The sequence below is a fragment of the Chryseobacterium sp. GW821-FHT04C04 genome (genome assembly GCF_059420365.1).
In genome coordinates this window covers 472,597-530,267 of sequence record NZ_JBWKTO010000003.1, presented here as the reverse complement: position 1 = coordinate 530,267, position 57,671 = coordinate 472,597, and the positions used below count along the sequence as shown (strand labels likewise).

50 protein-coding genes and 1 pseudogene (2 of these 51 only partly in view) are annotated in these 57,671 nt (G+C 37.5%); 24 read left to right on the top strand and 27 right to left on the bottom strand.

Annotated elements, in window-relative coordinates; all coding sequences use genetic code 11:
- The 4 genes in view from AC07UM_RS12235 to AC07UM_RS12220 are tightly spaced (at most 34 nt apart) and all read right to left on the bottom strand, a layout consistent with a single transcriptional unit that may run on beyond the window.
- Nucleotides 1-293: the start of a DUF2306 domain-containing protein gene (locus AC07UM_RS12235; protein WP_494683248.1), read on the bottom strand. It extends 346 nt beyond the left edge of the window; 293 of the gene's 639 nt are visible here — the first part of the coding sequence; its start codon is at nt 291-293; the stop codon falls past the left edge of the window.
- A 5-nt stretch (nt 294-298) separates the two neighbouring features.
- On the bottom strand, nt 299-709 hold the full coding sequence (locus AC07UM_RS12230) for an energy transducer TonB (RefSeq protein WP_494683249.1): 411 nt from the start codon (nt 707-709) through the stop codon (nt 299-301).
- A gap of 34 nt (nt 710-743) precedes the next feature.
- A complete protein-coding gene (locus tag AC07UM_RS12225) occupies nt 744-1,166 on the bottom strand; it encodes an energy transducer TonB (protein WP_494683250.1) in 423 nt (140 codons plus the stop codon).
- 11 nt (nt 1,167-1,177) lie between these two features.
- Nucleotides 1,178-2,380 carry a BaiN/RdsA family NAD(P)/FAD-dependent oxidoreductase gene (locus tag AC07UM_RS12220; RefSeq protein WP_494683251.1) on the bottom strand — a complete coding sequence of 401 codons (1,203 nt, stop codon included), beginning with the start codon at nt 2,378-2,380 and terminating at the stop codon, nt 1,178-1,180.
- 113 nt (nt 2,381-2,493) lie between these two features.
- On the opposite strand from AC07UM_RS12220, the gene AC07UM_RS12215 reads away from it, so the two are divergent.
- The 5 genes from AC07UM_RS12215 (at nt 2,494) to AC07UM_RS12195 (ending at nt 7,641) form a co-directional block, all read left to right on the top strand.
- On the top strand, nt 2,494-2,988 hold the full coding sequence (locus AC07UM_RS12215) for an acyl-CoA thioesterase (protein ID WP_494683252.1): 495 nt from the start codon (nt 2,494-2,496) through the stop codon (nt 2,986-2,988).
- A gap of 95 nt (nt 2,989-3,083) precedes the next feature.
- The gene (thiL, locus tag AC07UM_RS12210; protein WP_494683253.1) at nt 3,084-4,136 is read left to right on the top strand and encodes a thiamine-phosphate kinase; all 1,053 of its coding nucleotides are present in this window, start codon (nt 3,084-3,086) and stop codon (nt 4,134-4,136) included.
- Nucleotides 4,137-4,409: 273 nt separating this feature from the next.
- Complete coding sequence (locus AC07UM_RS12205; RefSeq protein WP_494683254.1) at nt 4,410-5,228, top strand: helix-turn-helix domain-containing protein; 819 nt, start codon at nt 4,410-4,412, stop codon at nt 5,226-5,228.
- Between the two features lie 167 nt (nt 5,229-5,395).
- Nucleotides 5,396-6,592, top strand: a complete 1,197-nt coding sequence (locus AC07UM_RS12200; RefSeq protein WP_494683255.1) for a multidrug effflux MFS transporter — start codon at nt 5,396-5,398, stop codon at nt 6,590-6,592.
- Nucleotides 6,593-6,732: 140 nt separating this feature from the next.
- On the top strand, nt 6,733-7,641 hold the full coding sequence (locus tag AC07UM_RS12195; RefSeq protein ID WP_494683256.1) for a DUF6268 family outer membrane beta-barrel protein: 909 nt from the start codon (nt 6,733-6,735) through the stop codon (nt 7,639-7,641).
- 57 nt (nt 7,642-7,698) lie between these two features.
- Here the strand turns inward: AC07UM_RS12195 and AC07UM_RS12190 are convergent, their stop codons facing one another.
- The 7 genes from AC07UM_RS12190 to pepT form a co-directional block, all read right to left on the bottom strand.
- Nucleotides 7,699-8,433 carry a LytR/AlgR family response regulator transcription factor gene (locus AC07UM_RS12190; protein ID WP_494683257.1) on the bottom strand — a complete coding sequence of 245 codons (735 nt, stop codon included), beginning with the start codon at nt 8,431-8,433 and terminating at the stop codon, nt 7,699-7,701.
- A complete protein-coding gene (locus tag AC07UM_RS12185) occupies nt 8,426-9,484 on the bottom strand; it encodes a sensor histidine kinase (protein WP_494683258.1) in 1,059 nt (352 codons plus the stop codon). Before AC07UM_RS12185 ends, AC07UM_RS12190 begins: the two co-directional genes overlap by 8 nt.
- 79 nt (nt 9,485-9,563) lie before the next feature.
- Nucleotides 9,564-10,160, bottom strand: coding sequence for a porin family protein (locus AC07UM_RS12180; RefSeq protein WP_494683259.1), 597 nt, complete (start codon nt 10,158-10,160; stop codon nt 9,564-9,566).
- 152 nt (nt 10,161-10,312) lie between these two features.
- Nucleotides 10,313-10,549 (bottom strand): hypothetical protein, encoded by a 237-nt coding sequence (locus AC07UM_RS12175; protein WP_494683260.1) that lies wholly within the window; start codon nt 10,547-10,549, stop codon nt 10,313-10,315.
- Nucleotides 10,550-10,725: 176 nt separating this feature from the next.
- Nucleotides 10,726-12,033, bottom strand: coding sequence for a hypothetical protein (locus AC07UM_RS12170; protein ID WP_494683261.1), 1,308 nt, complete (start codon nt 12,031-12,033; stop codon nt 10,726-10,728).
- A 192-nt stretch (nt 12,034-12,225) separates the two neighbouring features.
- On the bottom strand, nt 12,226-12,792 hold the full coding sequence (locus AC07UM_RS12165) for a hypothetical protein (RefSeq protein WP_494683262.1): 567 nt from the start codon (nt 12,790-12,792) through the stop codon (nt 12,226-12,228).
- Nucleotides 12,793-12,798: 6 nt separating this feature from the next.
- On the bottom strand, nt 12,799-14,046 hold the full coding sequence (gene pepT, locus AC07UM_RS12160) for a peptidase T (RefSeq protein WP_494683263.1): 1,248 nt from the start codon (nt 14,044-14,046) through the stop codon (nt 12,799-12,801).
- Between the two features lie 189 nt (nt 14,047-14,235).
- On the opposite strand from pepT, the gene AC07UM_RS12155 reads away from it, so the two are divergent.
- A complete protein-coding gene (locus tag AC07UM_RS12155; RefSeq protein ID WP_494683264.1) occupies nt 14,236-15,084 on the top strand; it encodes a hydroxymethylglutaryl-CoA lyase in 849 nt (282 codons plus the stop codon).
- A gap of 113 nt (nt 15,085-15,197) precedes the next feature.
- On the top strand, nt 15,198-16,034 hold the full coding sequence (locus AC07UM_RS12150) for a sulfurtransferase (RefSeq protein WP_494683265.1): 837 nt from the start codon (nt 15,198-15,200) through the stop codon (nt 16,032-16,034).
- 52 nt (nt 16,035-16,086) lie between these two features.
- On the opposite strand, the gene AC07UM_RS12145 is transcribed toward AC07UM_RS12150, so the two are convergent.
- The 10 genes from AC07UM_RS12145 to AC07UM_RS12100 all read right to left on the bottom strand — a co-directional run bounded on the left by AC07UM_RS12145 (nt 16,087) and on the right by AC07UM_RS12100 (nt 24,203).
- Nucleotides 16,087-16,413, bottom strand: a complete 327-nt coding sequence (locus AC07UM_RS12145; RefSeq protein ID WP_034691980.1) for an SUF system Fe-S cluster assembly protein — start codon at nt 16,411-16,413, stop codon at nt 16,087-16,089.
- 3 nt (nt 16,414-16,416) lie between these two features.
- The gene (locus AC07UM_RS12140) at nt 16,417-17,118 is read right to left on the bottom strand and encodes a 3'-5' exonuclease (protein WP_494683266.1); all 702 of its coding nucleotides are present in this window, start codon (nt 17,116-17,118) and stop codon (nt 16,417-16,419) included.
- 14 nt (nt 17,119-17,132) lie between these two features.
- Nucleotides 17,133-17,480 (bottom strand): tRNA-binding protein, encoded by a 348-nt coding sequence (locus AC07UM_RS12135; RefSeq protein ID WP_494683267.1) that lies wholly within the window; start codon nt 17,478-17,480, stop codon nt 17,133-17,135.
- Entirely contained in the window at nt 17,477-17,986 is a 510-nt protein-coding gene (locus tag AC07UM_RS12130) for a hypothetical protein (protein WP_076595105.1), read from the bottom strand. Before AC07UM_RS12130 ends, AC07UM_RS12135 begins: the two co-directional genes overlap by 4 nt.
- A gap of 1,370 nt (nt 17,987-19,356) precedes the next feature.
- Nucleotides 19,357-20,367 carry a trypsin-like serine peptidase gene (locus tag AC07UM_RS12125; RefSeq protein WP_494683268.1) on the bottom strand — a complete coding sequence of 337 codons (1,011 nt, stop codon included), beginning with the start codon at nt 20,365-20,367 and terminating at the stop codon, nt 19,357-19,359.
- Nucleotides 20,368-20,441: 74 nt separating this feature from the next.
- Entirely contained in the window at nt 20,442-21,287 is an 846-nt protein-coding gene (locus tag AC07UM_RS12120; protein ID WP_494683269.1) for a caspase family protein, read from the bottom strand.
- A gap of 269 nt (nt 21,288-21,556) precedes the next feature.
- Nucleotides 21,557-22,201: a response regulator transcription factor gene (locus tag AC07UM_RS12115; RefSeq protein ID WP_494683270.1), complete on the bottom strand. Its 645-nt coding sequence runs from the start codon at nt 22,199-22,201 to the stop codon at nt 21,557-21,559.
- A complete protein-coding gene (locus AC07UM_RS12110) occupies nt 22,198-22,968 on the bottom strand; it encodes a sensor histidine kinase (protein WP_494683271.1) in 771 nt (256 codons plus the stop codon). Before AC07UM_RS12110 ends, AC07UM_RS12115 begins: the two co-directional genes overlap by 4 nt.
- Nucleotides 22,969-22,981: 13 nt before the next feature.
- Complete coding sequence (locus AC07UM_RS12105; protein ID WP_494683272.1) at nt 22,982-23,626, bottom strand: hypothetical protein; 645 nt, start codon at nt 23,624-23,626, stop codon at nt 22,982-22,984.
- A gap of 13 nt (nt 23,627-23,639) precedes the next feature.
- On the bottom strand, nt 23,640-24,203 hold the full coding sequence (locus tag AC07UM_RS12100) for a hypothetical protein (RefSeq protein ID WP_494683273.1): 564 nt from the start codon (nt 24,201-24,203) through the stop codon (nt 23,640-23,642).
- Nucleotides 24,204-24,451: 248 nt separating this feature from the next.
- Here AC07UM_RS12100 and AC07UM_RS12095 point away from each other — a divergent pair, with 248 nt between their 5' ends.
- A complete protein-coding gene (locus AC07UM_RS12095; protein WP_494683274.1) occupies nt 24,452-25,321 on the top strand; it encodes an ATP-grasp domain-containing protein in 870 nt (289 codons plus the stop codon).
- A gap of 135 nt (nt 25,322-25,456) precedes the next feature.
- Here the strand turns inward: AC07UM_RS12095 and AC07UM_RS12090 are convergent, their stop codons facing one another.
- On the bottom strand, nt 25,457-26,281 hold the full coding sequence (locus tag AC07UM_RS12090; RefSeq protein WP_494683275.1) for a universal stress protein: 825 nt from the start codon (nt 26,279-26,281) through the stop codon (nt 25,457-25,459).
- 230 nt (nt 26,282-26,511) lie between these two features.
- Here AC07UM_RS12090 and AC07UM_RS12085 point away from each other — a divergent pair, with 230 nt between their 5' ends.
- The 12 genes and pseudogenes from AC07UM_RS12085 to AC07UM_RS12030 all read left to right on the top strand — a co-directional run bounded on the left by AC07UM_RS12085 (nt 26,512) and on the right by AC07UM_RS12030 (nt 42,535).
- Complete coding sequence (locus AC07UM_RS12085; protein ID WP_494683276.1) at nt 26,512-27,630, top strand: sensor histidine kinase; 1,119 nt, start codon at nt 26,512-26,514, stop codon at nt 27,628-27,630.
- Nucleotides 27,627-28,391, top strand: coding sequence for a LytR/AlgR family response regulator transcription factor (locus AC07UM_RS12080; RefSeq protein ID WP_494683277.1), 765 nt, complete (start codon nt 27,627-27,629; stop codon nt 28,389-28,391). The genes AC07UM_RS12085 and AC07UM_RS12080 overlap by 4 nt, the downstream gene beginning before the upstream one ends.
- A gap of 271 nt (nt 28,392-28,662) precedes the next feature.
- Entirely contained in the window at nt 28,663-29,784 is a 1,122-nt protein-coding gene (locus AC07UM_RS12075) for an efflux RND transporter periplasmic adaptor subunit (RefSeq protein WP_494683278.1), read from the top strand.
- Nucleotides 29,785-29,813: 29 nt separating this feature from the next.
- Nucleotides 29,814-32,972, top strand: coding sequence for an efflux RND transporter permease subunit (locus AC07UM_RS12070; protein WP_494683279.1), 3,159 nt, complete (start codon nt 29,814-29,816; stop codon nt 32,970-32,972).
- Nucleotides 32,959-34,374 (top strand): efflux transporter outer membrane subunit, encoded by a 1,416-nt coding sequence (locus AC07UM_RS12065; protein WP_494683280.1) that lies wholly within the window; start codon nt 32,959-32,961, stop codon nt 34,372-34,374. Before AC07UM_RS12070 ends, AC07UM_RS12065 begins: the two co-directional genes overlap by 14 nt.
- Nucleotides 34,375-34,628: 254 nt before the next feature.
- Complete coding sequence (locus tag AC07UM_RS12060; protein WP_494683281.1) at nt 34,629-35,207, top strand: DUF4840 domain-containing protein; 579 nt, start codon at nt 34,629-34,631, stop codon at nt 35,205-35,207.
- 101 nt (nt 35,208-35,308) lie between these two features.
- A complete protein-coding gene (locus tag AC07UM_RS12055; protein WP_494683282.1) occupies nt 35,309-35,875 on the top strand; it encodes an RNA polymerase sigma factor in 567 nt (188 codons plus the stop codon).
- Nucleotides 35,868-37,274, top strand: a complete 1,407-nt coding sequence (locus AC07UM_RS12050) for a porin family protein (RefSeq protein ID WP_494683283.1) — start codon at nt 35,868-35,870, stop codon at nt 37,272-37,274. Before AC07UM_RS12055 ends, AC07UM_RS12050 begins: the two co-directional genes overlap by 8 nt.
- 42 nt (nt 37,275-37,316) lie before the next feature.
- On the top strand, nt 37,317-38,279 hold the full coding sequence (locus AC07UM_RS12045; protein ID WP_494683284.1) for a T9SS type A sorting domain-containing protein: 963 nt from the start codon (nt 37,317-37,319) through the stop codon (nt 38,277-38,279).
- A gap of 344 nt (nt 38,280-38,623) precedes the next feature.
- Nucleotides 38,624-38,692, top strand: a pseudogene (locus tag AC07UM_RS12040) (ATP-binding protein); the annotation flags it as partial.
- Nucleotides 38,693-38,964: 272 nt separating this feature from the next.
- The gene (locus AC07UM_RS12035; protein ID WP_494683285.1) at nt 38,965-41,325 is read left to right on the top strand and encodes a TonB-dependent receptor; all 2,361 of its coding nucleotides are present in this window, start codon (nt 38,965-38,967) and stop codon (nt 41,323-41,325) included.
- Nucleotides 41,326-41,332: 7 nt separating this feature from the next.
- Nucleotides 41,333-42,535, top strand: a complete 1,203-nt coding sequence (locus AC07UM_RS12030; protein ID WP_494683286.1) for a DUF4374 domain-containing protein — start codon at nt 41,333-41,335, stop codon at nt 42,533-42,535.
- A 183-nt stretch (nt 42,536-42,718) separates the two neighbouring features.
- Here the strand turns inward: AC07UM_RS12030 and AC07UM_RS12025 are convergent, their stop codons facing one another.
- The gene (locus AC07UM_RS12025; protein ID WP_494683287.1) at nt 42,719-44,842 is read right to left on the bottom strand and encodes a TonB-dependent receptor domain-containing protein; all 2,124 of its coding nucleotides are present in this window, start codon (nt 44,840-44,842) and stop codon (nt 42,719-42,721) included.
- 10 nt (nt 44,843-44,852) lie between these two features.
- The gene (locus AC07UM_RS12020; protein WP_494683288.1) at nt 44,853-46,061 is read right to left on the bottom strand and encodes a PepSY-associated TM helix domain-containing protein; all 1,209 of its coding nucleotides are present in this window, start codon (nt 46,059-46,061) and stop codon (nt 44,853-44,855) included.
- 412 nt (nt 46,062-46,473) lie between these two features.
- On the opposite strand from AC07UM_RS12020, the gene AC07UM_RS12015 reads away from it, so the two are divergent.
- From AC07UM_RS12015 to AC07UM_RS12005, 3 genes are all read left to right on the top strand, one after another.
- Nucleotides 46,474-48,009: a YifB family Mg chelatase-like AAA ATPase gene (locus AC07UM_RS12015; protein ID WP_494683289.1), complete on the top strand. Its 1,536-nt coding sequence runs from the start codon at nt 46,474-46,476 to the stop codon at nt 48,007-48,009.
- A 467-nt stretch (nt 48,010-48,476) separates the two neighbouring features.
- Nucleotides 48,477-51,584 carry a non-ribosomal peptide synthetase family protein gene (locus AC07UM_RS12010; protein WP_494683290.1) on the top strand — a complete coding sequence of 1,036 codons (3,108 nt, stop codon included), beginning with the start codon at nt 48,477-48,479 and terminating at the stop codon, nt 51,582-51,584.
- Nucleotides 51,585-51,791: 207 nt separating this feature from the next.
- The gene (locus tag AC07UM_RS12005) at nt 51,792-52,085 is read left to right on the top strand and encodes a hypothetical protein (RefSeq protein ID WP_494683291.1); all 294 of its coding nucleotides are present in this window, start codon (nt 51,792-51,794) and stop codon (nt 52,083-52,085) included.
- Nucleotides 52,086-52,179: 94 nt separating this feature from the next.
- Here AC07UM_RS12005 and AC07UM_RS12000 read toward each other — a convergent pair whose 3' ends face one another.
- Nucleotides 52,180-53,406, bottom strand: a complete 1,227-nt coding sequence (locus tag AC07UM_RS12000) for a spondin domain-containing protein (protein ID WP_494683292.1) — start codon at nt 53,404-53,406, stop codon at nt 52,180-52,182.
- 210 nt (nt 53,407-53,616) lie between these two features.
- Between AC07UM_RS12000 and AC07UM_RS11995 the strand changes: the two genes are divergently transcribed.
- Nucleotides 53,617-55,638, top strand: a complete 2,022-nt coding sequence (locus AC07UM_RS11995) for a hypothetical protein (RefSeq protein WP_494683293.1) — start codon at nt 53,617-53,619, stop codon at nt 55,636-55,638.
- A 55-nt stretch (nt 55,639-55,693) separates the two neighbouring features.
- On the opposite strand, the gene AC07UM_RS11990 is transcribed toward AC07UM_RS11995, so the two are convergent.
- Both AC07UM_RS11990 and AC07UM_RS11985 read right to left on the bottom strand, forming a co-directional pair.
- The gene (locus tag AC07UM_RS11990; RefSeq protein WP_494683294.1) at nt 55,694-56,170 is read right to left on the bottom strand and encodes a DUF1905 domain-containing protein; all 477 of its coding nucleotides are present in this window, start codon (nt 56,168-56,170) and stop codon (nt 55,694-55,696) included.
- Between the two features lie 78 nt (nt 56,171-56,248).
- A protein-coding gene (locus tag AC07UM_RS11985; RefSeq protein ID WP_494683295.1) for a S46 family peptidase crosses the window boundary here: on the bottom strand, nt 56,249-57,671 show its 3' portion. The gene runs 785 nt beyond the window's last position; 1,423 of the gene's 2,208 nt are visible here — the last part of the coding sequence; its start codon lies off the right edge, out of view; it ends in the stop codon at nt 56,249-56,251.

The following is a 57,671-nucleotide window of genomic DNA, read 5'->3' as shown; positions in this document are numbered from 1 at the left end:
ATATACACTTTTCCCATATTCTGGTGGAAGTTTTTTAATCCAAAATTCCTTCTGAGAATAGCCAAAAACCCTGAAAGAAGTACAAAAATACTCGTATAGACATGAGTATAGAAAAACGCAAGGTATTCCGGTCTATCTACTACTTCAGTCTGTTTGATCATCAGAAAACTGGCTTCAGAATTAAAAGGAATGTATTCTAACGTAATCTTCAGCATCAGCCAAAAGAAGTATCCGAATCCTATGGTGAGAAGGATTTTAAAAAGGGTAGATGTATTTCTTTTAGCAGAGAGCATCTCGATTATTCAAAGCTTATAGTTAGAGGAAAAGTCAAATAGCTGCGGACAATCCTGCCATTGGATTCTGCTGGTTTCCATTGGGCTTTCAAAGATTTTATAGCTCTTTCTGTTTCTTTATTGAAATCAGCATTATCTCCGGTTACTATAATGCCATCTATTTTACCTTCGATAGTAACTATAAACTTTGCTCTCGCATTGATTATTCCTTGTCCTCTTATTTTTCTCGTTCTTATTTTGTCAGCAATATCTTTTCGAAGTGTCATCATGCCCCCGGGATATTCAGCGTTTTTGGTGTTTACAGCATTATGCTGATCTTTGGTATGATCCTCCACAGGTTGTGTTTTATTTTCTTCTGTTTGAGCAAATGCAAGGCCAAAACCAAGACATAAAATAAATGCTAATGTTTTTTTCATAGATATGGTTTATTAGCTTTTCTAGATTAGCATTTTAAAGATTTAAAGTCATAGGAATGCGGTACGTTGCCTTAACTGCTTGCCCATTTTTAGTAGCAGGCTTCCATTTGGTCTTTAAAGCTTTTATGACGCGGTCCATCTCTTTATTCAGAGCGGGATTATTTCCCGTTGTTGAAACAGAACTTATGCTCCCATCGGGATTGATATCAAACTTTGTAATTGATTTAGATACTCCCGAGGAGTTTTCAAATTTTGAAGGATCAAAGATTTGACTAATATCTTGCCTCAAAGCAATCATTCCTCCAGGATATTCGACGGGAGAGATTTCATTTGGCTTAATTTCATCCTTATTTATCTCTGACGATGGAGTTGATGATTGCTGTTCCTCCTTTTGTATTGTTTGAGAAAAAGCAAATTGAGCTCCTAATAGTAAGATGAGTATTGAGATCTTTTTCATGGGTGTGTTTTTTATAAGTTATTGAGATCCTGTGCAATCAGCCATCCTTCACTCCAGCATGCCTGGAAATTGAAACCTCCTGTCACAGCATCTATATTGAGAACCTCTCCTGCAATATAAAAATTAGGAAGCAGTTTTGAAGACATGTTTTTAAAGTTAATTTCCTTTAAATCAACACCTCCGGCGGTTACAAATTCATCTTTAAAGGTAGATTTCCCCGTTACCTGAAACTTTTTTTGGCAAAGGTTTTCAATGATTTTCTGCATTTCCTTTCCAGAAATATTGGCAACCTGTTTGTTGAGGTCAACTTTTGAAATCTCTAGAATCTTTTGCCAGAACCTGTTCGTAATATCAAAAATCTTAGACTGTCCGATGGTCTTTTTAGGATTGCTTTGTTTGAAATGAGTAAAGATTTCTTCCGCTTCATCTGTTTCTATGGAAACAAAATTAACTTCAATTTCAAAGTTGTATTTAAGCTTTGCAAGGCTTATCGCTTCCCATGCAGAAATTTTCAGAACAGCAGGCCCTGAAAGTCCCCAGTGGGTAATAAGCAACGGTCCGCTCTCCTCAGTTTTCAGTTTTGGAATGGAAATACCAGCGTTTTCAAAACTTGTTCCCGGAAGATCTTTCAGCAGATCATCTTTAATATTAAAAGTAAAAAGGGAAGGGACAAGGTCCACGATCTTATGCCCTAGATTCTCAATCATTTTCAACGATTTTGGAGAACTTCCGGTAGTATACACGATATAATCTGCCTTAAAATCTCCTGAATTGGTTTTTACAATATATTTTTCATCCTGTTTTTCAATCTCTTTTACCGAACATTTTGTTTGTACAGAGACATTTTTCTTTTGGGTCTCATTCAAAAAAGTATTAATAATGGTCTGTGAAGAATTGCTTTCAGGGAAAGTTCTGTTATCGTTTTCAATTTTCAAGGGAACATTACGCTGGTCAAACCATTCCATGGTATCCCCAGGCTGAAATTTGCTGAAAACACTCAGCAGTTCCTTGTTTCCACGAGGATAAAACTGAACAAGTTCTCTTGGATCAAAACAGGCGTGGGTTACATTACAGCGTCCGCCTCCGGAAATTTTAACCTTCTGAAGAACATCAGAATTCTGCTCTAAAATCGTAATTGTATATTTTTTTTCGTCAAGATTGGATGCACAGAAAAAGCCTGCAGCACCGCCTCCGATAATAATGATCTGTTTCATGTCTATGTAATCCTATGCGGAAGATTATTTTTTCAAAAGTACAATTTTTATAAACCATCTTATTTGAGTATTTTTGAAGATTATAATTTAATCATACCAAAAACGATTTTCAAATGATTTTCTACCATAAATTTGAAGTGCGATGGAGCGATCTTGATGCCAACAAGCACTTAGCCAATTCATCATATGTACAATATTGTGCGCAGGCCAGAATGGCTTTTATGACTAAAGAGAAAATGGGAGTTACCCAGCTAAGCAGATGGGGAATTGGTCCGGTGATGCTGCACGAAAGATATTCTTTCTTCAAAGAGATCTATGCAGATCAGGTCGTAATTGTAAGTGTAGAAATTGACGGATGCTCAGAAGATTCTTCTATTTACCGTTTCGTTCACAAATTCTATACTCCGGATGGGATGCACTGTGCTACTTCAGAAGCGACAGGAGTATGGATCGATATGATGCTTAGAAAAATGACCACTCCGCCGGATGACGTTGTGGAGGCAATGAATAAATATAAGAGCCCGGAGACCGTGGTATTGTCGAAAGAAGATTTCAAAAAGTTTCCTTTCCACCCGCACAATATCGACCCGTCAGAAATTAATATATAAATGATGAATGATGATTGATCGATGATGTTGATAAAAATATTACATTCTTGATCTATCAATTATCATTTATCAATGATCACTTATAAATAGAAATCATGTTTGAAGATAAATCACAGGAGCTTACGCCCATTTCGAAATTAGGAGAATTCGGTCTTATTAAGCATCTGACAGAACATTTTCCGCTATCCAATGAATCTTCGGAACTTGGTGTAGGAGATGATGCGGCAGTTATTAATCCGGATAATAAAAAAGTAATTCTTACGACAGATGTGCTGGCGGAGGGAGTCCATTTTAATTTAGGATATGTTCCTTTAAAACATTTAGGATATAAAGCTGTGGTCGTAAACCTCAGTGATATTGCCGCAATGAATGCAACGCCTACCCAGATATTGGTTTCCCTTGCGGTTTCAAATCGTTTTCCGGTGGAAGCTTTGGAAGAAATCTATTCCGGGATTCAGGCGGCTTGTGCAAGATATAAAGTAGATCTGATAGGAGGAGATACTACAAGTTCCAACTCAGGGCTGGTAATGAGCATTACAGCTGTAGGAATTGAAAATGAGGAAAACATCGTAAAAAGAAGTGGAGCAAAGCCAAATGATCTTCTTGTTGTAACAGGAGATTTAGGTGGAGCATACATGGGCTTACAGATTCTGGAAAGAGAACATGCCGTATACCTTGCTGACCCTAATATGCAGCCGGAAATGGAAGGCTACGATTATATCCTGGAAAGACAGCTGAAGCCTGAAGCAAGAACAGATGTTAAAAATATTTTGGAGGAACTGGATGTTAAACCCACTTCAATGATCGATATTTCAGACGGTCTGGCTTCTGAAATCCTTCACCTTTCAGATCAGTCAAAAGTAGGATTCAGATTGTATGAGGAAAAAGTTCCATTGGACAACCTTACGATCTCGACTGCGGATGAAATGAATTTGAATCCGGTAATGACTGCTTTAAGCGGTGGTGAAGATTATGAACTTTTGTTCACTATTTCGCCCAATGATTTTGATAAAATTAGAAACCACCCAGATTTTACCATTATCGGACATGCGGTAGAAAATGAAGAAGGAAACTTTATGGTAGCAAGAGGATCTAACCAGCTGATAGCCCTTACAGCTCAGGGGTGGGATGCTTTTTTAGGCCAATAAGATGTATACTTTTACAGTATTACCATGTTTAGTAATTATAACATTCATAATAGTTACCCTATACAAACACTACATTAAAAAAAGAAATCAGAACCTGAAAGAGTCTTTCGTTTTTGTCTTGTTTTTTGTAACAGTATGGAGTTTAATTTATTATCTTGTTTTTAGTTAAATAACATACCAAAACCGAAAAATTATATTTAATTTTAAATATTGTAAGAAAACCGTAGTACTTTTTGCTGCGGTTTTTGCTTTATTTGATCAAATACATTAGCAATGAGTTCATCTGAAAAAAATATTCCTGTTCATAATCTGGTGTCTGAAGAATTTCAGGTCAACACCTTAGAAAATGGGCATCCGGAAAACTTCGAGGATATTCATCGTCATAATTTTTTTGAAATTATCTGGTTTAAAGAAGTTCATGCAGACAGCAGCCTTGAGTTGGATTTTGAGAGTTATCCTGTGAAAAACAACCAGATCTGCATTATTGTTCCCGGACAGGTTTTTAATATGAAACTCCGCAAGGAAAAAGGATCTGTCTTGGCTATCAGCAAAGAAATTTTCAAAGAAGCCTGCGATACTGAAGTGGTTCTGGCAAATGGAGCTAGACCTTTCTTTTTGGATGAAGAAAGCAGTGAAACCGGAAATAGGCTGATTTCAATGATCAAACAGGAGTATCTTGGATCCGGACGTGTTGAAATTTTAAAAGCTTATCTGAGAGCTTTCTGTCTCATTATTACTGATCAGATCACGATGCAGAATACATCGGAAGAGGATAAACCGAGAATTCAGCAACTGGTAGCACTGATAGAAGAACATTACATCACTCAGAAAAACACTGATTTTTATGCTGAGCAGCTTAAAATAAGCGCCCATCACCTTAATGATATTGTCCGGATTTCCCGGGGAACAACTGTGAAAAAAATGATTGCCCAAAGACTTATTCTGGAAGCCAAAAGAGAGCTTAGTTTTGGAGCTTTAACTGTAAAAGAGATTGCTTTTAAATTAGGTTTTGGTGATGCTTCTTACTTTTCCCGTTTTTTTAAAAAACATACCCGGCAGAATCCCGATGGGTTCAGGGATGGAAAAGGCTAATCTTCAGAATGTTCCTTTGTTTTTTATTTTAAATAAACAATTCAGGCACAGAGGCATAGTATAATCCTCAGTTTGTGCTATTCTTCCTTCAGTTCTTTTATTGAAAAACTAAGCTTTTTACAGCAACTTTGCAACTGAAAAATCACCCGTGAGGGCTTATGTTATTTATGAAGAAGAATTTGAATATTGTAGTGTTTATTCTTGCACTGCTCAACACATTGGAGTCGCTAAGTATAGATCTTTATCTTCCCGCTTTCCCAAGTATGGCTAAAATCTTTAATACCGATATCGGTCATATCCAGATCTCCATTTCGGTGTTCTTTGCCGGGTTTGCTTTCGGACAGCTGTTATGGGGGCCTTTATCTGACAAAAAAGGGCGTAAACCCATGCTGTATTGTGGACTTTTACTTTTTATTATAGGAGCTACGGCCATCTATTTTACCTCAGATATTTATGTTTTATGGGCAATGCGTTTTCTGCAGGCGTTCGGAGGAAGTGCCGGAATCGTTATTGGCAGGGCTATCATTATTGATCTTTACGATAAACAAAAATCGGTAACGATCTTTTCCCAGCAGTCTCAGATCAGTGGTATCGCACCTATTGTTGCACCATTATTGGGAAGTGTTTTCCTTAAATTCTGGGGCTGGAACAGTTCTTTCGCTTTTTTATGCATCATGGGACTGATAACGCTTTTCATGGTTTACAAATATGTACCGGAAACCAATAACAGAATTAATCTTCCGGATGGTGAACTGTTGAATGAAAAAGGATTAAAAGATCAGCTGAAAATGATCATTTCCAACAAAGATTTTATCAACAGTACAATGGTGGGAAGTCTTGCTTTTGCATCCCTTATTATTTACATTTCGAATGCCCCCTTCCTATTTATGGAACTCCATGGTTTCTCAAGCGGTGTGTTCAGTTTTATATTTGCTTTTAACTCCCTGGCCTTGATAACCGCGGCATATATTACCCCTAAGCTGATCAAAAGAATAAGCAACTCAACGCTTTTATTTACGGCTACCATTGTCCTACTGGTGGTGTGTTCTCTCCATATTCTGATTGCTGCAGAAAACGTTTCTGTAGCCTTGGAAATTGCAATGCTTTATCTGTCATTACTGGCAATCGGTATTTTGTTTCCTATCACCTCAGCTCATGCACTATCTCCATTTAAAGAAGGAAGAGGAACAGCGGCTGCATTACTTGGATTCATGCAGTTGATGGTTACCTTCTTAATGTCAGGACTGATAGGTCTTTTAGAAGCAGATTCTATCATTCCGATGGTGGTGACACGCTCTGCAATGGCATTAATCGCAGTGTGGTTCGGATACCGTATTTTTAAGGCTCAAAAAGCAACAGCTTAAGTATCTGTTCTGATACAACAAAATAGGGTATTGAAAAACTAATCCTCTTATTTGATCCTGTTGTCATACTATCCGGACACTTAATCAAGTAATTTTTGTAAAAAATGGCCAAAGGGTTCTCTTTGCATAAAATTTAAAATATGAAAAGAACCCTTTCGACGGTTTTATGCTGCTTAATGCCATTAGGGTATTGGGTAAGTGCACAATCCGGGCTATCTGCAGAGCTGAAAACAGAATATATTCCGGACTCCAACTATATCCGCCCTGAAGACAGCACAAAAACAAATTCTAAAAGTGATTTTAAAAGGATTGATCTTAACCTGAGTATTCCGTTATCTGTAAAAAAAGATACCGATGGGAAAGTAAGATCGTGGTCTATGCTGCTGAGCGGGTCTTATGCAAAGATGACACACAAAAATTACGAAACCCAATTATTTCCGGATCAGATGCTGAATGCGCAAGTCGGAATACAGCATATGAGACCTTTGGGTAAAAAGTGGAGTATGATGATGACTGCATCCGTGGGAGTTTATACAGATCTTGAAAGAGTCAATTTTGATGATGTACTGGGACAGGGAGGAATTTTGTTTATCAGACATTTTAATCCTAATCTTTCATTGGGTGGAGGACCGGTACTTACCACTGCTTTTGGAGTTCCTATGATTTTACCCTGGATTTATTTTGACTGGAAAACGAATGGAAAGATAAAATTCAGCCTCAATTTCCCACAAGGTATGGAAGCCGGTTATCTGTTTTCAGACAAATTTGCTTTAAAAGCTGTTGTAGACCTCAATGGGATGACTGTAGAGAGAAATGTAGGCGGAAAATCTATGTTGCTGGGTTACCAGCAGATCACCGCAGGACTTAGACCAGAATTGAAAATCAATGACAGACTTACGTTACGTCTAACAGGTGGAACAGCAATACTGAGAAGCTTCAGCGAAAATGACCGAAAGATCAAAAGTATTTTCAGAGACAAAAAAGTAGCAGACCCAAGATTTGCAAGTACATTCTACGCTGCAGTATCACTGCGCTGGAATCTGCCATAAAAAAATGCCGGAGGCGGGGAATTTGATAACTCCCAGCTTCCGGCTTCTCTCTTCCAGCTATTTGCTGATCAGTTTCTTATATACCACCTGATTAAGTAATTCTTCTTTTCGGGTACGGGAAATAGGAAGCTCAATTTTATTAATGAAAAGCCGCCCGCCGGAGATCATATCGATATGGGTGATATTGATGAGGTATGACTTATGAATCCTGAAGAAGTGATCTGAAGGAAGTGATTCTTCAATAGCTTTCATCGTCTGATGGATAATCAGCGATTTATCTTTAAAATGAAGCTTGGTATAATTCTGCATACTTTCAATGTAGAGAATATCTACCCAGGAAACCTTAATAAAGGAATCAGACTGCCTCACGTATAGAAAAGGATCATCCAGTGAAGTATTCTTTTTCAATTTTTCACTGATGATAAACTGCTGTTGCGCCCTATTTACTGCCTGATAAAAACGATTAAAAGCAATAGGCTTTAAAAGATAATCCGCAACCTGCAGACGGAATCCTTCCAAAGCATATTCGGAATAAGCTGTGGTAAGAATACACAAAGGCGGATTTTCAAGTTGCTCCAGAAACTCCAGACCGGAAAGATAAGGCATATTGATATCCAGGAAAAGGAGGTCTATTTCATTCTCCTTTACTTTGGCGTCTGCTTCCAGTGCTGTGGCACATGTTCCTTCAACCGATAAAAAGTCAATCTGATCAGCCAGTTCTTTAAGATGGAATCTTGCCAGAGGTTCATCATCTATAATCAGGCATTTCATTTTAGGAATAGTATTACTCATGATGGTCAGATAGCGTTAGTCGTAAAGTTATTGTAAAGATATGATTATCCGTTTCAATTTTCAGATCATGGGAATCCGGATATTGTAGTTTTAAACGTTTTTTTACATTTTGAAGACCAATTCCTCCTGTTCCGTCTTTCTTTTTATAAGTTGCCATATCCGAATAAGAATTTTCAACATAGAAATAGAGGTGGTTGTCTTTTTCTTTACAGGAGATTTTTATATATCCTTTATGACCGGGCAGCCTGCAGACGTATTTAAATGCATTTTCGATGAAAGGAACAAGAAGTAACGGAGCAATAAAAGCTTTCCTATTACCAATTTCCCAGTTTGCTTTCACATCCAGCTCATTTCCCCATCTCAGTTTTTCTACCTCAACAAGATTTTGAAGGTATTCAACATCTTTATCCAAAGGAACCATGACCTGGTTACAATGATACAGCTGATACCGGAGAATATCCGAAAATTTCATCAGTAGAAAATCTGCCAGCTGCGTATCCGTTTTCATCAGAATATGAATATGATTCAGAATATTAAATACCACATGAGGATTGATCTGATCCTGCAAAAGCTTAAGCTGGTTTTCCAGATGAGCCTGCTGAAGGAGAATATGATCACGTTCTATTCTTCCGTGCTCTTTATAAAACTTGATACCGCATGCTGCTCCGTTGATCAGAAATGAGGCGGGCAAAGACATATAAAAGCCCTTCCACAAAAAAGGGAGGTGCTCCGAAAAATCTTTTGGAAGCTGCTCTTTGGGAGCAACTTCAAGATAAGTGAAAACAATAGCGAAAATCAGGCTTAATATAAAAATCACCATCACTGCCTGGGTCAGAAACCGCTTCATTTTTTTTTCCTGTAAGGCTTTTGGAAGAAGTTTATTGGTTAAAAAATGGGTAAATGTAAAAGAAAAACTCACAATGATAACCGCTTGTATCATTGCAAGATAATTTTCTGTGGTGGTCTGAAAATTACACCATAATACAATAGCGAGAACAAGCCAGAAAATAAAAGTAAATATGTATTCTTTTAAAACAAAAGATTTTGTCATGGAACTGGATATAGGTTGATAAAAAAATTAGAAACTGCAGGGAAAACAGTTTCTAACAGGTAAAGATAATTTAAGTTTTTTAGAACAGGAAATACCCTATTCCGAGGGAAAAACTATGGGGTTTGGACTTAAATTCTTTACTAATGCTTGTAAGGCCGGTCTCATACCTCAGATCTACCGTGAAATTTTTATAGTCTAATCCTACCCCTCCCGTAACACCAATATTGGATTTGTCAAACTTTTTAAAACCTTCCTGAAGAGCCTGAGAAGTAGATAAATTATTATTAAAAGCATAGCTGTAAACTCCTCCGGCAAATACCCTTACATTGAAATCATCGGTTTTAATGAATTTATATCCTACCATTACAGGGATATCAATAGCGTTCCATGAAAGTTTTGAAGAGTTTCCGTCTTGGGACTCGAATGATGTTTTCCTTTTGTTGAAGAGTGCTTCTCCTTGTACATACAGGCTTCCCAGGTCTACTCTTGTCATGACTCCCGCCTGATAACCGAAGCCGTATTTTCCTTCCAAGGAAGAAGATTCCGTGGAGGTTTTTGTAAAATTTGTTCCTCCCTTTATTCCGATGTGAAAAGCTGGAGCTTGCTGTGCTTTCATCTCTATGGTGCAGGAAATGCACAATAATAAAGAGCTTAAGGCTAAAAATTGCTGCTTCATAAATTAAGTGTTGTTAAAAATCTGATGCAAAACAACAATTATGAAACATGGGGTGAAATTTTATTTGATGAACGGCAGAGATGCTTTGACAAGGTTCTGTTTTCGGGTGAAAAATAAAAGCCGGAAGTAGTACTACTTCCGGCTTTCTATTACTAATACGGTTGCTCTTCACAGATAGAAGGAGGATTGCATCCACCTCCTCCGCCAGGATTTCCACCACCTCCTACAGCGATGCATTGTCCCGGACTTCCATCTTCATACATTTCACAGGCATTTCCCCAGGCACACTGGCAGTCATCCTGACAATTATAGGAATTTCCTCCCATATGACAGCCTCCGCCTCCGCTTCCTAGAATTGCAGATAAGTCTTTTCTCAAAAGTTTTTTCATTTTTTTCATGATTAAATTTGGTATTAAATGTTATAGTTTAAAATTGTACATCCTTGTAAATATAATAAAATTGCGTTAATTAATTGTAAATGAATTATATGTATGGTGTTTTTTATACTAAAATAAGCCACTCTTGAAGTGGCTTATTGATAATGAGATAAATGATCTGCTCTGTTTTAGAAACTGAAATCCTTTTGATACAGCAGATATTCTTTTTTGAAAAGAGGGATAGTCCCTTCATACCTGAGAGGAGCTATTCCAAAACCATAAAACATATCTGCCTGAATTTTGCCTTTTACAGAAAATACTCCTTTTCTTTCAGGAATAAATGTCAGCCCTAAAGATGAAAGAGCAGAAGCTCTTCCTCTTAATCCGGAATTGGCAATAGGAATAGAAATAAACAGCAGCCCTACGGCTCCTTTAGCCTCTAAACCGGCTTCAGCAGATAAGTTTCCTTCCACACCGGTGATGGCGGGATCTGATTTCTTTTGAAGATTGATATTCAGTGCCGGATTTTTGCTTATCAGGAAGTTGGCATTTCCTTCAAGATCCAAAAGCTGTCCCTGCACTTTTCCTGTTGCCTGCACTCCAAGAAATGGTCCTGCAGAAAGGGTAGGGCTTAAAATAAGACCCGTAGGCCCCAGGACAATAGGAACGATAGGAATATTCAGATAATCTGTCGTGCTGGCTGTATAGCCCAGGCTTCCTACAATACTTGCAGAGCTCTGAAGTTTGATGTCATCCATGATGAGGTTGACATAAAAATCAGATAAATGGCCCCACGAAAAAGTGATATTATAATCAATTTTTGGAGTAAATCCGCCCTTTACATTCACGCTGGAATTTCCTGCTGAGGATAAGGGAAATGAAAAGGTTTTATCAAAATCAAAACGGTTGAAAGCAACTACTTTTTGATTTTGGAGGTTCCTGGCTTCAATAGAAAGTATTTTACGATTGATTTCCTGAGAAACCAAACCTTCTACGGGAACATAATTCACCATTTTTCCATTAATATTAACGGGCGCTTTATCTGATGGATCATACACTCCGCTCAGGGTTCCGCTATAGATAAATTCTTCAAGTTTTGCACTGGAAGTTTGTACCGTGAAGCCGTTATTTGATTTGTAAACAGCGTTCACTTTTGAAAGGATTGTGCTCACCTGATTACCTTCTACTTTTGTACCAACAATAACAGTTCCTGCCAAAATACTGTCTGTTTGCGGAGTACTGCGGTTAAATGTAATTTCCCTTTCATTGTGGGCAGAAATTGCATTTACCGATTCATCATTCAAGATAATAACATTTTTCTGTAAAGTCAGTTTTCCTAATGTCTTCATAGGAGCAGACTCTGTAGAATTTTCAACAGGAGTATCCAGTGGATCATCCTGAGAACAAGACGTTAAAAGAAACAAACAGAAAATAGAAAAAAGAATAGAAAAATAAAATTTTCTGCTGATTGTGAAGGGGTTAGATTTCATTTTCATAAACAGTGATTTTAAGTTTCTATCTAATTTAGATGAATTATTTAACGCTCCCAAAAGAATCATATTAAATTAGTGTCAATAACATAATGATTTTCAGTGAAATTTACATTGTGTTCCCCGCTAATAGGGAATATGAATTCCTAAGGTATAGGAAATGAAAAACCCGCTGTGATGAGAGCGGGTTTGTATAGATTATTTTTTTAAAATCAATGCTAAAGGAATAGAAACGGTAGAGGATACCGGTTTTCCTTTATCTTCTGCCGGCTTCCACTTGCCTTTGTCTTTTATGCGGTAAAAAGCGGCTTCAATGAATGCATTTACATCTTCATTATTTCCTTTTACGTTGGGGTCAAGAGCATTTCCTTTGGAGTCTACAACAAAAGTGATTGTTGCTTTGTAAGCATCTGAAGAAAAATTGAGAAAGTCAAGATCCACTGCTTCATATAAAAGCTTTTGGAAAGCGGCTTTACCTTTATCGTATTCAGCTTCTTTAGTAACCTTTCCTTTTGCGGGTGGATCTGCAGCGATCATTTTCTTATCCTCAACTGAAGCTTTTTCCAAAGCATCCTTGTAGGCGGCAATTTTATCCTCCGTCAGGAGCCATTCTTTCTTGGTTTTTAAATCATTAGGCTTAGGATATTTGTTATACAGAGCCGCTTTCTTTCTTTCATAGCGGGAATCTGCCCTTTGAAATTCAGAAATCTGGGCGCTGCCGAAAATAAAAGTGAAAATGAATGCTGATGCTAAGACCTTTTTCATGATTTATTACGCTTTTACAATATTAATAATTACTTCAGTTGCTTTTTCCATACTTTCCAATGCTACATACTCGTATGGTCCGTGGAAGTTGATTCCTCCTGCGAAAATATTTGGGCATGGAAGTCCCATATAAGAAAGCTGTGCACCGTCAGTTCCTCCTCTGATCGCCTTGATCTTAGGCTCAATACCAGCTTCAGTCATTGCTTTTGCGGCAAGATCTACAATGTGCATTTTACCTTCAAACTGCTGCTTCATGTTTCTGTATTGTTCTTTGACCTCCACTTCAGCGGTTCCTTCACCATGCTTCTGGTTGAATTCAGCGATTTTCCCTTCCATGAATTTCTTTCTGGCTTCAAATTTATCTGCATCATGATCACGGATGATGTATTGAAGTTTTGCTTCGGAGATATCTGCTGTAATATCCATTAAATGATAGAACCCGTCAAAACCTTTTGTTGTTGCAGGAGTTTCGTTAGCCGGAAGCGTTTGAGCAAATTCAGCTGCTAAAAGAGCTGCATTGATCATTTTTCCGTAAGCATAACCGGGGTGAACGCTCAATCCGTGGATTTTTACAACAGCTCCGGCAGCATTGAAGTTTTCATATTCCAGTTCTCCAACTTCTCCACCGTCCATGGTATAAGCCCACTCTGCACCAAATTTAGCAACATCAAATTTATGAGCGCCTCTTCCGATTTCTTCATCAGGAGTAAATCCTATAGCGATTCTCCCATGTTTGATCTCCGGATGAGCGATAAGGTACTCAGCGGCAGTTACAATCTCTGCACAACCTGCCTTATCATCAGCACCAAGAAGAGTTGTTCCGTCAGTAGTAATTAAGGTCTGCCCGATGTATTTTTTTAAGCTTTCAAATCTTGAAGGAGATAATGTGAATCCTGTCGCCTGGTTCAAAAGAAGATCATTTCCATCATAGTTTTCCCAAACCTGAGGTTGTACATTTTCTCCACTGAAATCCGGTGAAGTATCATAGTGTGAAATAAATCCGATAGTAGGTCTGTCATCATTTTCAAGGTTAGAAGGAACATATCCCATAATATAACCATGCTCATCAATTGAAACATTTTCCAGACCGATAGTCTTCAGTTCTTCAGTAATATAGTTGGCAATATCCCACTGGCGCGGAGTAGAAGGTGTTGTTTCACTTTCTGCATCGCTGGTTGAATATATTTTTACATAGCTAAGAAAACGGTTCAGTAATTTCTCTTTCCACAATGGGTTGAATTCTATTGTACTCATCAGATTTATCATAAATTTTAACAAAGTTAGCAAATTTGATGCTGAGAATACATTATTTGAGAGTGAATATCAGTGATTGAAATTATAAATCAGATATAAAACTTTGAAAATCAAAATAGTGCTAGATTTGTATGTACAGTATACTAAGTAGTTTAGTTTTATTATATTTGAGAAAATCAAAAAGTACCAATGTTTCTTACCGAATGTCCTAGAGATGCCATGCAGGGATGGGGAGAGTTTATCCCTACCGATAAAAAAATAGATTATATCAACTCCTTGATGGATGTTGGCTTTGATGTGTTGGATTGTCTGAGTTTTGTTTCTCCTAAAGCAATCCCACAGATGGCTGACTCTGATGAGGTGGCTAAAAATATTGATAAATCACGTTCCAAAACGAAAGTTTCTGCAATTATCGGAAACTATAGAGGTGCCGAAAAAGCATTGAAACACTCATCTGTAGATATTCTGGGCTTTCCGTTTTCTATTTCTGAAACCTTTCAGCATAGAAATACCAATAAAAGTCAGGGAGAAGCTTTTGAGGAGATTATTAAAATGCTTGAGCTGACAAGAAGTGAAGGAAAACAGCTGAATATCTATTTTTCCATGGCTTTTGGGAATCCTTACGGTGAAATGTGGAAATGGGAAGATGTAGACCAGTGGGCACAAAGATTCTCCGATATCGGTGTGAAAGACATTTTATTGTCAGATACAACGGGTGTGGCAACTCCGGAAACCATTGCTCTTTTGTTCGAAAAGATACCTTCAAAATACCCTGAGATCAACTTCGGAGGACATTTTCATAACCGTTATGAAGATTCTTACTCGAAATTAAAAGCGGCTTATGATAAAGGCTGCCGAAGATTTGACAGTGCCATCAAAGGAATCGGCGGTTGTCCTATGGCTAAAGATGATCTGGTAGGAAATATGCCTACCGAGCAGGTGATCAACTTTATGAGTGTTGAAAAAGCAGAACATAAATTGAACCTCCTGAACTTTGAAAGTTCTTATAACAAAGCGAAGGATATTTTTCATTTTTAAATAGTTGTAAAGAATAAAAAAATCAATAGGAGCGGGCTTTAGCCCGCTTTACTATATTAAGATACACATGGCTTTAGCCAAAACATAATCAAATTAACCCCAAAATCAACAAAATGTCTCCAATCATCTCACCTTCCGAATTAAAAAAACTTTCCACAGAAAATCTTATCATTCTTGATGCAAGAACAGGAAAAGAGGTAAAGCAAAACTATCTTGAAAAGCATATTAAAGGAGCTAGATTTATTGATCTGGATAAAGATCTGGCTGAGATAGGAGAAGATGCTGCTTTTGGTGGAAGACATCCGCTTCCTTCTGTAGAAAAGTTTGCTGAAACATTGTCAAACCTTGGGATCGATGAGAACTCTCACGTTGTTGTGTATGATGATAAAAATGCTTCGAATGCAGCAGCAAGAGCATGGTGGATGTTAAGATCTTTCGGTCTTGCAAATGTTCAGGTTCTAGATGGCGGAATGCAGGCAGCCGAAAAAAATAACTTTGAATTTTCTTCAGGAGAAGAAGTCTTTAATAAGGCGGTTTTGATTGAAAAAAATCAGTGGAACCTTCCGATTTCGAGCCTGGAGATTGTTGAAAATGATCTGGCAGACAATTCTTCTACTGTCATTGATGTAAGAGATGCCTATCGATACAGAGGTGAGTCTGAACCAATAGATCTTGTTGCCGGACATATTCCGGGAGCGATCAATATTCCTTTTTCTGAAAACCTTGATGAAAACGGTAATTTTCTGAGTCCGGTAGTTTTAAAAGAAAAATACAGCCAGTTATTAAAAAATAACCCTGAGCATCTGATCATTCACTGTGGATCTGGCGTTACAGCATGCCATACTATTTTGGCTCTGGATTATGCCGGTTTTCCAATGCCGGATTTGTATGTAGGATCCTGGAGTGAGTGGAGCAGGAGAGAAGGGAAAGAAATTGCAACAGATATTTAAAAAACAAAAACCCCGAAAGAATTCTTTCGGGGTTTTATATTGTTAAGAGTAATTAAAGCATTCCCAGTTCAAACTTCGCTTCTTCACTCATCATATCCTTATTCCAGCTCGGTTCAAAAGTAAGCTCTAAATCTACACTTTTTACATTCTCTACTTCAGCCACTTTATCTTTTACTTCCTGCGGTAGTGTTTCTGCAACAGGACAGTTAGGAGTCGTAAGTGTCATTATAATTTTTACGTCAGCATCATCGGAGATCTGGACATCATAAATCAGTCCTAATTCGTAAATATCTACCGGAATTTCGGGGTCATATACGGTTTTTAGCACACCAATGATTTCCTCACCAATGTCAGCAATTTGATCGTCTGTAAATTTCATTTTTTAATCTAGATTGATATTCCTTTTCAACAAATCTTCCTGACGCATGCGCCGGAAAATATTTGCCAAAGTTAAGACATCTTTTTCACAATAGTCAACAATTCTCTGCAAGTCTTTTTCTATGTAGTAAATTGATGAAACCATTGAGCCGTCAATATCATCTTTCGGAGTGGGAATACCAAAGACATGAGCCAGTAATTCCAGTGATATAAAACTCTTATAATCCCCGAACTTCCACAGTTCCATAGTGTCTATATGAGGAATCTCCCAGGGCTTTTTTCCAAACATCTGAAACGGAGCCGGGGGCTGCATTCCGTTGATAAGGTATCGTCTGGCAATCCAGGGGAAATCAAATTCCTTTCCGTTGTGAGCACACAGAATGACATTATAGAGTCTGGGGCTGTTGAAAATTTCTCCAAATTCCTGAAGCATTTTCTTTTCATCATGCCCGGAAAAGCTTTTTATTTTTAAAGTATCATTCTTTTCAATCATCCCGATGGTGATGCAGATGATTTTTCCAAACTCGGCCATAATGCCGGCACGTTCATAAAATTCTTCTGCCGAGATCTCTTCTTTTCTCTGGAATCGGGTCTTCTTGTCCCACAGATATTGCTCTGTTTCGGATAATTCGTCCCAGGATCCTGACTGTGGAACGGTCTCAATATCAAGGAATAAAACTCTTTCTAAGGGTATGTTCTGTATCATGTTTTTGTTGGTGTCTATCCTACCTGCATTCCGTTTTTTGTTGGCAATGAAGGGGCTAAAAGAGTAACATCTTTTTTATCATCACCATACAATCCCAAAACAAGACACTCACTGAAGAAGTTGGCAATCTGCTTTTTAGGGAAATTAACCACGGCTAAAATCTGTTTTCCTATCAGTTCCTCTTTTTCATAAAGAGAAGTAATTTGTGCCGATGATTTTCTGATTCCCAGATCTCCAAAGTCTATTTCCAGCTGGTAAGAAGGGTTTCTGGCTTTTTCAAAATCATTCACTGAAATTATTGTTCCGCATCTGATGTCTATTTTTTCAAAATCTGCCCAGGTGATGTCTGGTTTTACTGTCATGGTAATTCGTTGATTAAATGTTCTACTTCTGTTTTCTGTTCCGCATATTTTTGCTGTAATACTGACCCTTCACCCATTCTTTTGTAATATTCCAACGCTTTCCCGCCGAAGAATTTTTTATGAAAATCTGAAACCTCCGGAATCTGTGGAAATACTCTGTGAAAAAGCATCTCATAATACGCCTGAAATTCTCTTTCATTTTTGTCTTCAATGACTTGTCCGGGAGCTTTTTGTCTTACATGAAGCATCTCGTGGGCCACCATATTCAGGACAAGGTTCAGGTCAAAATCAAATAAATTTCTTGGGATCATTACGGTTTGCGGCCCACCCAGACCTCCCTCTGCTGTAAGAAGCATTGAAGTGGGAGAAAGTTCTTCCCTGAATCCAAACCCGGCAAAGTTTTCGTGTTCAAGATCAAAAGAATGGATCAGATATTTTGCTGCATCCAGAATCTGGTTATGCTCTTTGTAAGCCTCAAGGTGTAAGTTGATCTGCTCGAAATTCATCTGAAATATGTTTAATAACAAATGTATTAAAATATTGAGAATTATGATATATTTTAATTATTCGAAAGTACAGGGGAAAAATGATAGTTTTGACCTTTCAGTTCACCTTATCATACGTTTTTGAGTAAGGGATTAAGGGGGTTCTTGTCAATTCCAAAAGAAGATAATAATCTACAATTTAACATGATAAAATAACAAATAGAAGAAAATTTAATATCGTTTTTTGAGACTATAAAAAATCGTTAGAATTAATTTTTATCAGAATCCAAAGCTCTATTCCAGTTAATTGATATATTCATTTCCCAAGTTCCAACACTACACCTTTTCATAAATTATTGAATTTAATTAGGGTTTGAGTTGTAATAAAATTTGGTTGACGAATTACAGAATCAAAAGAAATAAAATTAATGTTTAATATTTTTGTCCTTTATTAATCGACTTATATAAAACATTGTTTAATATTTAAGAAGCAGATTTGATAATCATTGTTCAAAAGTTATTATAAATTGCCTATTCATCTGTGTTCTATGTAAATGTGGAAAACTTTTTAGATAGTCGACTTTTTAATACACAAAGTCTTTAATACCTTTGATAACTAATAAACTCGAGATTGAGCCCTCGAGTTTATAATTTTTCCATAATGGAAGATTTTTCTAATTTACTAGAACTCGTAGTAATTCTTATTCAACTTTATGATACGATTCAGTCTCGTTCAAAAAATAGATAAGAACTGTTCTAGCCAAAAGCCTCCTTTATGGAGGTTTTTTCTTTTTTAAAAAGAAAAAATATCATTTTGATATATCATTTTGTTGAACAAATGTACGTACAAATATTCAATGGTTCATTCATTCCTCCATAAATTTTTTATAACCATAAACACTGAAGAGCAGGAAATATGGTAACACCATTTTATTGAAATCCTTTATTGATAATAACTTTTGTTATCAAACTGTTCTTAAATTATTCACAAAAAAAAGTTATTAACATCGACTATTCTAAATAGGTCTTATTTAATCATTTGTGTTAAATATTTTATTAGTTTTTATATAGTTTCTAGATAATCTATAATCTAAATCTTCAGTATTTTACTATTGGTATTCTATATAAAAAGATCCAATTAACTATTATTGTTAGGCTTAAAAATTTCAGCAAATTTTTGAAATAAATCAAGCATTTTGTTTGGATCTGCTTCATCACTCAATGAACTTATTGAACCGTTTTATGAAACAAAATAAATATTTTTTCTTGTTTTTAAATAAGCCTAAAAAGTTTTCTTTTTAGTACTAATATACTTGTTATTCAAAAACAGAATAGGATCACAAAAAAAGTCTACCCCGAAAGGTAGACTTTTGATTGAAACTAAAAATAAATTAAGGATGTTCATTTCTTGCTCTGATGACCAGATTCACCAAATCTGAGCCTCCACTTGCAAAGTTATCACTCGGATTATGAGCGCTTTGAGTGGCCACGGCATACGGAGAACCGTCCCAATATCCCCAGAAAGGACCCCCGCTTTGTCCAGGCCATATATCTGCTTTATGGCTCATGCTTTCGTTGTCATCTGCACTCCAGAAGTCTCCGTCCAGCGCGATTCCTGTTTGGTAGGTGGGTCTTTGGGTTCCTGTAAGGTCTCCCGGATATCCTGCGTGAGTCCAGTAAGCACCTCCATCCCAAGAATCGGAATATGATTTTGAGCCTAACCAGCCTGTGCTGTTTCCGATAGGTCTGTCTAACACAATCACTACATAATCGTATTGTATTTCTGTTGAATCAATAGAAGGACCTGCTACTTTATACTTGTAATACGTTAATGTACCCCAGGCTGTTCCGTAAGGAGCGCTTCCGTTGTAATACATTGGCGTGAATTTCAGCCATCCTGTAGTATTATTGGGCTGCCAGTCTACAATATGAGAACAGGTAAGAAGGTGTCTTGGTCCAATCATGACACCGCTTCCTGATCCTAAAGAGCTTTCTACTCTGCCGACACATCTCCATGGATAGGCTGTAGAATTATATACTTTTCTTTGATCTGCTCCAAAAATAGTTCTTGCATTTTCAGGAGTCAGGAAAGAATCTCTGTCGATAAATTTAGGTTTACGGTCTCTTTTGGGTTCCAGTTTGGGATTGTATTCAAAATCAGCATGGGTAGGATAGAAATGATCAGTTTCCAGTGATCGGTTTTCTGCTGTTTTTTCATCCATAGGCATTCCTATTGTTTTCATTCCTTTAGGAAAAGTTCTTCCGTTAATAGTTTCCATAGCGGGAGCCAGCTTAAATAATTTTTCAATTACTTCTGGTTTTTCAGTTGATTTTGCTTTAACAGCTCTAAGTCTTAAAACTTCTTCTGCTGTCATTGGGTTGTTGTTTTCAATTTTAGACATGATTATTATTTTTAATCTGGTATATTCCTACTCTTTTGATGGCTTTTCGGATTCCGCCGGTAATGGTTGTATGATTAAGTGAATATTTTTTGTGAAAATTCTGCAGTGATGCTTTCCGTTTGGTTGATCTGAGCGGCTCCCATCGCAGCTAATGCGATAGCAACCTGTTTATCAAGTGTTTTTCGGACGATATTTCCATTGGTCGCACGCAATATTTTGCAGAAGTGATACGTGAAATACCCTCGTATCTGCCCGCTGATATTTCCTTCCATAGATACCTGATTGTCTTTCGCGGCAGCCCATAGCGTGTGATTCATTCCGGCAACAGGGATTAATGCTTTAGTCAGAACAGTTGATTTTTTTGAACTTTTAGAAGATTCCATTTCACTGGCATAGGTCAGATAAAATTCATCCTCAAGCATTGGAGGAATATAACGGGCAGTTTCATTAAGGAGGTCTGCTTCCAGTCCCAGATCCATTTTTCTCGTTCCTGTTCCGGAATAACAGCAGTCGAAGATGACTTCCATATTGACTCCTGGTTTTAGCTTGCTGAGAACGGTTTTAAAATCATCATCACGAATGACCCCATTATTAGCATAGTCGTGCGGACAAATAGCTTCATCCAGACCATCCAGTTCCAGATCTGACCCGATATTAGCCACTCGGGTTCCGTGTCCTGAATAATAAAAAACAAGAGAATCTCCTTTTACACTGGTACTGATGATCGATTTCAGATAGTTTAATATATTCGCTCTTGTGGCATTTTGATTGGTCAGGATTTTAATCTTTGCCGGACTAAAACCACAGATCACCAATGTGTTGGCCATATCCCTCGCGTCATTTACGCAGCCATTAAGATCTGGTCCTCCGTATCCGATAGGTGCATAATCATTGATTCCTACGATGAGTGCTTTTTTCATTGTATTAGTTTTAAAATAATCCCTACTCTGTTTCGGCTTTTCGGGTTCTGCCTTCCTTTGTTTTTCTATGACAAAATTCCGTCATTCTACAGAACAAAAACAGAGGATAAAACCGTATTTTGAGAAAGGTAAAAGCCCCTTTTTGATTCTGTATGAGTATGTTATGTCATCAAAAATCCGGCAGCTTGAAAAGCTGCCGGATGGATAAGTAAGATGTAAGGATGTTTGTTTTATGAGATACAATAAGATCAGAATATTGAAATATTCTATCAACACAGATCGTGTTTTAAAGCAAAGAGCACCAGACCGGCTCTGTTTTTTATATCCAGTTTTACAAAAACGGAATCTCTGTAGCCATCAATTGTTTTGGGACTGAGGCACATCTTGTCTGCTATTTCTTTATAGGTAAGTTCACTGCACGCCCATCTTATAAACTCTTTCTCCCGGTCTTTCAGTTCCGAAAGTAAAGAGGCGGTTTTTATTTCTTCTGTTTTTACTTTCAGAAGTTTCTGGGCCACAAAATCAGTATAAAAGCTCCCTTTTTCAAAAACAGTGTCGATCGCCTGAAAGAGGATAGAGGGCTGCATGTCTTTGAGTAAGTATCCTTTAGCTCCTGCCTTTAGCATTTTAATCAATGTTTTTTCATCATCATCCATTGTCAAAGCAATGACCCTGATGTCAGGATAGTGTTCACTAAGCCATTCTGTAGTTTCTATGCCGTTTTTATAAGGCATATTGACATCCATCAATACGACATCCGGCAATTCGGACGCTTTTTCTATGCCAGCAATAAAATCTTCTCCGTTAGGATGATTCATGATCACCCTATATTGAGGATTTTCTGAGATCATATTTTCCAATGCTTTGGAGATTAAAGTATGATCATCCACGATGGCTATGGGAATGGTTTTCATAATAAATTTTTGTGATAGGTTATCAAAGTTTGTGTTCCTTTGTTCAGTTCAGATTGTATAGACAGTTCAGCATGGATAAGCCTGGCCCTCAATTTCATGTTTTTCAATCCTGAACCGTCCTGAATATTGCTTGTATCAAAGCCTTTTCCATTGTCTGAGATACTAATGTGTAATTTTTCACAATCATCTTCCATTTGTATAGAAACATTTTTGGCTTTTGAATGTTTCAAAACGTTATTGATACTTTCCTGGATAATTCTGAAGAGGATCAGCCCATGTTTCGGAGAAATATCAATGTCCTGTTTCTGAGTGAAGAATTCTATTTTTAATAATTTCAGTTTTTTGATCCTTTGAACCTCTCTTTCTATGGATTCTGCCAGTCCGAAATGAATGATTTGTTCGGTAATCAATGTTTTAGACAAGTTTCTGATATCCTGTATACATTCGCCTAAAAGGTCATTCAGCTCCATCAGGTCTTCTTTTTCTGTATTTTTTAGCTTCGTAATCAGTTGATTTTGCCGCAACCTGACCACAGAAAGTTTTTGTCCAAGATCATCATGCAATTCCTGCCCGATATAATTGAGGGTCTGTTCCTTCATTTCCACCTGAGAAGTGGCCAGTTCTTTTTCAAACCGCAGATCTTTTTCCTTTTGCTCTATCAGCAGCGTTGTTTTTTTCTTGATAAAAACAGCATAAATGAAGATCATTGTAAGAACAACGATGAATAAAGTAATGGTAAAGATGATGACCAAGTTATTCTCTTCCATATCTAAGAAGCATTTATCTGTTTCTGTCTTGTTTGTTCCCAATTAAACCCAATATAAGGATGCTGTTGCTGATCAAATTCAACATAAATAAAATGAAGAAATAAATACTCTCCGAAACCGTAGTCCTGAAAAAGAGAATAGGAATACTTCCGATAAAAAAGATCAGTAAAGCCACTGAAATCCAGAAGGGTAAGTAATTTTTGATTTCTAGTATTTTATCTGAATTAAAGGTTTGGTACAGGAACAAAATAATTGAAAATAGCAGCAGAAGAATATCTACATACAGCATATTAAAAGAAAAATGATGAAGCAGATCATCTTCTGTGTAAAACATTACCGCAATATTGAGGACAAAAAGCACCAGAATAAGCATCTGTATCTTTTTGAGCAGCGGAACATACAACAAATGGTAATAATACAGTAAGTATAAAAAAAATACGACCATCAAAAAACCAATGACATAGAATATATCCGTAGGCAGACTTGTCAGGTCATAGTAGAAATAACAGAAAATATCAATCAGGGAAAACAACAGATATCCGATGATAAAAAACAAATTTTCCTTTCCGGTTTTTCTATATTTTATAATCATTAAAATCATGACTATAATAGATATGACCATAGATATCTGTTTTCCTATTTCAATATTCCAGTTCATAGTTTTATTTTTTTTATGGCATTGTTCCAGACAACGTTTTTGGCGGCGGAGCCAGATTGGTCATATTCATAGACTCTATTGAAGGAACATCTGTATTTTCCTCAGATGTCGCGGATGTTGCGGATCTCGACATGGCATTGTCTCTTTTTTTCTTTTGTGCAGTAGGGGCCAGAAATATGGTTTGATAGCCTGCATATTCAGGTTTTGCCATTCTGTTTTTAGGATGATTCAAAGGATATTTTCCCATGTAAATCCTGATTCCCGGATTTTTTAAATTCTGTTTTTTGGCGTTTTCTTTTACGTATTTAATATATCCTTCCATATCTTCCAGCGAAAACCAGTACCATCGGGAATCGGGCTCACCATTCCTGTATTTGGTGAGAGCTTCATGATTGGTTCTCGTGTATTCATCAAAAAGAACCCAGCCTTCACGATAGCTGATCAGTTTCTTTTTATAACTGTTGCTAACGGGTTCTTTAGGAGGTTCGGAGCAGCGGGTACAGCTTAGTAAACAAAAAGCGATAACAAATGCTGCACAAAGCGGACTTAAGATTTTAGTAAAAAAGGAAGTTTTCATTTTTATGGTTTTTAATTTTATTGAACAAAATTAGCGAACGGGATAACTATAAAAAAGAGGGAAAACACTGTTTTTTATCCTTTAATAAATTTACGACTTTTTGATATTCAGATGGATATGAATTGTCAATTTGTTTTCCTTATCAGAAAAAATCCCAATTGTACCCCTCAAAATAGAAAAATCTGTGTCTGAGTTTATCCTTAAGGTTTCCCGAAATTGAGGGTGAAATAAAACTCAAAAACAGAAGCATGAAAATCACAATAGTAGGCTATAAAAAAGAAGAAAGATTCTCGCAGGGAGTGGCCAATGATGAAGATACAGAACTGATTAATTTTTTAACACATAAAGGCTTAGATGTTGTTCCTACCATCTGGAATGATAGAAATGTTGATTGGAGGAGTTTCGATGTCGTTGTCATCAAATCTCCCTGGGATTACCACAATCACTTACATGAATTCGTGAACTGGCTGGACAATCTTGAAAAATTAGGGGTAAAAGTATTAAACCCTGTTGAGATCATTCAATGGAACAGTGATAAACATTATCTGAAAGATCTTGCAGAAAAACAACTTCCTGTTATCCCTGCCGAATATATTGAAAAAGGTTCCGGATTTGATAACCGTTTCTTTGCGTATTTCAATACTGATAAGCTGGTTGTAAAACCCTGCGTAAGTGCAGGAGCACAAAATACAATCACGGTAAGCAAAGATAATTTCAATGAACGTTCTGTGGAAATTGAAACCCTTTTGAAAGAGCAGGATTATATGGTACAGCCATTTGTAGATGAGATTAAAAACGGAGAATGGTCTTTCCTGTTTTTCAATGGAAAATATAGCCATTGTTCACTAAAAACGCCTAAAAAAGGAGATTTCAGAGTGCAGCATTATCATGGAGGAAGTATCAGTTATCCTGTTCCGGATCCCTTACACATAGAACAGGCGGGTTCCTATTTGAAAAGCCTGCCACAAGTGACACTGTATGCAAGAGTAGATGGTGTTTTAATCAACAATTCATTTCAATTAATGGAATTGGAGCTCATAGAACCTTACTTATTTCTAAATGGAGATCACCGTTTATTAGAAAATTACTACGAGGCGTTAATGGCTCTGATGGTATAGTTTCAAATTACATGAAGTTAAAATAAAAACAGGACCGGAAAAAGATTTCCGGTCCTGTTAAACAAGATTAAGTGTAAAATTTAGCCTTCAAAGGCAAAAAAGGATAATTCAAATGTGTACAGATTTTTATTGATCTTAATCTACGTTTAGGGGAATTGATAGCAATGGTATTTTATTTTTATAAGCCATAATAGCTGTTTTGCTTCGATGGAAAAGAGCTTCCACAAGGTTGTATTTATAGGGAAACATGGTCAAAAGATCTGGATTCGTCAATCTGATTTCGTCTTCAATAGCCTTGATCACCTCAATGGACTGAATCATTTTAAAGCTGTATTTAATATCATCCAGATCATGTCCCGAATTCAGGTCGATATCATGGATCACCTCAGCAAAATCTTCCAGTCTTTCACTTACGTTGAATACCTCTACTTCAGCATTAAATTCATTAATGAAATAATAAATGTCATTCATCGCAGACCAGGTCATATTTTTATGATTGTCGTAGGCAAAGAGAATTTTCCTGATTCCCGTGTATTCTATATGAGCGGGAACAATTAATATTGGTTTTTGTATTCTATGGATAGCCCTTGTTACACTATTGCCCAAAAGCCTTTGTTCAAGGGTCTTTTCTGCCATTCCCATAACAATAAAATCACCCCCGTGGACTTGTATACAGTTTTCCAGTTCTTCAATGAAATTACCAGAAGCCAGGTGATGTTCAGTCTCTATAGTGTATAGCGTCTTAAGTTCAATGGCTTTATCTTCAAGCTTTTTCTGATTTTTAAAAGTCTGGGAATAGAAAAAATCTGCTGAAGCCTGAGCATTCAAAGCATGAATAGAAATAGTCTGTAGATTAAACAGTACGATTCTGTATTTATTTTCTTTAGCCATAGAAGCTGCATAATGAGTAGCATTTTCAGCTTCAGGGGAAAAATCTGTGCAGACAATTATTGTTTTCATTGTACCGGATTTAATACTGCAAAACTAGGATAGACTGTTGAGGTCTTATGATAAAAATAATGTGATGTTGCATAAAATGATGATGAAATGTCTTTTTCAGGTGATGAAACGTTAACCTTCATTTTAAGTCTTCTATTTTACGTTTCAAAGACGGTTTTGGCGGTCTCGTTCAAAATAGAGGATACTCATATAAAATCTATTTCTATATTTACATTCATAAAATCCCGGATATGAATAGGATTTCTACCCTTAGGAAAAATATAGTACGGAATAAGAAGGTTCTTTCTACCATGAAGAGAAGGCTCGTGATCTGGGCGGTAGCAGTGGTCACTTTCTGTGTCTTTTCCTATCTTATTGATCCATTTGATCCCGTTTGGAAAGGATATCTGGAAGCTCCGCTGCAAATGATCCTGGAAGATGCCACATGGATCATCTTTTTTTCCATCATTATTTCAGAGGTCAGTATATTTATAGACAGGACCCTTAATAAACTGCTTCCCTGGAGAGACAGAACCATAAAACGACTGCTTATTCAATGTTTACTGCAGATCGTGGGAAGTGTTATGATTGTGATTATTATTAACGCCATTGTAGACTGTACTTCAGTGACATTACCTGAGATGGATTCCCGCAAAGAATATACACTCCTGGGACAGTGGATTGCAACTAATATTGTAATATCATTGATTATCAGCGCATTTAATACTGTGGATTATTTACTTGAAAACTGGAAAAAGACAGCAGTAGAAGCCGCCCAGCATAAACTGAGGGCATCCAAACATAAGCAGGCTGCTATGGCAGCAGAACTTCAGGCTCTTAAACTGCAGATAGATCCCCATTTTATTTTCAATAATTTAAGCGTATTGTCTGAGCTTATTCTGGAAGATCAGCAGCTAGGCTATGAGTATTCAGAAAACTTTGCAAGAGTATACCGATATCTGTTGGTCAACTCCAAAAAAGACATTATTGCAGTAGAAGAGGAACTGAAATTTTTAGAATCCTATATCTTTCTGATTGAAAAAAGAATTGGTGAAGGGGTGGTTTTTAAAATAGATGTCCAGGAAAAATACAAGCCGATGTACACCCTTCCATTGTCTTTACAGCTGCTGGTTGAAAACGCCATTAAGCATAATCAGACATCAAAGGCCAATCCTTTGGAAATAGAGGTTTATACTAATCCCGAAGGAGAGCTGGTCGTATCCAATACATTCCTGCCTTTGATCAATAAACCGGATTCCTCTGGAGTAGGGCTTACCAATATCATTGCACGGTATGAAATCTTAGGATATCCAAAGCCGGTTATTGAAAAAACTGAAGATAAATTCTTTGTAAAACTTCCATTGATATGAAGATTAATAAAATTTTAATAGTTGAGGACGAAAGACCCAATGCAGACAGATTAAAAAGACTATTGCTGAAGCTGAGACCCCATATCGAGATTCTCTCAGTAGAAGATTCTATTACCTCAACAGTACATTGGCTGGAGAATAATGTCGTTCCGGATGTCATTATGATGGATGTACGTCTGGCAGACGGACTCAGCTTTGAAATATTTAATAAACATAAAATTAAAAGTGCCGTCATATTTACCACAGCATACGATGAATATGCAGTACAGGCATTCAAATACAACAGTGTAGATTACCTTCTGAAGCCCATTGAAGAAGACGAACTGGATGCCGCTTTAAAACGCTATGAAACCTTTATGGAAGCTGTTCCGGTGGTGGGGTCCGCTATTGAAGGCTTGCTGAATTATATCCAGCCCAAAGATTACAGGAAACGCTTTCTGATTACTCACCGGGACGGATATAAAACCGTGTTGGCGGAAGATATCTTATACTTTTATACTGAATTGGGTATCAGTAAAGCCATGCTCACTACCGGAGTGGTGGAAAATCTTCCCCAAACTCTGGAAGAGCTGGAAAAACAGTTAGACCCGAAATTCTTTTTCCGCGCCAACAGGCAGTTTATCATTCACATTGATTCTGTAAAACAAATTTTCAACCATTTTAATGGAAAGCTGAAGCTGGAACTCAGAAAGCAACCCGATATGGAAGTGATTGTAAGCAGAGAAAAAGCCTCCATTTTCAAATCCTGGATGGATTATTAATCTTATAAAAAGGTTGTCTTATATGTAAGGCAACTTTTTTGTTTCATTTTTATGTTCACTATGATTCAATAATTTGTTTTCATTGGTTTTATCTTGTTTTCAACCAAAAATGCTGTTTTTTTATAGGTTTTATAAGGAGAAATGCATGTTTTCTTTTCATTTTTAATATGATACGCTTCACCTGCGATTAACGACACTTCACCCAATTTCTGAAAGAATATCACTATAAGATGAAGTTATTTTGCTGCTGTAAAATTTAAAAACCAATGTTATGAATTACAGAAAAGGATATCTGGTACTTTCACTTACAGCTGCAGCGGTATTATACTCGTGTGGTTCTGGGAATGGCCAGGAAAAAGCGCAGCAGATGCAGCAGGCGTTTCCAACAGATTTTATTCAGGTGAAATCCGGAAATGCAGATGTATCTACGGGATACCCTGGAAGTATAGAGGGGCAGGACAATGTAGATATTAAGGCACAGGTGACAGGTTATCTGGAGGCAGTATATATCAAAGAAGGACAGTATGTAAGTAAAGGACAGACCCTTTTCAGAATAAATCCATCAGTGTACAATGAGCAGGTAAATACCAATGAAGCAGTTCTGAAGTCAGCGTTGGCAGCCCAGGAAACAGCAAGACTTGAAGTTGAAAAACTAAAACCGTTGGTAGAAGGAAAAGTAGTTTCTGATATGCAGCTGAAAACAGCTCAGGCAAGTTACAAAGCAGCATTAGCACAGGTAGCTCAGGCACAGTCTTCTTTAGGATCATCAAAAATCAATGCCAACTTTACGTATATCAAGGCGCCCGTTAGCGGATATATAGGAAGAATTCCAAATAGAGTAGGAAATCTCATCAGTCCGTCGGATGCATCTCCGTTGACAACACTTTCAAGCATAAACAGTGTCAATGTTTATTTCTCGATGAATGAGGCAGATTTTATTGCACACAGCAAAGCGGCAACTTCAGGAAATACAGCGGAAGATGTAGAGCTTATCCTTGCAGATGGTTCCACCTATTCTCTTAAAGGAAAATTGGAAAATGCCAGTGGAAACTTCGACAAAAATACCGGAAGTATTCAGATGAAAGCTGTTTTCCAAAACCCGGATAAATTATTGAGAGCGGGGGGAACAGCAAGAATAATGATTCATAATGCACTGAACGGAGTGATCAAGATTCCAAAAGGATCCGTGAAAGACATTCAGGACCGGTTCTTTGTCTATAAACTGACCGGTAAAGACAAAGTGAAAATGACCCAGATTACCATTTCAGGAAGTACATCTCAGGATTACTTTGTGAAAGAAGGAGTGAATGCGGGAGATAAGATTGCCATCAACAGGATTGATGCTCTTACAGATGGTGCACAGGTTGCTGCCCAAACAGTTCCTTTGAAATAGTTGTATAACCCTTCATAGAAAATTCAAAAATGTTAAAAAAGATAATAGACCGTCCGGTACTGGCGACAGTAATATCCCTTATCATTGTTATTTTAGGGATTATAGGATTAAACCAGCTGGCGGTAACCAGATTTCCAGATATTTCTCCGCCTACAATCACTGTTTCAGGATCTTATCCGGGAGGGAACAGTGAGACGGTCATCCGTTCCGTGGTAACTCCGCTGGAAGAACAGATCAATGGAGTGGAAGACATGGAATACATGAAGTCTACCGCAAGTAATGACGGTACATTTTCTATCTCCATTATATTCAAACAAGGGGTGAATGCCGATCAGGCAGCCGTAAATGTACAGAACAGAGTACAGCAGGCCACGCCGATACTTCCACAGGAGGTAGTTAGAATGGGACTTACCACATCCAAGCAGCAGAATAGTATGGTATTGATTTTCAATATTTATACTGAAGATAATAAACAATATGATGAAACATTCCTTCAGAACTACGCGAACATTAATCTTATTCCACAGGTCAAAAGGGTAAAAGGAGTAGGGCAGGCCATGGTTTTTGGATTGAAAGATTATTCCATGAGAATATGGCTTAATCCTCAGAAAATGTCTTCCTACGGACTTGAACCGGCTGATGTTTCCAGAGCAATTGCAGACCACAGTTTGGAATCTGCTCCGGGTAAATTGGGAGAAGAGTCAGATGCAGCCCTGGAATATGTCATCAGATATAAAGGGAAAAAGAACAAGCCGGAACAATATGAGAATATCATTGTTAAAAATACCGGAAGTCAGGTAATCAGACTTAAAGATGTGGCCCGCGTAGAATTCGGGGCTATTTCGAACACTGGAGATAACCTTTCCAATGGGAAAAATGCGGTGACGGTAGCGATCATGCAAACCACAGGATCCAATGCGAATCAGATTGAAATAGGGGTAAACAAAGCCCTTGACCAATTATCAAAATCGTTCCCTCCGGGTATTAAATATACGAAGGTAATGAGTACCAAAGAAAGATTGGATGAAGCGACAGGACAAGTGAAATCTACTTTGATCGAAGCATTTATTCTGGTATTTATTGTAGTATTTATCTTTTTACAGGATTTTAGATCTACCATTATTCCGGCAGTGGCGGTTCCGGTAGCCATTATTGGTACCTTCTTCTTCCTTTTGGTCTTAGGATTTACCATCAATGTACTGACGCTTTTTGCCCTTGTACTGGCGATCGGTATTGTAGTGGATGATGCCATTGTAGTCGTGGAAGCTGTTCATAGTAATATGGAGGGAACAGATCTTTCAGGAAGAGAGGCTACCCACAAAGCGATGAGTGAGATCACAGGAGCGGTTATTTCCATTACATTGGTGATGTCAGCGGTATTTATTCCAATTGGGTTTATGTCCGGCTCAGCAGGATTATTCTATAAGCAGTTTGCCTATACATTGGCCATCGCAATTATTATTTCAGCAGTTAACGCATTGACTTTAACTCCGGCTTTATGTGCTGTGTTTTTGAAAAACAACCACGCAGGAGAAGGTAAAAAACCGAAAGGATTCGGGCAAAGATTTGCGGTAGCATTCAATGCCGGGTTCAATAATATGACCAACCGCTATGCGAAAGGCGTTCGTTTTTTAATCGGGCGAAAATGGATTGCAGGAGGATTGGTGGTTGCCATTATAGGTGTTGCAGGATGGCTGATGTCAAGCACACCTAAAAGCTTTGTGCCGATGGAAGATGATGGATTCTTCATGTATACCTTAAGTATGCCTCCGGGAACAGCGTTGACAAAAACGACAGAGGTTTCTAATAAAATCAATGAAATCTTAAAAGGGGTAGACGCAGTGAAGGAAAATACATCCATTACAGGATACAACCTTCTTAGTAACAGTGCAGGACCGGCTTACGCGATGGGATTTGTTAAGCTGAAACCCAAAAAAGAAAGAGGTGAAGTTCAGGATATCCAGGCGGTTGTAGATATGGCCAATGAAAAGCTGGGTGTTATCAAGGAAGGGAGTGTAATGACCTTCAGAATGCCTCCGGTAGAAGGATATGGAATGACGAATGATGCCGAAATTGTACTTCAGGACCGTATGGGTAGAGACCCTCAGGTTCTTAAAGCCAAAGCAGACGAACTGATCGGTCAGCTGATGAAGGTTCCGGAAGTGGGATTCGCCTATACGATGTTCAGAGCAGACTACCCTCAGATGGAGCTTGAGGTGAATGAAGACAAAGCAAAACAGCTTGGAGTAAGTATTTCAAACCTGTTAGGAACCGTTCAGACCTATTTCTCAGGAGACCAGTCTCAGAATTTCTCAAGATTCGGAAAGTTCTACAGAGTCAATATTAAAGCGGACGGGGTTTTCAGAATGGATGAACAGGCGTTCAATGATATTTTCGTAAAGAATGAAAAAGGAGATATGGTGCCGGTGAATACGCTGATCACTTTGAAAAAAGTCTACGGTCCGGAATCGGTTCAGCGTTATAATCTTTACAACTCATTAAATATCAATGTGTCTCCAAAACCAGGAGTCAGTAACGGAGAATTGATGGGTAAGCTGGAGCAGACATTAAGCAAATTACCTTCTGACTACAGCTACGAGTGGACTGGATTGAGTTTGGAAGAGAAATCTGCAGGAAATCAGACGATTGCCATCTTTGGTTTATGTTTGCTTTTCGTATACCTGCTGCTGGCAGCACAATATGAAAGTTATATTCTTCCTCTGGCAGTAATGCTTTCCATTCCGACGGGTATTGTAGGCGCTTTCTTAGGAATAAAAGCAATTGGACTGGATAATAATATCTATGTACAGGTAGGATTGATCATGCTTATTGGTCTCTTGGCCAAAAATGCCATCCTTATTGTCGAATTTGCCATTCAAAGGAGAAAATCAGGACTTTCTATTCTGGATTCTGCACTGGAAGGGGCAAAGGCAAGGTTGCGTCCGATCATCATGACCTCGCTGGCCTTTATTGTGGGGATGATTCCGCTGATGATTTCTACAGGAGGGATGGCTTCAGGAAACAAATCCATCAGTACGAGTGCGGCAATGGGAATGCTGAGTGGAGTGGTTTTAGGAGTTTTTGTAATTCCTGTACTCTACATGTTCTTTCAGTATCTGGATGAGAAATTCTCTGCCAAAAAGAAGTATCATACGACAGAAAATCAATTGACAAATGAGAATATTTAATATAAAGAATTTCCTTATTTCAGGCGCAATGGCATCATTGCTGATGTCTTGTGCCGTAGGGAAAAAATATACAAGAACAGATCTTCAGGTTCCCGAAACATACAAAGAATCTGTACAGGTAACGGGAGATACGGTGGTTCTGCCGTGGAAGACCTTTTTCAAAGATCCTAAACTGATAGGATTAATAGATAAGGCCCTTTCCAGAAATAACGAAGTAAATGTAGCGTTGAAAAATATAGAACAGCTGGATCTGATTTATAAGCAAGCCAAGCTGGGATTGATGCCAACGCTGGATTTCACTGCGGGTGCCAACAGAAGCTGGGCTTCTCCCAATACGCTTAACGGCTCTCTTAACGAACAGTTTGTAGGGACAAAATATATAGATGATTTTAGTGCTGCGTTGAGACTTTCCTGGGAAGTAGACATCTGGGGAAAAGCTAAAATGCAGAAAGAGTCTGCTGCTGCAGAATACTTTGGGCAAAAAGAAAACTTAAATGCCATCAAAAGCAGAATTGTAGTTCAGGTGGCTCAGGCCTATTACAATCTTATCAGTCTGGATGAACAGCTGAAAATCGCTGAACAGAATATTGAATTGAGTGATAATACTCTTAGAATGATGAATCTTCAGTTTAAGGCAGGACAGATTAATTCATTGGCTATTCAGCAGTCAGAGGCACAAAAGAAAACAGCTGAACTGCTAATTCCTTTGGCGAAACAGAATATTTCTATCCAGGAAAATGCTTTGAGTATTCTTTGCGGAGGATATCCAACCCAGATAGAAAGGGAAGGAAATCTGAAAACAATGATTCCTGAAAATAAACTGTCAGAAGGATTACCGGCACAACTGCTGAGCCGGAGACCCGATCTGAAAGTGGCAGAATTTAACGTAATCAGTTTAAATTCTAAAACTGGGTTGGCAAAAGCCGCAATGTATCCAAGTATCAGTCTGAGCCCGCAGATAGGAGTGAATTCCAATAAATTCAGCTCGTGGTTTGATATTCCAGGATCTATTACCAAAGCAATCGCTGCGAATTTAGCGGCTCCTATTTTTCAGAAAAAACAGCTGAGCACAGCTTACGAAACAGCTTTGATTGAACAGGAAAAAGCAGCCATCAATTTTAAACAATCTGTAATGACTGCTGTGGGAGAAGTATCCGATGCGATGGCGAAGTCTAAAGGTTCTTCGGAAAGGCTTCAGCTTTTAGACCAGAGAACAGCCATTCTGGACAAAGGAATCAATGATGCGCTTAAGCTGTATAAAAGCGGTATGGCCACCTATCTTGAAGTGATCACAGCCCAGAACAATAAACTTCAGAATGATCTTGAAGCCATTAATGTAACTTTGGAAAGATTAAATGCTGAGGTAGACCTCTATAGAGCACTTGGCGGAGGAGTACAGTAAAATGTAAATGATGAATAATAAAAGGAAGCTATGTGATGTAGCTTCCTTTTTTGTTATTTCTGAGGGTAAATAAAATAAAATTTTTACATCAGGTCCGAAATTTGCAGAGGAGTGATGAATTTTTATCTCCATAAAATCAAATGGTTATGAAAAATTTATCTTTTTTTTCTAAAAATCATGCAAGATTTTTAGAAAGGGAGATTTATATAGATGAGTACTCGAAAATAATTAATGTTTAACGAAAAAGTAATGCAATGAAAAAATTGACAGTACCCCGATTTTTTATAACAGTTTTAATGGTTTTAATAGGATTTACTCTATCCTCATGCAATAATAACGACGGACCGGACATCCCTCCTGTAAAACTGGAGAATTTAAAAGGCAACTACAAAGGAAAGCTGGTTATTGTACAGGGAAATAGTAAAAGAGAAGGCATAAAAGAATTTAAAGTAAAAAAAGATACCATCTCATTTGCTGAATTTCCAATAGAGGAAATTGTAAAAACAGTAGTGAAAAACCCGGTAAAAGCAGAAGCTGCATTAAAAGCAATGGCAAAAGTGAAGTATGATCTAAAATATGCAGCAGTAATCAATACGGCGAATAATGTCATTGAGCTGACTTTAACGCCAAAAGCTTTGGAACTTCAGATTCCTGTAGATGGTGTTAATAAAAAGACGGTTGTAGAATTGGTCTCTAAGCAAAAAGGATATTATGTAGGATTGGATCAATCGCTGAGGTTTGCCGTCACAGCAGAAAAGATTACCGTAGATGGTACATTGATTACGCCATATGAGGTTATTGATTATAATTTTCCTTTCTGTATAAAAAATTAATTAATAGATATTATCATCAATGGATTGCACTTTATTAATAAGATGCAATCTATTTTTGCTTGACAGTTTTATAACATCCACTGGATACGGCGGAAGCATATATGGAAGAAAGTAAAGAACAGATTTTGGTAAAGCATCTCCTGAAGAAGGAGGAAGCTGCCTGGAAAGAGCTTTTTGGAGCTTATTCCAGAAATCTGACCTATGTATGTTCTCGTTATGTTGCGGAGAAAGAAGATGTTCATGATGTACTCCAAAACAGTTTTATCAAAATGTTCCGCTCAATAGAATCTTTTGAATACAGGGGAAGTGGTTCTTTAAAAGCCTGGATGACCCGTATCACCATCAATGAATCTTTGAAGCATATAAAACAGAAAGGCGATTTTAAATCTGCTGTTGAAGTAGATGATCTTCCGGACATTCCTAATGAAGAAGAACCGGATTTTGAAGAGATTCCGCGTGATGATATTATGATGATGATCAAAGCTCTTCCCGAAGGGTACAGAACCGTTTTTAACCTGTATGTGTTTGAGAAAAAAAGCCATAAAGAGATTGCCGGACTGCTGGGAATTGCAGAAAACTCTTCTGCATCTCAGTTTCACCGTGCAAAAGGACTGCTTGTTCAGAAAATAAAAGAATTTAAAATGTCAAAAAAAGCACAATATGAATAACGAGTGGCTAAATAACCTGCGAAGCAGAATGGATGACCATGAAGAGGACGTTCCGGAAGGGTTGTGGGATGACATCAAAGATGAATTATTCTCCGGGGAAGAAAAGAACAGCATTCCCGGGTTTATTCCAGAAATTCATGAAGGGGGTGCGAAGAAAAAAGAAAAGATAGCCGGTGCAGGACGAAAATCTTTATTATATCGTATAGGAGGTATTGCTGCTGCTATTGCATTGTTGTTTTTATTGACGAAAATACTACCACAGAATGATACAGATACAAAGAAAACCTTGTCTCAGAAACCGGAAGATGTGGAGAAAGGAAAAGAAGGAAATTCTTTAAAACCTATAGAAACTGAGAGTATTTCAAGCAATGAAGTGAAATCAGGATCAGAAACTTTTTTAGCTGACAATATAGTAAAAAAGGGGTCTCCGGAGAATATTGCAGCGCAAAGGTATGCTGAGAGCGGAGCGGAAAATCAAGTGGAAAATAATCAAAAAATCCAGAATATTTTCACACTTCCTCCAGCATCGGAGTCTTTTCAGAAGGAAAGCAGAATTGCTCAGAAAGTACCTTCTGTTGATGATACAGTAAAAGACACTGCAAAAGAGCAGACTTCTGATGAAGTTCTTTTTAAACAGGACAAATCAAAGGAAGTATATGCTGAAAACACAAAGCGTAATACTGGAAAATCCCGTGATAAAAAGTCGTGGATGCTGAGCATGCTTACAGGAAATGTTGCTTCCAACTCTGCAGAACAACAGTTTCCGGGGTATGCTTCGATGACGGGAAAAGCAATGAATGTTGAGCAGTTGTGGAGTGCGGCTGAATATAATGATGATCCTCTGACAGCAATATTCCTGGCAAATCAGAGTCAGCCGGTAGAAGCGAGAATCAGGCATAAAGTACCTGTAACATTCGGATTATCCCTTTACTATAACTTGGGGAAAAGATGGGGAATAGGGACAGGTTTGAATTATACGAAACTGGCTTCTGAGCTGCATTCGGGGAGTGATAACAACTATATAAAAGGAGACCAGACTGTTCATTATATAGGAATTCCTGTTCAGGTCAACTACAATGTTATTCAGAAAGGAAGATTTACAGGATATGTTACAGGAGGAGCACTCGTAGAAAAACCTGTATCAGGAAGCATTACAACGACTTATGTTGTCGATAATGAAATAAAAGAATCCTCGAAGGAACATCTGGATCACAAACCCTTGCAATTTTCTGTCAATACAGCAGTAGGATTTCAGCTGAAGATCATTGATAAAGTTGGAATTTATGCAGAACCGGGAATAGGATATCATTTTAAGGAAGAAGAAGCTCCCAATACAATTTATAAAGAGAAACCGCTTCATTTTAATATGAAATTCGGGATCAGAGTGCTGCTGGATTAAATGTAGAGGATTTATTATAACACCAAACTTAATAATCTATATATGAAAACAAAGCTAATTTTTTTAGTGGTTTTATTATTCACTATTTTGAATGTAAAAGCACAATGTACCCCTACACTTACAAGTCCGAGATTAGGGCAAAAATACCCTGGAACGATTTTATTCTGTGATACGGAAGATGAGATACTTTCCACTACACAGACTTACGCAAGTTACCAATGGTATAAACAGGAATGGACCTGGCAGACGCCCAATAACAACCCTTGGGTGCTGATTCCGGGGGCTACCTCACAACAGCTAACCATCAATGGGAATGATCAGCTGAATTATTTTAAAGTAGTGGTTACAGAGGGAGATTGTACAGCAGAAAGTTCCACAGCAATGGCAGATGGTTTTGTATATGGTCTTCCGGCTATGATGACCACTTATACTCCCGGAACGTATGAAGAAAATGGAGGAACAGTGAATGTATGCAACGGTGCTTCTGTACAGTTTGACAACATCTTTCCTCTAGTATATGGCAAGCATACCTGGTTCAGATGTGTCCCAGGCAGTAATCCTCCGGTTGCGGGAGATCCCTGCATTATCCCTGGCGTAATAGGAGACACCTATGTGGCAACAACTTCAGGGAAATATGGATTTTATGCCTGTACAGAATACTGCCCGGATCAATGTCAGATGTTAGACCCCTTCGCTTTTGTGGAGGTGAATTTTGGAAACTGGGAATTCTGCAGCAATCTGGGAACAGGAGAGACGAAAATTAAAGATAACAATTTGAAAATCTATCCGAATCCTACCGCGCAGCACCTTTATATTGGGAAAGAATCAGATAAGGTTTATAAGGAAGTTACCATTATAGACATGTCCGGAAAACTTGTTCTGAAGAAAAATGACCACCGATATAATCAGGCGATTGATGTGAGCCAGCTGGTACCCGGAAATTATATCATTATTTCCAAAAGTGCAGATGGAAGTGAATACAAAAATAGATTTATAAAGAAATAGGATTATAGAATCTGAAGATGTTTAAAGATTGATTGTGGGAAGGAAGAATGGGTGTCAGAGGAGGGATGTTCCTTGTATTGAAGAAGGACTAAAGTATTTTTATTCTGGTACTTTACGCTCAATAGATAAAGTTCATCCTTGTTAATCTAAGACGGTCATAATTACCCCAAAAGGACCCCCCTCTTTCTGGCATCCGTCTTCCTGACTTACATTTTTTTATGCAGCATTCAGATAAAGAATCTTTTCGTTAGTTTTAATAATGGTTGGGTCGGTACAAATTTATTTGTACCGATTTTTTTTATTCCGGGATCATCTCAATCTTATCCATATAGTAGTCTCCCGAAAGCGGAAAAACGATGCTGGCTAAAAGAGTTCCCGGTATTTTACCTCCATTGAAATTGATAGAAGCATAGGAAACAAGCTGCTTCTTTATTTTAGATCTATAGAATGAATATTCTATAGTGCTATGTCTTGTTGTTCTTCATATGACTTTTTTCATACGGACAAAATAGTGTATTGCGATGTTTTTATATTGACACCTGAATGTGAGCTTGTTACGATTTTAACGGAAAGTTATATATAAATAATTGTTGAGTATAATTAGAACAATTAAAAATAAAGTCCGCTTTCCCTTGGGAGTTTACTTGTGAACCTTTAATTTTGCTATTTATAATAATTATAAATAATGAAATTGTATCAGCGTATTTTTATCTTTCTCATTTTTACCCTTACAATTTCCCTCATTAAAGCACAGGATGCTGATTTTACTGTTCAGGGAGCTGTACAGAATCACGCAATGCAGGGATTAAGTGGAGTAAACATTTTTGTTGAAAACACAAAAATAAATACAAAAACCGATCAAAACGGAAATTTCAAGATCAGTTACAAGAAAGGAGAAGCTACATTAGTCTTCAGCCTGGATGGCTACAGAAAACTTAAAAAGAAAATAAACTTCGGTAGCAAAGTATCTCCGGTAATTATTCAGTTAGCTGATGATCATGCGGCTGTGCAAGAAGTTGTAGTACACGGCAAAGGTAAAGTAAAAGCACTGCAAGACGGTGCTTTTACTGTTAATGCTATAGATGTTGCCAAATTGGCCAATACCACAGCAGATCTTAACCAGGTCCTGAACAGAACCACAGGGATTAAAGTCCGTCAACAGGGAGGTATAGGTTCCGATTATAATTTCTCTATCAACGGAATGTCCGGTAAAGCGGTGAAATTCTTTATCGATGGTGTTCCTTTGGAAATGCTTGGAAAAGGAGTGGATCTGAGTACGTTACCTGTAAATATGGCAGACCGTGTAGAGATCTATAAAGGGGTTGTTCCGATCCATTTAAGTACAGATGCAATGGGGGGAGCGGTCAATATTATTACGCCGTCAAGCAGCAAAAATTACCTGGATGCAAGTATAAGTCTTGGTTCTTTTAATACACAACGTATCAATCTGAATGGACAGTTTAAAGATGATAAAACCGGAATTATCCTGCGTATCAACAGTTTTTATAACCATTCGGATAACGACTATCTGATGAAAGATATGAAAATCTGGAATGCAGCTAAAAACGAATATGAGCTAAAAGACCTGAAACGTTTTAATAACAGATATCAATCTGTTTTTGGGATGGCTGAGGTAGGAGTAGAAAACAAAAGCTGGGCAGATTCTTTCTTTGTAGGAATGTCACAATCCGTTTTTGATAAACAGATCCAGACCGGTTCTAATCAGGAAGTAGTATATGGTGGGGTAAAGCAAAACGGACAGGCTCATAATTACTTTATGAAGTATAAAAAAACAGGTCTGTTCAATGATCATCTGGATGTGAATGTGTATGCAGGTTTCTCAAAAAGCGTTCAGAAAGCAACAGATACCCTTATGCGTAAATACAGCTGGGATAACACTTTTGAACCTTCTGCTACAAGTGAAAAAGGAGGAAGAACGATCATCATGCAGCATGAAGACCGTCTTTACTCACAGGTAGGAGCTACTTACAAAATCGTTGAGCATCACAAGCTTATCTTCAATTATGTACTTGATTACCTTAAGAATACTACATTCAATCAACTTGAAGAGGAAAAAAAGAATGTACCTCCGGCGAAGATGACCAAACAGATCTTGTCTATGGCTTATCAACAGGAATTTTTTAATAAGCATTGGACTAATATTTTCTTTGCTAAATATTACCAGGTAGGACTTCAGAAAATGGTTTTTGATCCGGTGACTAGAACCGATAATCCGGCAAAGGATCATTTTAGCAGCTGGGGCTATGGCTTTGCTACCACCGTGAAAATTACAAAAGGATTGGGAATAAAAGGATCCTTTGAACGTTCTTATCGTTTGGTAGAACCACAGGAAATTTTCGGAGACGGAGTTGCTGTAACCAGTAATATGAATCTGAAGCCCGAAACCAGTAATAATGTAAACGTAGGGTTGTACTATGGCCATCATTGGGGGCAGCATGCTTTCCGTATAGAAGGGGCGGGATATATTCGTGATACAAAGGATTTCATTTATACCGTTCCCAATTTGTATAACAGTACTTTCAAATATGAAAACCTATCTAATATCTTTACACGAGGGCTTGAAGGAGAAATAAGTTACCAATACAAAAGGCTCCTGAACGTTTTAATGAATGTGAGCTACAACAAAGCTTATGACAATACAAAATTTGCCAATAATAGTGAAGATGTCGTTTCGGCAACTTACAAAAAAGATGTTCCCAACCAGCCTTGGTTATTTGGAAATGTAAATGTAAGCGTGGGTAAAGACGACTGGTTTCAGAAAGACAGCAGGATAGAGCTTTACTATGGACTACAGATGACAGAGTGGTTCTACAAAAACTGGAAATCCTATGGAAATCCACGCAACATTCCGATTATTCCAAGACAAACCCTTCACAATATAGGTATAAGTTATTCCATGAAGAACGGAAGATATAATCTGGCGTTCGATGTAAGCAACGTTGGGGATGCACTGGCCTATGACAACTTCAAACTTCAGAAGCAGGGACGTGCTTTCTATTTAAAATTCAGATACCTACTTAAGTAAAAAGATCATGACACAATATTTCAAAAACAGTATACTTTTAATACTTGCATGTTTAACCATTTTTAGCTGCGAACGCGAACCTGGTTTCGGTGACTCTGAAAGTGGTGAAAAAGACTATAAATATTTTTTACTTTCCGCTCTCGGAAGCTGGCCCAATACAGTCCATTACATGACAGCGACCAATGATCTTACAAAAGGTGAAATGGATATTACCAAAGAAGGAGATGAAATTAACTCCAAAGGAACCTACTCCTACATTGTAAAAAATGGCTTTATCTACAACTATAAAACCGATCAGGGTATCTTCAAAAAATTTAAATATACACAGGATAGGCTGACGACTGTAAAAGAAGTGCCTTATACCTATATCAGTGATATTGCCAGCTATGTTTGGATAGATGATCATACTTTGGTTGTTGTAGGAGATACAGGTGATGGTCAGCATATACGCTATACCGTTTTCAATGCTGCCGACCTTAGTATTATCCGTCAGGGTGAGATCGAAGGATTTCAGCCTTTCCCAAATGCGTATAATTTTTATTCGCTGGGTGCTATGACTTATATGGATGGACAGATCTATTTGCAATACAGCTTCCGCGATGGTAAATGGCTCACTCCTGAATATTACAATTTTGCGGTGATAGATTATAACACCTTCAAAGTAAAAAATTCCATAACGGATCACCGAAGTTCCGGAGTAGCCAATGGTTCTCCTTATTTCAAAACAACTTTTACAAAAGATAAAGAAGCTTTTTATTATACATGTTTTCCACGTGCAGGAGCTGGAACAAGTGATATTTTCCTTTTCAGGGCTCTCAAAGGAGCAACTACGCCTGATGCAGGATATCAGATCAATCTTACCAATCTTGTTGGCGGTAAGTCTTTGGAAACGGTTATAGAGTATATTGGGAATAATAAAATGGTAGTTCTGTACCGTGATCCTGCATTAGGAGGCAGCTACAATGGTCGGTATGCTATTGTAGATATCGAAACCAAGCAGTTGGTGCGGGTTCTGGACGAACTGCCCGGAGATGAACCTTATGAACAAGGCATGTTTGTTCAGAATAACAAATTATACATTGCTGTAAATACCAATAAAGGAGGTAACTATGTATGGATTTATGATCAGCAAACTGATAAAATAACTAAAGGAATGAAGCTTCCCAATAGTATTTCCGGATTTGCCCGTTTCGATAAGTTATATGACTAATTATAGCATATTTATTTAACAAAAAAGCGGTTCTCAAAAATTTTTGAGAACCGCTTTTTTGTTAAATGATTTCCGTTCATTGGTTTAAAAGAAAAACCTTGTCAAGGCTGCATTACAATGACCAGAAAATATGCAGCCATTTTAAGCCGACTGAGAGCTTTTATTTCTATAACTTGTTCTTTATTAAAGCTTATAATTGAATGATAACGTTACCACCCGGCTGTCCAGATTGTATTTTTGTCGGATGGTAGAGCTGAAGTTATTTCCTGTTACACGGTAATTATTGGTCTTTAATAAATCCGTTACTGCAATTTTTACGGTTGCTTTATCTTTTAATAAGGTTTTAGAAACCCCTAGTGTCAGGTCAAAATAAGCATCACGGATAAACAAACCAATATTAGATTTTGAAAAATACTGTGCATTAGCCTCTGCTTTTACTCCTTTTGCAATAGTGAAGCTGTTTTGTGCGTTTAGGGTAAATGCCAGTTGTGAACTGTTGACCGGGTAATTCTGATAATTACCCTTATATTCATTGTTGAATACATTCAGCATAGAGGTCAGCGACCACCATTTGAAAAGCTTTGTAGTGGCGGTAATGTTGGCACCATATACATAAGACTTATTTATGTTGTCCTGAGTTTTTACGAGTATTCCTGTGTCCGGCTGATAGTTGTATACTTCTGTCATTACATCGTTTGTAACACTAAAATAGGCCGATGCAATAATATATTTCCCCCAGGTATATCCCAATTCTGTTGCGTGTGTAAATTCCGGATTCAGGTTAGGGTTTCCTTGCCAGTAGTTGAAAGGATCATCATAAAAACGGAAGGGATTCAGGTCGAAGTGACTTGGTCTGTTGATTCTTTTGCTGTACGAGGCATAAAACCCATGCTGATCATTCATCTGGTATTTGATGGATGCACTCGGGAAAAGGTTTGTATAATTTCTTTTTCGCTGTTCCTGGGAAGTTTTCTGGTTGATATCCGTATGGGTCATTTCCGTTCTCAACCCCAGCTGGAATGTCCATTTCGTCAGATTAAGTTTGTAGTTGGCGTACAATGCATGTATCTGCTCTTTGTATGCATATTCATTACTTGCTTTATCATCATTGATCCATTCATCACCCTGCTGTATAAAATACTCCGAAGGATTGTTATTAGACTTTATAGTAGATTTCAACCCTGTTTCCAGACTATGCATTTCGCTAAAAGGCAGGGTAAAATCTACCTTAGCATTGAAGACTTTCAGACGGGAAGCAATACTGCCTCTTCTGTTGTTGAATTTCTCTGTTCCCAGATTCACCAACGCATCTGAAATCTGATTCTGACGGGAAGAGAAACGTGAAGTTTCATATTCCAGATCCACATCCACCTTATAATCCTTGTCATTGAAGATATGAGTACCCTTTAAATTGTAGGTATAATCGTACCAGTTTTCCTTGCTTTTATTATCTGAGAGTACATGAGCAAACAGGTTATCTATTGGCTGAAATATTCTGTTTTCCCCTTTCGAAAAATCTTCATATCTCCCTATTTTAGCATCAAATAAAGCACCAATAGTTGTTTTGTCACTCAAAGCATAATCAGCCCCGAATTTAAAGTTATTAGAAGTTAAGGGCTCATTGGTTATTGAATTTTGATCGGTTCTCCGAGTCATTTGCTGAGGTTGTTTTTCATCGAAGAAAATCTGACTGAAGTCCCGTCTTTCTTCCTCGCCACGGAAAGTATAACTGTAGTCTCCGTGTAAAGAAAGTTTGTTATGAGTATAGTTTAGACTTAATCCTGTATTTACTCTGCTTTTACGGCCTCTTCCTCCGTTCAGATAATAGTTGCCACTCAATCCTTGTGATGAGCTCTTTTTCAGTATAATATTAATGATGCCGGCATTTCCCGCAGCATCATATTTGGAGGAGGGGTTGGCTATAATTTCAATATTTTTTACCAGTGTGGAATTGGTAGAACGCAATAGGTTGGCCAGCTCCTTTGCTGATAACGAACTGAGCTTTCCGTTGATCATTACACTTACTCCTTTTTTGCCCCGTAAAGAGAGTTCTCCTTCCTGCGAAACTACCACCCCGGGTGTTTTGCCCAGCAATTCCAAAACAGTAGTACCATCTGATAATACACTATTCTCTACATTAAAAATCATTTTATCAGCTTTTTGCTGGAAAACGGCTTTACTCCCCTTTACTACGATGCCGCTAATCTCTGAGATTTTATCTGTCTGCAAAGAATCGTTCTGACTTTCTGTCTGTCCGTAGGCATTCAAGCTCGCCATTAAAGGGAGCCATATATAGTGTTTCTTCATGATAATAGATTTAGGTTGTTGGTTTTTTTTTATTTTTTCTGCCCCACCAGATCATAAATCCGGTTATGGGCAATGAGGCACAGAATAAACTCATGATAAATGCTAAAATTTTTCCTGGCATTCCGAAAAAAGCTCCCACGTGAAGATCATATGTAGCATCTGTAGCTCTTTCTGCCATAGGTTTGTCTTCGTGGGGATGATTAAATAAAAGCTTTCCAGAATGTTCATCGAAAATCATCATTGAAGACTCGGCATAAGTAAATTCTTTATCCTTGATCCAGATGCTTAAATTATCGTGTTTGTGATCTGCTTCCGCATGGTCTTCAAGATCAATTCCAAAAGAATAAGCTTGAGGATAATGAGTTTTTACCTGTTCTATAATACGGTCTATGGTTGTTACAGTCTCCACAGATTCCGGAGCGGTTGTTTTATATTGACTGAAATCTGGTGTAGCAGTGGAAAAGCCATTGAGTAATGCATATACCCAAACTTGGGTAATACGAAACGAATACATAATACCGGTAATGGCTACAACAATGGCAAGAAAAGAGGCATAAAACCCAAGGATATTGTGTACATCGTAATTTTTACGTCGCCAGCCTTTTACTTTCTCCCATCGAAACCATAGGCGCTGTTTGCGCATTTTTTTATTCTTCGGCCACCATAGTATAATTCCCGTAATCAGCATTATGACAAAGATGATGGTAGAAATTCCCACGATAGTACCGCCAATTTTATTGCTTAGCAGCAACGAGCGGTGCAGAGTCATGCAGATAAAGAAAGGATTATTTTTTACATCATATATGGCGAGTACCTTCCCGGTATATTGGTTTACATAAACGTTTTTATAAACAATAAAGGTATTGAAGTGATTCCAGCCATCTTTATTAACTTTAATCAGTCCGAACTGATAAGAGCGGGCAGCATCTATAGGAATGGTGACTTCATCTGTTTTTACAATTTCATTTTTCAGCTGGGCATTCACCATATCTTTTAACTCATGTATAGGAATAGGCTTCTTATGCTGAATATCTTTTTCTCCATGAAAAGTATTTTCCTTGCGCAGGGCAGCGGTAATATCTTCATTGAAAACAAAAAATGCGCCTGACAGAGAAACTACCAATACAATGATACCTGAAAACAATCCGAGCCATAAATGAACTTTTAGAATGTATTTTTTGAAGGTACCTTTGTTTTTTTTGGTGGTGGTCTGCTGCATTTTATTTCTATTTAGTCTTGTTAAAAATAAATAAGCTGCAAATATAACTTTATTTATACTAATTCTAAACAGTAGGATGGTTTTATTTCTCCTTTAAAACCTGATTTTTATTAGGATGTATGCTATATGGAATGAAGAAGAGACTGCTAAAGAGGATTTCATTGGATAGATAAGTGTTGGATGGGAATAATTTTTCCTGAATTGAAAATGATAGAACACTTTGTATACAACGCTGCGTCTTAAAAATAATTGGGAATAAGTACCTTATGCAAGCCTAATAATGCTGAAGATCAAATCTCGATATTCTTTTATTGATACCTTTTTAAGTACACTTATTTTTATAGAAAATTATCAATGTAATTGTCAGATTTTCAAAATAATATATTGATTATTTTTACTTCAAAAACATGTCATGCTGATCAAAATTTATGGAAGTGCCATTCATGGAGTAGCTGCCCAGACCATAACAATTGAGGTAAATGTAGACACCGGTGGAGTAGGATACCATCTGGTGGGTCTTCCCGATAATGCTATTAAGGAAAGCAGTTATAGAATCTCTGCCGCATTAAAAAATGTAGGATATAAAATTCCTGGGAAAAAAATTACGATTAATATGGCTCCGGCAGATCTCCGGAAAGAGGGTTCGGCTTATGACCTTAGTATTGCAATCGGTATTTTAACGGCTTCAGATCAGATACTGGCAGAAAACATTAAAGATTATATTATTATGGGTGAACTTTCTCTCGATGGAAGCCTGCAGCCTATTAAAGGAGTTTTACCAATTGCTATTCAGGCGAAAGAAGAAGGTTTTAAAGGTATTATTCTTCCAAGACAAAATGCCAGAGAAGCGGCCATTGTAAGTGATCTTGAAGTATATGGCATAGAGAATATCAGAGAGGTCATTGACTTTTTTAATGAAGGAAAGCCTCTTGACAGAGTTATATTGGATACCAGAAAGGAATTTCAGGAGAAAATCGACGACTTTCCCTTTGACTTCTCTGAAGTTAAAGGTCAGGAAGCCGCCAAAAGAGCGATGGAAGTGGCAGCAGCAGGCGGCCATAATATCATTCTGATCGGGCCTCCCGGAAGCGGAAAGACCATGCTGGCTAAAAGAGTTCCCGGTATCTTGCCTCCATTGACATTGAGAGAAGCACTAGAAACAACCAAAATTCATTCTGTAGCTGGAAAGATAGGAACCGAAGCCTCATTGATGACCGTTCGTCCCTTCAGATCTCCACACCACACAATTTCTGATGTTGCTTTAGTAGGAGGGGGAAGCTACCCGCAGCCCGGAGAGATTTCTCTTGCTCATAACGGGGTACTATTTTTGGACGAAATGCCTGAATTTAAAAGAACAGTGCTGGAAGTAATGAGACAGCCTTTAGAAGACAGAGAGGTCACTATTTCAAGAGCCCGGTTTACTGTAAACTATCCGGCAAGTTTTATGCTAGTCGCTTCAATGAATCCCAGCCCGAGCGGATTCTTTCCTGATGATCCTAACAATACATCCTCTGTTTATGAAATGCAGCGGTATATGAATAAAATTTCAGGTCCACTTCTGGATAGGATTGATATTCATATCGAAGTCCAGAAAGTAGAATTTGAACAACTTTCTGAAAAAAGGAAAGGAGAAAAGAGCAAAGACATTAGAGAACGGGTATTGAAAGCAAGAGACATTCAGAATAAACGCTATCAGGACCTCAATATCAGCAGCAATGCTCAGATAGGTCCCAAAGAAATTGAAGAATTTTGCAGCCTGGATGAGGCCTCTTTCAATCTCATAAAATTAGCAATGGAGAAACTGAACCTTTCGGCAAGAGCATATGACAGAATCCTGAAAGTATCCAGAACCATTGCAGATCTTGAAGAATCGCAAAACATCCTTTCTTCCCATATTTCCGAAGCCATACAGTATAGAAGCCTTGATAGAGAGTTTTGGAACGCTTAGTTTTATTGCTATTTAATTGATTTAAAAATAAATACAAATTTGTTTTTTCATAAGTTTAACTCTCTTTTTGGAGATTAACATAGTAATTATGTAACACTTGGTTTAATTTATTATGTTAAGTTTGATTACCAAATAATCAAAAATATTATATTATGAAAATTAATTTTTTAAACACTGAATAGCCGCTGTATTTGGTTTCTTAAGAATATACCAAGTCTATTCTTCCCACTTTTCGATTGTAATAAATAACGTTTTTCAAGTTGTTTACGGTTCTGCTTATTAAGTGGATCAATTTAAAATCATTGTAAATCAGATTTTTAATAATCTATTATGAAAACACATTTAGTAAATAAATTGTGCCTATAGCTTGTGCCCGGATGTTTCATCTTTTCTTATAGTTTAAAATCAGATTCACACAGAAAGAAATTTATTGATTACAAAATTTTTAACCAAATCACATTATTAAAATGGCAAATACAATTCCCTCATTAGAAACCTTATCCATAGGTGCCGCTGTATTGCTGTCAAATGAAGACAGAGAAAAGCTGTTAAATGGATTCAATAAAACCGGTTGGGACTATCATCATGAAGAAACATTGGAGTCTCTTTTCCGGAAACAGGCAATACTTCATCCTGATAAGGTTGCCGTTATTTATGAGGATCGGAAGATCACTTATAGAGAGTTAGACCGAAGAAGCAACCAGGTTGCCAATACATTATCGAGCCAGGGCGTCAAAGAAGGAAAGTATGTTCCTATCTGGCTGGATCGTTCCTTAGAATGGATTGTTGCAGTGCTTGGAGTTATTAAAACGGGAGCGGCCTATGTTCCAATAGATCCTGCTTATCCCGTTAAAAGAGTAGAGTATATACTTTCAGATACCGCTTCCGATATGATTATTACCAATCAAAATCTTCAGGGTCTTTTATCTGAAAAGGAAAAGACAAAAGTATTTGATTTGAGTAGTATGGATCATCTTAACAACTTACCTTCAGAATATCCGGAAGCTGACATTCACCAGAATGATTTGGCATATACAATTTATACTTCTGGTTCAACAGGAAAGCCGAAAGGAGTCATGGTAAGCCATCAGGCGATACAGCATTTGGTAACATGGCATAATCATCATTTTCATGTGGATCACAGTTCAAAGTTGACCCTTGTTGCCGGATTGGCATTTGACATATCGGTATGGGAAACATGGTCGGCACTTACTTCTGGAGCAACTCTTTTCATCGCAGGGAATGAAGATAGGACAGATGCTCACGCGCTGGTGGATTACTATAGAAGAAATCAGATTACACACGGTTTCGTTCCATCTGTTCTGGCTCCGTCTGTAGTCAATTGTACCCGAAACTATCATGATCTGAAATTAAAATATCTTTTTACTGGTGGTGAAAAGCTAAAACCAGTACTGACTTCTGAATTAAGTTACGAATTGGTAGATTATTATGGTCCTACTGAATGCACAGTATATGCTACCTTCAAAAAAGTGAAAGATACGAATGGGAAATATATTTCCTCAATAGGTAAACCCATTGCCAATGCCAAAGCCTATATTGTAAACGAAAATATAGAATTGTTACCGTTGGGTGCGGTTGGAGAGCTATGTATTGGCGGAAATATTTTAGCGAAAGGATATCTTAATAATGAAGAACTCACAACATCTAAATTCATTACCAACCCATTTAATGAAACAGAAAAATTATATCGTACCGGAGATCTGGCAAAATGGCAGCCGAATGGCGATATTGAATTTTTAGGAAGAATAGATAATCAGGTGAAAATTCGTGGATTTCGCGTTGAATTAGGAGAAATAGAACGTACTTTGGTTCAGCAGGATGATATCATGGAAGCCGTAGTCATCAGTAGAGAAACAGAAGGGAGTACTCAATATCTTATTGCTTTTATTGTCCTAAAACCAGAAGCTGAAAAAGATATTACATCAGTCCGGAATGCACTAAAAGAAGAGCTTCCGGGTTATATGATCCCTGCACAGATTATTTTTATAGATAAATTTCCGGTAACAGCAAATGGTAAAACAGATACCCAGTCGCTAAGAGACCTAGCCGATAAAGAAGCTAAAGAACTTATTTCATTTGAGCCGCCAACCAATGAGACTGAAAGAATTATTGTAGATGTTTGGGCTTCAGCACTTGAACGTCCTGTGATCAACATCACAGATAACTTTTTTGATATTGGAGGAAATTCTTTGCTGGTGGCAACGGTTGCTGTCACATTACAAAGAAAGCTTGATGTAAAAGTGTATCTCAGGGATGTTTATCAATATCCGGTACTACAGCAGCTATCGGAAGTTCTTATAGAAAGAGCCAGAGAAACCAGGGAAGCCATTCCCGTGGAAGATATGGAACCCTATGTCGAACTGCAGAAAGATGTTTATCTAGCCCCAGGAACTGTTTTTGCAGGAGGATTTGATCCTAAACAGATAGAAAACCCAACGACAATATTTCTAACCGGCGTTACAGGATTTGTAGGAATTCATCTTTTACAGGAACTTCTGGATACGACAATTGCTGATATTTACTGCCTCGTAAGAGCGCAGGATGAATTTCATGCAATGGAAAAAATTGATAGATGTTTTAAACAATACGATATTCCTCAAAAAGAAGAGCAGAAGTCAAGAATTATTCCTGTAATGGGAGATTTAGCATTGCCTTCATTAGGACTGTCACAAGAAACATTCAAAAAATTAGCAAAGCAAACCGATCTGATTTACCATTCAGGAAGTTCAGTAAACTTTATTGAACCTTATTCCTATATGAAAGCCCCGAATGTTGAAGGATTAAGAGAAATTATAAAACTGGCAGGAGCGGAAAGAACAAAATGTCTTGCTTTATTATCTACCATTTCAGTGTATAGCTGGGGACATCTGTTTACAGGGAAAACGGTGATGCTTGAATCTGATGATATCGAACAGAACCTGATGTCGGTAAGTAAAGATATAGGCTATGTAAGAAGCAAATGGGTAATGGAAGCGGTTGCAGATTTAGCAGCAAAAGAAGGACTGCCATTAATTACTTATCGTCTTGGCTATGCAATGTGCCATAGTGAAACGGGAGCCAGTGCATCCTATCAATGGTGGTCCGGATTGGTGAAAAACTGTATAGAATTCAAATCTTATCCCGCATTGACGGAACTTAGAGAAGGTCTTATCACAGTAGATTATATGACGAAGTCTATGGCTCATATTACAAAGAATAAAGAAGCGATAGGTAAAAAATTCAATCTGATAGCCCGCCCGGAAACCAATCTTACATTGGAAGATTTCTTTGGACTTATGAAAAAATACTATCCTTTCACGCTGAAAGATCTTCCTTATAAAGAGTGGAGAAAACAATGGGAAGATGACAGCAAAAATAGGTTGTATCCACTGACGAGTCTTTTCAGGGACAATATGCACGAAGGGTTATCCACTGTAGAGCTTTATCAGAATACCTACGTATGGGATTGTTCCAATGTGATTCAGTTTCTGGAAGGATCAGACATTCAGGAGCCTGTATTTGATAAAAAAATATTGGATTCTTACTTAAAATATCTAGGAATTCAGGTTGAATAATATTTGAAGATTTAAAAAGCCCAAACAGATTCTGCTTGGGCTTTTCTATGGACAAATGAATTTTATCCGAACCTGGTTATAGCACTTATAAACTTTAATAGAATAAATGAAGCGTCAAGTTTTGTCGTAATACAGACTGATATTTGTCTGATAATAAAATGAAGTCACTGCTCTGTTTCCTTATCAACTGAAAGTAAATAATAATAAATGAATAATTTTATTGTATTGTCTAAAGATTTTGCAGCCAATGAAAGTGCTGTGATTGATCTTAAATCCTGGGGATTGCTAAACCCATTAGGAGCACTCACGTTTCAGAATAAAACAGGACTGTCAGCCAGATTTCTTTGGCAGGGAGATATTATCCCTGGTAACAGAGAGAAAACAGGCTATTTTAAAGAAGTAATTAATGATTTAGGCGTAAAAGTAAGCCATTATGAAGGTTTTATAACCATTACCAATGGTGGCGGAAAACAATATTTGGAAGGGAAATTAAAAATATAAAAAAGCTTATATTTTTTGCCGGAATCATTATGCTTTACAATAAAAAAGCCAGACATTATTAATGTCTGGCTTTTTCTTTACCTAAAGATTGATTTTAATTCACCGTTACCTTCACTACATTCTGAACAGCAGGAACCGGATAGTGATTTCCAACTTTGGAAATAACCATATTCTCAGCTTGCGGAGTTCCACCAAACAAAGCCTGGTGATTTCCAGCTCCCGGATATTGGTCAATCCCTGTCCCTGAATCAAATAATGAGGTTTTTGAAGTAATATCCCCTTTATTATTCGCGTCAATACTTTGCTCGTTGGCATAGAACCAGTCATTAGAAAAACCAAACATTGTTGCATAGGCAATTTTATCACCCGGATCAGCATTAAAGCTTGTTGTCACTTTACTTCCCGGTGCTACAGGAGTACTCCCCGCAACATATACGCCTTTTACATTCGGTAAGGATTTAAGGCTGTTCTGAAGCTTGGCTATATTTCCAAATTGGGCAATGTCTTTCAGCCCCATTCCACTGTCTGTTTTTCCCAGTTCATAAATAGGATTTTTATCTCCACGGTATACTACCACCAATGCAGGAGAAAGACCAGTTATAATTCCTGTGTTGGCGTTCAGTTTAGTCGTCATTTTAGTGATACTCCCCATTTGAGCAATATCTGTGATTTCCGGATTTGATAAAGCATTCGGGGTAAAGAACGGAGTGCTGTTCACCAGCTGACCACCAAGGTAATTGGAAACTGCCCATACTCCGGGAGAAAGAGGAGTCTCGTTGGCTGTTCCGCCGGAAGTATTGGTGATCGTAAGCGTGAATTCAGAAGAGATGTCATTGTAAGCCAGATTAAGCTTCACAAGCTGGGCTGCATTTACATTAGGAACCTGCATAATAGGTTTGCTTTCGGCTTGTCCTGTCGTGTCATTTTTCGTTCCGTTGTCCCATAATCGGACGCTTGATGAAACATCGCCGGTAATAGCATTTCCATTGTTGTCAAACAGTTTGATACCTGGCTGTTGCGAGGCAAAAAACCAGTCTTTTGAAGCTCCATACATGGTGGCAAACATTAAAGCTTGTGTTTTTCCTGCACTGAATTTAATAGAAACGGATTGTCCCGGCAAAATAATAGGAGGAGTGCCTGTTCCCTGAAAACTCCCGCTTTCTACAAAATCTTTAGGAGTTACAACGTTTTCAAAAGTAATGGTTCTTTGAAAGGCCATATCCGTCATCATGTTGTTATCCGAATCATTACATGAAGAAAGAGTAAATGCAGCTAAGGTAGCTGCCGCTAAAACCGATGTTCTGAAAATAAACTTGTTCATAAAAGTAATTTTTTATAGTTATAATTGATATCTGTAACTATAGTCGGCTACTTTTTGAGATCCTGACAAAATAATCTAAAATATTTTTTTCATAAATGATACGTCAAGTTTTGTCGTTGTGCAGAGCGATATTTGTATCAAGACAAAAAGGGAATATGGCCATATCAATTGTTGTCTGTAAACTAATTATAATCAATAAATATTAACCACATGAAATTTACAAACGATTTTTTTTCACCCACTTCTACAGATCCTGCAGATGATTTGGTACAATTGGTAGACAGTTATTCTTTAGAAAACGTAAACTATCAGAAAGTGACCCACTGGTATCATGAAGCCAATCCTGTAGCAATGACAGATGCTTTATGTGATGGTATTATTTACCGAAAAAGGAAAAATGAATACTATGCACTAACAAGTTTTCTGGCAGGAAAACCTATTAACATTGAGCTTTTTGGAGCAAAAGGAGATTCTACCACAGATGATACACAGGCATTTTTAAATGCTGCAGATTTCGTTAACAGACTTTATGACTTTGTGTCTCTTGATCCTAATGATCCAAGGGAACAATATTCTCTTGAACTGCAATCTGTTACTTTGGTTGGGAACAGCCCAATTGGATATAAAATTACGGATACGGTTTTATTTAAAAAGCCGGTAAACTTTATTGTAGATAAAATATTCTATAGAGGATCAAGTGATAAAACGGCATTGATCTTTCAGAATAGTTTTAAAAATACAATTACCACCAATATTTCAGGAATACCCGGAACGAATGTTTCTTCAGATAATTACATAGGAATATTGCTTCAGGGTTCACAGCACTGTAAAATGTATCTGGGAGCTTCATTCTTTACAAAGGGGATCATTTGTGATGCTAATGATTCTCCTGGGCTATTTCCCGGTTTTGCATGGAACGAAATTCAGTTAAAATCAATGCAGTCTAATCTTGATGCTTTTGTAATCAGAAATACAAATAAGGGCTGGGCAAATGCCAACCGTGTTATTGGTGGTGAATTTGGATCTTTTACCGGACTGCTGGATGCGAATACTGTCACTCGAAGAAGAACATTTGTAAAATTTGAGAAAGACAGTGTTTCCGACGGTTGTAATTCATGGCTTTTCATTAATCAGGCATTTGAATGGGGACTGGATATTGACCCTTGGGAAACACTTTGTTTTGATTTTTCGGCAGCTCCATGCTATGGTATTTCTATTTTGGAGCCAAGAATTGAAATTAAAAAAGGAGAAAGAATTGGTATTTTCCACCGAGGATCCGAGTTTAATTTTAGTTCAAATCAAATCCATTATCTTACTTATTTTACAGATCAGAATGGTATTAAATATATAGGAGAAAAACCTGTTGTTTTACTGGATGAAGATTTAAGCAGTGACTTAAAGACCAATGGTTCAGACAGCCACTTTTATGTAAAAAATCTTGAGCCTTTTAATGAATATTCAGGGTTGTTTCCGAATGCCGATTATGATAATCAATTTTGTCAGATTTTTAAAATCAATGACCATAATACCAACTTATGGGTGCAATGGCATCGTTATCCACAGTTTGTTCTTTTCGATGAGAATAGAAATATGATAAAAGATGAGACTCTACTGCAGGCTCAGATAAATTTACTTGATTTTAGACCGCAGGATTATTGGATTCCCCCTGGAATAACTTCTGATGTGAGAATTATTAAGATTGGAGCTGAAGACGATGGAGATTATGTGAATAATATGTCATTCATTCCGGAAGCGAAGTATGTAGGAATTATCCAGAGACCGTATGAGAATGTAAGGTTAAAGGTCATGATTAACAGAGCAGATAGAGGAAAGATCGAAAAGGTGAAATTCCTTGAAATCCCTGAAGAAACTTACTCAACGGTTAATGATCTTTCAGCTTCGGCTATGGTTGGATTCAATTTCAGCACTGGCGAGAAATTCTACAATTTTAATACCCATAAAACTTCAGTAGTTAAAGAATCAGGAGTTGGAAGTGCATTGTCAGGATATACTGTAGACGCTGTTGCAGGATCAAGAATGTTTACAATAAAGACCGGAGATATAAATAAACTATCTCTTGGAACAATCTTCTACATCAATACTGCAGGAGGTACCGTTCGTTTTAAAATTGCAGCAAAGGCGGGAAATGCCATAACAGCTAATATTCCATCTCATATTACTGTGAATGATGCGGATATTACTTTCCCAATTTGTACTTATGATACTTATTAAAATAATAGATTGAGTAATAAAAAATGTAAGAGTTCAGGATTTCCTGGACTCTTTTTTATATCCCCTTTTTTCCATCCAGAATCATCTGGATCATTTTTATCTTTCTGTTTTCTCTGGTCTCCGGTTTCTTGGCTTCTTCTATCCAACGGATATATTCCTTTTTATGCGTATAACTCATTTTGTCAAATAAAGCTTTTGCTTCGGGGCTTTCATTAAAAACAGAAACAATATCATCGGCAATCTCTACCACTCTTTCTTCTTTATCTTCAATAAGCGAAACAGAAACATTATCTCCGAACGATTTACCAAGCTGTTTTCTGACTTCCTGCGTAAGCCCGAGAATATGGCAGTCCGATTTCATTTTGGCAAGACTTCCACGGTATTCAACTTTACCGTCAAATAGCGCTTTAATTTTTACCTGACCTTTTTTATTAAAAAGTTCTTCCGTAGAAAAAGGAAATTCCACAAACGCAGCATCCATCTCTCCGTTTTGCTGTATAATAGCTTTGAATTTGATAGTTTGAGACTTCATGATGAGAAATTTTAATAGTCAAAAATAAAAAAAACCGTGAAAGTAAATTTCACGGTTTTAAAAATAGATCAGATAAGATTATTTTTTATTAGTTTTCTTAGGTGTTGTAGTAGTGCCAGAGTTTTTAGTTTTTGTATCAGCTGGGGTGTTTTCACCTCTTACAAGCTTCAATTCGTCAACTAATCTTCTTGCACCTGCATACTTATCAATTGTCCAAAGAACGAAACGAACGTCTACGTTGATTGTTTTCTGCCATTCAGGCTCGAATACGATATCACCGCTTAATGCTTCACTGTTTCCGTCGAAAGCGATACCGATAAGGTTTCCGTCTCCATCAATTACCGGAGAACCAGAGTTACCACCCGTAATATCATTGTTAGAAAGGAAGTTTACAGGCATGTATCCTGCAGCATCAGCATACTGTCCGAAGTCTTTAAGGTTATAAAGATCGATCACTCTTTGAGGAAGATCAAACTCTTCATCACCTTTCTTGTATTTTCCAACAAGACCAGTCATGTCTGTATAATAGTTATCTGTAATACCGAAATAGTTTCTGTCATTTCTGATAGGAAGTTTATCTACAGTACCGTAAGTTAATCTCATAGTAGAGTTAGCATCCGGATAGAATTTTTTCTCAGGCATAGCTTTCATTAGACCAGCTAAGAACATACGGTTCTTTTTAGCAAAATTATCATCTACCTGAACATATCTCTCAGTACTCATCTTTTGATCAGCAGCAATTCCGTTAGCCGCTTTCCAAAGTGGATCAGCATCAAGCTTCAATGCATCTGGATTCAATAAGAAGTTCGTTGCAGAAGTTTTGTTGGCGAAAATTGAAGAATATGCCAGGTTAGAAACTGTTTTAGCATCAAGACCTAAAATAGTTGCAGAAGCAATGTCTTTATTGGTAACTCTTGTTTGGTATAAGTTAACCATAGAAGTAAGCATTTCTCCTTCTAAAGATGGATTAATGTTTTCATAAGCTGCTTTAATAGCCGCTTCAGTTTTAGCTTTCATAGCCAGTCTTCCTTGCATATCCTGAGCAGCATAAGTCTTAAGGACAGATCCTACTTGCAGCGCAAGTGATATGTATTTTGCATTTCTTGAGAACTGAGAAGCATAGTTTCTTTCAACATTTCTTTCAGAAACCTGCTTGTAGTACATTGCAATATCTTCCAGAATTCCGTCATAAGCCTCATTACCAGCTGTCATAGACCATTTTCTGAAAATGTCCTCAGTTTTTTGCTTGTCAGCAATGGTTCCGTTCTTATCTACTGCATCAATAGTTCCTTGTCTGTTTTTCCAGTAGTTTGCTACTGAAGCATATTGAGAAGCATAGTTAAGCTGAGTTGCTTTATCCTTGTCCATGTATTTCTTCATTACATCCATAGCAAGTTTAGAAGCTTCAACCCAAGCCGGGTAATCTTTGTTTACCATCTGCTGAATTCCATAAGAAGTCAGGTAACGGTTCGTTCTTCCAGGGTATCCAAGGATCATAGAG

Bases quoted from the DNA above. Each gene is read 5' to 3' on its own strand.
- AC07UM_RS12230 (WP_494683249.1), bottom strand. From the start codon at position 709: ATGAAAAAAACATTAGCATTTATTTTATGTCTTGGTTTTGGCCTTGCA.
- AC07UM_RS12225 (WP_494683250.1), bottom strand. From the start codon at position 1,166: ATGAAAAAGATCTCAATACTCATCTTACTATTAGGAGCTCAATTTGCT.
- AC07UM_RS12220 (WP_494683251.1), bottom strand. From the start codon at position 2,380: ATGAAACAGATCATTATTATCGGAGGCGGTGCTGCAGGCTTTTTCTGT.
- AC07UM_RS12215 (WP_494683252.1), top strand. From the start codon at position 2,494: ATGATTTTCTACCATAAATTTGAAGTGCGATGGAGCGATCTTGATGCC.
- thiL (WP_494683253.1), top strand. From the start codon at position 3,084: ATGTTTGAAGATAAATCACAGGAGCTTACGCCCATTTCGAAATTAGGA.
- AC07UM_RS12205 (WP_494683254.1), top strand. From the start codon at position 4,410: ATGAGTTCATCTGAAAAAAATATTCCTGTTCATAATCTGGTGTCTGAA.
- AC07UM_RS12200 (WP_494683255.1), top strand. From the start codon at position 5,396: ATGAAGAAGAATTTGAATATTGTAGTGTTTATTCTTGCACTGCTCAAC.
- AC07UM_RS12195 (WP_494683256.1), top strand. From the start codon at position 6,733: ATGAAAAGAACCCTTTCGACGGTTTTATGCTGCTTAATGCCATTAGGG.
- AC07UM_RS12190 (WP_494683257.1), bottom strand. From the start codon at position 8,433: ATGAGTAATACTATTCCTAAAATGAAATGCCTGATTATAGATGATGAA.
- AC07UM_RS12185 (WP_494683258.1), bottom strand. From the start codon at position 9,484: ATGACAAAATCTTTTGTTTTAAAAGAATACATATTTACTTTTATTTTC.
- AC07UM_RS12180 (WP_494683259.1), bottom strand. From the start codon at position 10,160: ATGAAGCAGCAATTTTTAGCCTTAAGCTCTTTATTATTGTGCATTTCC.
- AC07UM_RS12175 (WP_494683260.1), bottom strand. From the start codon at position 10,549: ATGAAAAAACTTTTGAGAAAAGACTTATCTGCAATTCTAGGAAGCGGA.
- AC07UM_RS12170 (WP_494683261.1), bottom strand. From the start codon at position 12,033: ATGAAAATGAAATCTAACCCCTTCACAATCAGCAGAAAATTTTATTTT.
- AC07UM_RS12165 (WP_494683262.1), bottom strand. From the start codon at position 12,792: ATGAAAAAGGTCTTAGCATCAGCATTCATTTTCACTTTTATTTTCGGC.
- pepT (WP_494683263.1), bottom strand. From the start codon at position 14,046: ATGAGTACAATAGAATTCAACCCATTGTGGAAAGAGAAATTACTGAAC.
- AC07UM_RS12155 (WP_494683264.1), top strand. From the start codon at position 14,236: ATGTTTCTTACCGAATGTCCTAGAGATGCCATGCAGGGATGGGGAGAG.
- AC07UM_RS12150 (WP_494683265.1), top strand. From the start codon at position 15,198: ATGTCTCCAATCATCTCACCTTCCGAATTAAAAAAACTTTCCACAGAA.
- AC07UM_RS12145 (WP_034691980.1), bottom strand. From the start codon at position 16,413: ATGAAATTTACAGACGATCAAATTGCTGACATTGGTGAGGAAATCATT.
- AC07UM_RS12140 (WP_494683266.1), bottom strand. From the start codon at position 17,118: ATGATACAGAACATACCCTTAGAAAGAGTTTTATTCCTTGATATTGAG.
- AC07UM_RS12135 (WP_494683267.1), bottom strand. From the start codon at position 17,480: ATGACAGTAAAACCAGACATCACCTGGGCAGATTTTGAAAAAATAGAC.
- AC07UM_RS12130 (WP_076595105.1), bottom strand. From the start codon at position 17,986: ATGAATTTCGAGCAGATCAACTTACACCTTGAGGCTTACAAAGAGCAT.
- AC07UM_RS12125 (WP_494683268.1), bottom strand. From the start codon at position 20,367: ATGTCTAAAATTGAAAACAACAACCCAATGACAGCAGAAGAAGTTTTA.
- AC07UM_RS12120 (WP_494683269.1), bottom strand. From the start codon at position 21,287: ATGAAAAAAGCACTCATCGTAGGAATCAATGATTATGCACCTATCGGA.
- AC07UM_RS12115 (WP_494683270.1), bottom strand. From the start codon at position 22,201: ATGAAAACCATTCCCATAGCCATCGTGGATGATCATACTTTAATCTCC.
- AC07UM_RS12110 (WP_494683271.1), bottom strand. From the start codon at position 22,968: ATGGAAGAGAATAACTTGGTCATCATCTTTACCATTACTTTATTCATC.
- AC07UM_RS12105 (WP_494683272.1), bottom strand. From the start codon at position 23,626: ATGAACTGGAATATTGAAATAGGAAAACAGATATCTATGGTCATATCT.
- AC07UM_RS12100 (WP_494683273.1), bottom strand. From the start codon at position 24,203: ATGAAAACTTCCTTTTTTACTAAAATCTTAAGTCCGCTTTGTGCAGCA.
- AC07UM_RS12095 (WP_494683274.1), top strand. From the start codon at position 24,452: ATGAAAATCACAATAGTAGGCTATAAAAAAGAAGAAAGATTCTCGCAG.
- AC07UM_RS12090 (WP_494683275.1), bottom strand. From the start codon at position 26,281: ATGAAAACAATAATTGTCTGCACAGATTTTTCCCCTGAAGCTGAAAAT.
- AC07UM_RS12085 (WP_494683276.1), top strand. From the start codon at position 26,512: ATGAATAGGATTTCTACCCTTAGGAAAAATATAGTACGGAATAAGAAG.
- AC07UM_RS12080 (WP_494683277.1), top strand. From the start codon at position 27,627: ATGAAGATTAATAAAATTTTAATAGTTGAGGACGAAAGACCCAATGCA.
- AC07UM_RS12075 (WP_494683278.1), top strand. From the start codon at position 28,663: ATGAATTACAGAAAAGGATATCTGGTACTTTCACTTACAGCTGCAGCG.
- AC07UM_RS12070 (WP_494683279.1), top strand. From the start codon at position 29,814: ATGTTAAAAAAGATAATAGACCGTCCGGTACTGGCGACAGTAATATCC.
- AC07UM_RS12065 (WP_494683280.1), top strand. From the start codon at position 32,959: ATGAGAATATTTAATATAAAGAATTTCCTTATTTCAGGCGCAATGGCA.
- AC07UM_RS12060 (WP_494683281.1), top strand. From the start codon at position 34,629: ATGAAAAAATTGACAGTACCCCGATTTTTTATAACAGTTTTAATGGTT.
- AC07UM_RS12055 (WP_494683282.1), top strand. From the start codon at position 35,309: ATGGAAGAAAGTAAAGAACAGATTTTGGTAAAGCATCTCCTGAAGAAG.
- AC07UM_RS12050 (WP_494683283.1), top strand. From the start codon at position 35,868: ATGAATAACGAGTGGCTAAATAACCTGCGAAGCAGAATGGATGACCAT.
- AC07UM_RS12045 (WP_494683284.1), top strand. From the start codon at position 37,317: ATGAAAACAAAGCTAATTTTTTTAGTGGTTTTATTATTCACTATTTTG.
- AC07UM_RS12035 (WP_494683285.1), top strand. From the start codon at position 38,965: ATGAAATTGTATCAGCGTATTTTTATCTTTCTCATTTTTACCCTTACA.
- AC07UM_RS12030 (WP_494683286.1), top strand. From the start codon at position 41,333: ATGACACAATATTTCAAAAACAGTATACTTTTAATACTTGCATGTTTA.
- AC07UM_RS12025 (WP_494683287.1), bottom strand. From the start codon at position 44,842: ATGAAGAAACACTATATATGGCTCCCTTTAATGGCGAGCTTGAATGCC.
- AC07UM_RS12020 (WP_494683288.1), bottom strand. From the start codon at position 46,061: ATGCAGCAGACCACCACCAAAAAAAACAAAGGTACCTTCAAAAAATAC.
- AC07UM_RS12015 (WP_494683289.1), top strand. From the start codon at position 46,474: ATGCTGATCAAAATTTATGGAAGTGCCATTCATGGAGTAGCTGCCCAG.
- AC07UM_RS12010 (WP_494683290.1), top strand. From the start codon at position 48,477: ATGGCAAATACAATTCCCTCATTAGAAACCTTATCCATAGGTGCCGCT.
- AC07UM_RS12005 (WP_494683291.1), top strand. From the start codon at position 51,792: ATGAATAATTTTATTGTATTGTCTAAAGATTTTGCAGCCAATGAAAGT.
- AC07UM_RS12000 (WP_494683292.1), bottom strand. From the start codon at position 53,406: ATGAACAAGTTTATTTTCAGAACATCGGTTTTAGCGGCAGCTACCTTA.
- AC07UM_RS11995 (WP_494683293.1), top strand. From the start codon at position 53,617: ATGAAATTTACAAACGATTTTTTTTCACCCACTTCTACAGATCCTGCA.
- AC07UM_RS11990 (WP_494683294.1), bottom strand. From the start codon at position 56,170: ATGAAGTCTCAAACTATCAAATTCAAAGCTATTATACAGCAAAACGGA.